Consider the following 56,680-nt stretch of genomic DNA (forward strand, 5'->3'; position numbering starts at 1 on the left):
CAAGGCAAATCTTGAACAGCATAAGTTACGGTTCGACGTTTGTTATATCGGGCCAGCATCGACCGTGCTTAGTTCCATCGGTCTGCCAGTGGCGGGGGTGGAGCCTTTGCCAGAAGCCTTGCCAGATGACGCACTGGTCATTGTTTCGGGTGCTGCCGATATTCCGCTTGGAAACGCGGAGATCCACCGATCCGCTGATGCGGCACTGGAAAATGAAATCGTTCTATGGCTTCGCCGGGCAGTTCGCCCCGGTGTGCGGCTGGTGACGATCTGTTCCGGTGCGCTGCTCGCAGCGCGCGCGGGATTACTCGACGGCTATTCCTGCACCACGCACCATCTAACGCTTGGTGAACTCGAACGGCTGGCGCCTGCTGCACGCGTGCATGAGAACAGGCTGTTCGTTGAAGACGGCGAGCGGCTGACGAGCGCGGGCATCACCGCAGGCATCGATCTGATGCTGCACATCGTTGCAGGGCTGACCGATCACGCCACGGCGCTGGCGGTTGCGCGTTATCTGGTCGTTTATCTGCGGCGCAGTGGCAGTGATCCGCAACTATCGCCCTGGCTTGATGGGCGAAACCATATGAATCCGGTTGTGCATCGCGCACAGGATGCCATCGCGCACGATCCGGCGGCGGAATGGTCGGTGGAACGACTGGCGGATATTGGCGGTGCGAGTCCGCGCAACTTCTCGCGTCTGTTCAATGAATATGCCGGAATGACGGTGACCGACTATGTCAATCGTCTCAAGATCAGCCTTGCGCGCGAGATGCTTTTGAATTCCGAGCTCGATATCGAGAATGTAGCGGCGCAAGCGGGTTTTGCTTCCGCACGGCAGTTTCGCCGGGTCTGGCAACGCATCTACAACGAGCCGCCGAGCCGGGTACGTTTCGGGGTCTGACTATTCACCCGCAGTGAAAAAGCGCCAGCTACCGTCCGGCCCGATACCGATACTGTAGAAGATATAGCCGCCTGCTTTCTTCATATCCTCGAAATCACCGGCGGTGACGATTTCGAAAAGCTCCACGATCTGCGGCGGCGTCAGTCTGTCGAGGGGCATGGCGTAGAAATAGGGCCAGACATAAACCTCGTCGTCCTTGCCTGCATTCAGATGCACATAGCCGGTATCCAGTAGATCGACGATGATTGCCAGAACTTCACGGCCTGCTTCGTCGCCCGACAGCGATTTGAGGAAATCGATAACGTCTTCCTCATGATCCTCAAGCGAGAGCTGGGTGGCCTTGTCCTCGACGCCGAGGAGCGGTCGCAATTGCTCAATGTCGCCGGAGCTGGCAGCTTCCAGCATGCGCTCACGCGTCAGCCTCACAGGCTCGGGCAGCTTGTCGAAATCGCGGTGGATTTCCGGCATGGGCTTGGAGGATGCAGCCGGGGCAGGTGCGTTGTCCGGCGACACTCTTGGCACCGCGCGAGGAAGCGCGCCAGGCAGGGGAATAGGGGAAGAGCTGTCGCTTTCATCCGTCACTGCACGGCCGCCGGGGCGTTGCAGGAAGTCCGACTGGTCCGCCAGCGCGAGGTCAAAAGAGCTTGCCGCAGCTGCGGGCAAGGCAATGCCACAGGCAAGGAATAACCCGGCCAATAAAGCTCGGAGCGAGGCGAAGTTCCTGATCGGGAATGACATTTGGCGCAAGGAGAGGGACGCCGGGAGGGAACTGCTACGCCGGTCTGGTCCCGCGACCGGCGCTTTATCGATGCTATTGAAGAATGCGCTGCGGCAGGAAGGTTCCCGCTACAATCTGTTCGCGCATTTTCTCAATCAGCTCCAGCGCACAATCGTCGCCCGCTTCACGGATCAGTTCAGTGAGCGCGGTCGTAAAGGCTGCTTCGGCAAGGATTTCCGGTTCGATACCTTCAGAGATACCGTCTGCCCAGGCCTCGTTGTGATATTCGATTGCGACGAGTTTCTTCTCGCGCGCAATCATTTCGTCCAGATCGGCCGGTGCATGTTCCATAGACTTCATCCTGGCTTTCGCCTTTCTGTTGCACTGTCGGTGTCTCACCGTTTCGCGGGAGCTCAACCATCTGGCAACGTGACTGCCTGCTTAAGACAGTGTTAACAGATTATCACGGATTTGAACGAACTAATCCTGTCAATCCGCACAAGAGTGAATGATTGGTTAATTTCCATAGCGCGAGATGATCTCGTTCGACAAGTCCTCGCCTTCCTTCATGTAGCGATCAATCGCCGCAAGCGCCGAAGGGGTGCAACGGGTATAATTGTCGCTGAACACGCGATACCCGTGGTTGAAGCTCGAAATGAGCCGCACCCGTTCGGCTTCGGAAGGCTTTTCCGCCGTCACAATCGCATCCATCCGATCTCGCCATTCGCTGCCAGCTTCGCCACACAGATTGCGCAGATAGTGAAGCGAGCCGAGAATTTCGGCGAGCCGCAACATCTTCCCTTCATAGGGCGCGTCCTGAGCGGAAGCCGGACATGCCGCCCCGACCCATAAAGCGATCGAGAAGCAGATAGCCGGTCGAAAAAACGGAATGCTTTTCAATCGAAAACCTCTCACCTGAAAATGAGCTATTGCTATAAATCGGGGCCTCTTCAAGGCAGATCGCTAAACAGGATTAATATCCAAGCGCTCGTCTTCATTTTCCGCCACCGTGCGGGCGACATCGAGGGTACTGTCCGTCACCTTTGCGGACGCCATTTCTTCTATTGTCAGCCAGTGAATGGATGTGGCGTCGTCTCCGGCAATTTCCTGCCCCGAAACTTCGATGGCCCGGAACACAGACAGATAATAGCTCTTGTCATATGCCTTTCCCTCAAGCGCCAGATCTACAGTAATGACGTGAGATAGCGACCTTGCATCAAGCGCCGTTTCTTCCTTGAGTTCGCGGATCGCGGCTTGTTCGGGTGTTTCGCCCGGTTCGATACTTCCTCCCGGAAAGGCAAGCCAGCCTTTCCACGGCTCCTTCCCGCGCTCGACCAGAAGGAAGCGCCCTTCGCGTCTGCAGATCAGCGAAACACCATGAATCTTCAGAGGTATCGGAACTACGGGAACTGTTTTCATCACGCTAGAGCTACACCGTTGGTAATGGAAAAGCACCCCTTGACCGGCGCAGAAAAACGCTAAACATGGCTACCATGTGTGGACGTTTTTCATTGACTGCAAGCCGGGAGGAGCTGGAAGCCTTCGCGGCCGCATTGATCGCAGAGGATTTTCCTCCACGATACAACATCGCGCCAACGCAACCCATATTGACTATTCTGGGCGGGGAAACGCCACCGCCGGGCAGCAACAGGCCGGATCGCGTCGGCTTGCTGGTGCGATGGGGCTTTGTCCCGTCATGGGTCAAAGACCCGAACGACTGGCCGCTCATGTTCAACATCCGCTCCGAGACGGCTGCAGAGAAGAATTCGTTCCGTGCGGCGCTGAACCATCGGCGAGCCCTGATCCCGGCATCGGGTTTCTATGAATGGCGCCGTGAGGGGAAGAACAAGGCTCAAGCCTACTGGGTGCGCCCGCGAAAGGGCGGAATTGTCGCTTTTGGCGGCTTGATCGAGACATGGAGCAGTGCGGACGGATCGCAGATCGATACCGGAGGCATATTGACGACGAGTGCCAACGGCCTGTTGCGGCCGATCCATGAACGGATGCCTGTTGTTGTGCAGCCGGAAGATTTTGCCCGCTGGCTGGACTGCAAACGTTTTCTGCCGCGCGAAGTGGCGGATATCATGCGTCCGGCTCAGGATGATTTCTTTGAAGCAATTCCGGTGTCGGACAAGGTCAACAAGGTGGCCAACACGACGCCCGATTTGCAGGAGCGTGTGGAGGAACAGGTTCCTTCGGAGCATGCAAAGCCGAAGCGAAAGAACAAGCCCGAATCCGATGACGGAAATGGCGGGCAGCTTTCGATGTTCTAACCGTGACCGCCAGTCTTGCTGAACTGGCGCTATTTGTTACGCATCCACCGACTCTGATCGCCGAGCCTGCGCGGCTCGGCGCTGAACGACATCAGCTTCTTCAGCCTGTCTTCTTGACGGCGAGAATGGAACGCCGGCGATTGTCGTTACGACCGTCGCTGCTGCGCCGCGTTGCGTTCAGCAATGCTGCAACAAGCACGGCAGGCCCGATTTCGCGGTATTTATCAACCAGTCGGTCTTGGCGGGGTTGCAGTTCACTCTTAGACATTGGTCCTTCCTTTCGATAATGCCTACTCACCATTTTGTGATTGATTGAGACCGAATGAAGGCTGTTTGGAGCCGGTTTTGCGGTTTTCCGGTTAACGCGGGAAAGGGGGATATGCAGGTTGCAAAAATACAACATGCTTGGTGATCTCACTAAACTATCAGCCGCTTAGCGAAAGTTCTTGACGGAAGCACTCCTGCTGAGGATAAGTGCAGCCATGAAAACGCCGACCACGATCATTTGTATTTGTGCGATTATTATTGGCTAGCAGTTTGCTGGCCCGGCCGTTTTCGTCTCCCTTTCATAAAAATTGGATGATAACGCCCCGGCCAGTCGGCTGCGGTCAGTTGCACACTGATTTCACAGGTCTATTTGGGGAATATTTACAATGGCTTATGCGCCACAACTGCGTCTGTACAACACGCTGACCCGCATGAAGGAGGAGTTTTCTCCTCTCGATGCTGACAATGTGCGCATGTATGTCTGCGGACCGACGGTTTATGACTTCGCGCATATAGGCAATGCCCGTCCGGTGATCGTTTTCGACGTATTGTTCCGTCTGCTGCGTCATGTCTATGGCGCAGAACATGTCACCTATGCGCGTAACATTACCGACGTTGATGACAAGATTAACGCCCGTGCCGCGCGGGATTACCCTGATCTTGCCTTCAATGAAGCCATTCGTCGTGTGACGGAAAGCACCAATGCGCAGTTTCAGGCTGACGTGACGGCACTCGGCAATCTGCAGCCCAGTGTTCAGCCGCGTGCAACCGAGCATATGGACGAGATGCGCGCGATGATCGATCGTCTCGTGAAGCTCGGTGTGGCCTATGTGGCTGAGGACCATGTCCTCTTCTCGCCGTCCGCCATGAATGAACGGAAGGGGCCGCGCTATGGTGCGCTCGCCCGCCGTTCGCTGGATGAGATGCTGGCTGGCGCCCGCGTTGACGTCGCGTCTTACAAACGGGACGAAATGGATTTCGTCTTGTGGAAACCGTCGAAAGAGGGCGAGCCGGGCTGGTCGTCTCCTGCGGGGATTGCGGTGCTGGGCCGGCCGGGTTGGCATATCGAGTGCTCGGCCATGTCGATGGCCAAGCTGCTTGAGCCGTTTGGTGGCGGATTGAAGTGCGATGATCCGCTGAAGAACCAGTTCGACATCCATGGCGGCGGTATCGATCTCGTCTTCCCGCATCACGAGAACGAAATTGCGCAGTCATGCTGCGCATTCGGCACTGAGCGGATGGCAAACATCTGGATGCATAACGGCTTCTTGCAGGTCGAAGGGCAGAAGATGTCGAAATCGCTCGGCAATTTTATCACCATTCGCGATGTGCTGAACGAAGGCCTGCCGCAACTGGGCGTATGGGATGACGTTGATGCGCGTGATCGCTGGATCGGTCTGGCGGCACGCCTGTCGATGCTACAGACGCATTATCGTGAGCCGATCAACTGGACGGCGCAGCGTCTGGCAGAATCCGCCGACGAACTGCATCGCTGGTATGGCTTGCTGCGCGACAGGAAGTTCACTGTACCGGAAACGCTGACCGCAGTTGGTGAAGTCGTTGAGGCCTTGTCTGACGATTTGAACAGCTGGACGGCGATCACCACATTGCGCAAGGCTTTCAAAGCACGCGATATCACCGGATTGGGCGAGGGCATGGCGCTGCTGGGCTTGTTGGATCCGCATTTCGTTATGGCTGAAGATATTCCTGTCTTTGCAAAGGCGGAAGTGGATCATCAAGCCATCGAAGCACGTATCGCGGAGCGTCTGCGCTTCATCAATGAGAAGAACTGGGCCGAGGCTGATCGCATTCGCGACGAACTGCTTCAGGAAGGTGTTCAGCTCAAGGATGGCAAGGACCCGGCAACGGGCGAACGCACAACCAGCTGGGATGTGGTAGGCTAACAGGCTTATGGAGCAGGGAGGATGACATGACGCTTGATAACAAACCGATCTATACCGGCGGATGCCAGTGCGGTGCGGTTCGCTTTCGCGTCGACGGCGCGATGGGCGCTGCATCGATCTGCCATTGCCGCATGTGCCAGAAAGCGTTCGGTAATTTCTATGCGCCGCTGGTGTCGGTGAGCGATGCGAAGCTGGAATGGACGCGCAACGAGCCGAAGCGCTTTCGTTCGTCCAATCATGTGCAGCGGGGCTTTTGTCCCGAATGCGGCACGCCGCTTACCTACGAAGCGCCCGACGGGATCGCGCTTGCCATAGGCGCTTTCGATGCGCCGGAGGAAATCGAGCCGACGGTTCAGTGGGGCATCGAAAAGCAGCTGCCCTATGTGCCGGAACTTGCAAATCTTCCCGGCTACACAACGGAACGCGATCCGGAGAGCATCGAATTTGTACGAACGATGATTTCCTACCAGCATCCCGATTACGACACTGAAAGCTGGCCGCAACAGCAAGGTTGACCGGACCGCAGACCCACCGACAGGCAGGCACAATGGCACGCGAACGCATCTATATCTACGACACCACTTTGCGGGATGGGCAGCAGACACCCGGCATTGATTTTTCCGTGGAGGACAAGAAGTCGATTGTCGCGCTGCTGGAAGAGCTCGGCGTCGATTATGTGGAGGGCGGTTATCCGGGAGCCAACCCGACTGATACGGCTTTCTTCAAGCGTCGCCAGACCGCTCGCGCCAAGTTCGTGGCCTTTGGCATGACGAAGCGTGCAGGCGTTTCGGCATCCAATGATCCCGGCCTTTCCAGTCTGCTTCAGGCCTCTGCCGATGCTGTTTGCTTCGTTGCCAAGAGCTGGGACTATCACGTCCGCTTGGCGCTGGGCTGTACCAATGAGGAAAATCTGGAGTCGATCACCGCTTCCGTCACTGCTGCGCGTATGGCAGGACGGGAAGCGCTGGTCGATTGCGAGCATTTCTTCGACGGATACAAGGCCAATCCCGAATATGCGCTTGCCTGTGCCAAGGCTGCCTATTCGGCAGGTGCGCGCTGGGTTGTGCTTTGCGATACGAATGGCGGCACGCAACCGTCGGAAATCGCCGAAATTGTTGCCGCCGTGACGGCTGTAGTTCCGGGTGAAAGCCTTGGCATCCACGCCCATAACGACACCGAGCAGGCGGTCGCCGTCTCGCTTGCAGCTATCGATGCGGGTGTTCGCCATGTGCAGGGGACCCTCAACGGGATAGGCGAGCGTTGCGGCAATGCCAATCTCGTTTCGCTGATCCCTACACTGGCGCTGAAACCCTATTGGGCCGAGCGTTTTGAGCTGGGGATCAAGCCAGCTGCGCTGAAGGGGATCACGCGGATTTCGCGCGCCTTCGATGATATCCTGAATCGTCCGCCGACGGAGCAGGCACCCTATACCGGCACTTCCGCATTTGCGACCAAGGCCGGAATTCATGCTTCCGCGCTGCTCAAGGAACCGCAGACCTATGAGCATGTGCCACCGGAATCCGTTGGCAACAGCCGGCGTGTCATGGTGTCGGATCAGGGTGGAAAGTCCAATTTCATCGCCGAACTGGAACGCCGGGGCATTCGCGTTGCGAAGGACGATGTGCGTCTCGATACGTTGATTGCCGTGGTCAAGGAGCGCGAAGCCGAAGGCTATGCCTATGAAGGCGCGGATGCGAGTTTCGAGCTGCTCGCGCGCAATATGCTGACGCCACAGCCGGAATTCTTCAAGGTCGAATCCTTCCGCTGCCTCGTCGAGCGTCGTTTCGATGCCAACGGCATGTTGAAGACCGTTTCCGAAGCCGTGGTCAAGGTGGAGGTCGATGGCGAGGTTCGCATGTCGGTCGCCGAAGGACATGGCCCGGTCAACGCGCTCGATATTGCATTGCGCAAGGACCTCGGGCGTTTTCAGGCCGAAATCGAGGATCTTGAACTGGTGGACTTCAAGGTGCGTATCCTCAATGGCGGTACGGCGGCTATCACGCGCGTTCTGATAGAATCCGGAGATGCGACCGGTGCCCGCTGGCGCACGGTTGGCGTGTCGGACAATATCATCGACGCATCCTTCCAGGCACTGATGGACTCGGTCAATTACAAGCTGATGAAGAACCGCGCGATGGCCGGACTGGCTGCTGCTGAGTAAACCCATCTGTTCACGGCGATTGATGCTTCGATCAGTTTAATTGAATGGATTTTATGGGTTGTTGGGCGCATAGCAGGTGAAGTTTGATGCTTCGCCTGCCGCAATCGGTTTGCGACATCTTCAGTTTCGCCGAGGAGAGAGGCATGTCCGACCAGACCATCACCGATACGCGCCTTTCTGACGGGTCGCGCGGTTTTCTGATGGCTCTGGCAGCCTACGGCCTCTGGGGCGCTCTACCGTTCTATCTCAAGGCGCTTGGCCACATCCCGGCAATGGAAGTCGTATCGCACCGCGTGATCTGGTCGGTTCCGGTCGCGCTGCTGCTTTTGCTGGCTCTGGGCCAGTTCAAAGGCATTCTCAGCGCCGTGCGCCAGCCGCGTATGCTGGCCATGGCTGCTCTGACAGCCGGGCTTATCACCATCAACTGGTCGATCTATGTGTGGGCTGTGGCTCATGATCAGGTGATGGGTGCAGCGCTCGGCTATTACATCAATCCACTGTTCAATGTCGTCCTTGGCGGTCTCTTCCTCGGCGAAAGGCTGACCAGGGTTCAATATGTTGCCGTGGGACTGGCTTTCGCTGCTGTGATACTGCTGACCGTTAATGCAGGCGGTTTGCCGTGGGTATCGCTGGCACTGCCACTGACTTTCGGCCTCTATGGTTTTTTCCGCAAGTCACTGCCAATGCCGCCGTTGCAGGGCTTCACACTTGAAGTGCTCATCCTGTGCATTCCGGCGCTGGGCTATGTGCTGTGGCTGGCCGCAAACGGTCAGGACCATTTCTCGACCGGCCCAGCGTTTAACGTGACGATGCTGCTTCTGGCGGGGCCTTTTACAGCCATCCCGCTGATCCTTTATGCAGGTGGTGCCAAATTGCTGCGCTATACGACGCTCGGCCTCATGCAGTACATGACGCCGACGATGTTGTTTTTCTTTGCGATTTTCATCTTCCACGAGCCGTTCTCGACAGCTCAGCTCGGTGCTTTCGCGCTGATCTGGGCCGGTCTTGCGCTCTATACATGGTCGATGCTGGTCGAACATCGCCGGGGGCGGGTGAAGGCCTGATCTTCACAATTCGCTGAATGTGATTCTCTTCTGGTGGATATCCCGCCAGAAGCCTTATTTTGGCCGCTGTCTTTGCCACTCTTCCGCCGATAATCCTTGGCGGAGAATTATTTAAAATGGTCTTCTGGTCAGCGCCAGCAAACGAAAGACTAGTTGCTGCGACGGCGGAGCCAGATCTTGCGTCCTTCGGAGCTGCCCTCAAGGGCGAGCCACTTTCTTCCCACAGTCTGAGACCATTCCGGCAGGTCCGGTTTTCCCTGCATACACATCTGCGGTTCTGTCTGGCACTGGCAGCCGCTACCGTCATTGCCGGGGGCGGATTTTTGTTTACGACAGGGCGGCTGGTGCGGCATGGGCGGCCTGCACAACCGGTCATGTTCAATACAACTACACTGAGAAGGAACCGCGCCGCACCGAAAGAAGCGCGACTGGTGCCGGAAGGGAGTATTACCCCCGGAAGTCGGGTATCAAGACGCATCGACATAGCTGAAGGCGTCGAGGACGGCGACGCGCGCCTTTACACCTACCAGCACGTGGTTCTTGACGTCAAAGGCTCGAAACATGCCGCGATTGATGATGCGTTTCGCGGAGGAATTTCCTCGCTGAAATCTCGTTCGGAACCAGCCGAAGAAGCACTGGAGCGGGGTATTCCGGTCAATGTCAGTCTCGCCAGACCAGCCGTAGGAACAGAAGCCAAGGTTCATGAAATTATTGTCGCGCCGCAGTCACGCGAACGATTGGGCGCGTTGTTGCAGGCAGCAGGCATAGCAATCGAGGACAGCAAGCGGCTTGAGGAGGCTCTGGCTCGAACCGAACTGGTACCCGGTGACAGTCTGGAACTACTGGTCGATAAATCGGGGCAAGACGCTGGCGCTGATGGCGAACAGCACATCGCGCTTGCGCGCTTCGAGCATGGCGATATCGATAAAGCTGTCTATGGACGTGCCGACGATGGCGTTTTTCGCGCTACCGGCAATGAACGCCTTTTTGCACGACTGTCGCGCGATGCGATGCTGACAGCCTACCACCCACAAAATGAGGTCAGCAGTAGCGGCTCCATTCCGTCCCGGCTGGCACAGGCGGGCGCACCGAAAGCAATCGTCGGTGAAGTCGAGAGGCTGGCTTCACAGAATGGTATTTCGCTGAATGGTGGTAAAAGGCCGGACTTGATCGACCTGCTCTTCCGCAAAAGTGCGGAGACGGAACCGGAACTGGTTTTTGTCGAGTTCACAACGGATGGGAAAAGCCGCCGCCTGTATCGTCATGAAGGCAATGGCGGTGCGGATTACTTTAATGAGGACGGCTCCTCCATGACGAAATATCTCATGCAGAAACCTCTTCCGAATGGCCGTCTCAATGATGGTTTTGGCTGGCGCATACATCCCGTTCTGCATGTTCGCAAACACCATAATGGCGTGGATTACGATGCGCCGATCGGCTCGCCCATCGTTGCGGCGGGTGACGGTGTGGTGGAGCTTATCTCGTATCAGAAGGGATATGGAAAATATGTCCGTATCCGTCATCAGGGTGGCTACAGCACGACCTATGCGCATCTTTCAGCGGCCAGAAAAGACCTGAAGGTTGGCGAACACGTCAAACAGGGTGAAGTAATCGCCTATGTCGGGTCGACGGGGTATTCAACCGGCCCGCACCTCTATTATGAGCTCAAGGTCGGCGATCAGTATGTCAATCCGTTGACGGCACGTCTCAACGCTGGTGAAAAACTGACTGGCTCGTCCCTGAACAGCTTCCGTGAAGAGATCGACCACGTGGGGCAGATCGTCAATGAAATGAAGCTGCCAGTCATGCCTGCTGCGCCTGAAGCGGCGAAGGCAGCCACCGGGAAAAGTGACCGTCATTAGAGGAGTAAACCGCTCTAACTATTTGATCGGGCGATAGGCGTTTGCCAGCGCGACGAATTCTTCCACACTGAGCGTTTCGGCACGGCGTGTTCCGTCGATGCCTGTCTTCTCAAGAAGCTCGGCCCCGCCAACCGGTTTCAGGCTCTGGCGTAACATCTTGCGGCGCTGTCCAAAGGCGGCCTGCGTAATTTGCCCGAGCGCATTCGCATTGCAAGGCAGCGGGTCTTCACGCGGAATGATATGGACGACCGACGACATCACTTTCGGCGGTGGTGTAAATGCTTGCGGCGGCACATCGAAGCTGATCTTCGAAACAGTTCTCCACCCGGCAAGCACACCAAGGCGTCCATAATGATCACTGTCAGGCGTCGCGACGATACGCTCGGCGACCTCCCGTTGGAACATCAACGTCATCGACGAATAGAAAGGTGGCCATGGCTCGACCAGCAGCCAGTTGAGCAGAAGCTGCGTGCCAACATTGTAAGGCAGATTGGCAACGATGCGCGGCTTTGGCCCATCTGGAAATAATGTCGAAAAATCCTGCTCAAGAGCGTCGCCTGAGATGATGCGCAGACGACCCGGATAATGGGCCTCAATTTCGGCAAGAGCATCAAGGCATCGTTCATCGCGCTCGATCGCCGTGACACAAGCGCCTTGGGCAAGAAGTGCGCGGGTCAGTCCGCCGGGACCCGGACCAACTTCGATGATGGGCTGGTCCTGCAGATTGCCCGCCTGCCGGGCGATCTTCGATGTCAGATTGAGATCGAAAAGGAAATTCTGGCCGAGCGATTTCTTCGGCATCAGATCGTGCCGTTCGATTACCTCGCGAAGCGGGGGAAGGCCATCAATACTCATGCCATTTGTACTCGTTAATGTCCGTTGGCTGCATTCTCAGCCAGTTCTTGCGCAAGGCGAATAGCCGCGACAAGGCTGTCCGGGCGAGCGATGCCTTTGCCCGCAATGTCGAAGGCCGTGCCATGATCCGGCGATGTGCGAATGAAGGGAAGCCCGAGCGTCACATTCACGGTTTCGTCGAAAGCCAGCGCTTTGGCAGGGATAAGAGCCTGATCGTGATACATGCAGACCGCAGCATCATAGGTTGCGCGGGCTGGCGCGTGAAACATCGTATCGGCGGGCAGGGGGCCGCGCGCATTGATCCCCTCACGGCGCAACGCCTCGATTGCGGGAAGGATGACGGCATCATCCTCTTTGCCCATGGCTCCACCTTCGCCCGCATGTGGATTGAGTCCGGATATGGCCAGACGCGGTGATGCGATGCCGAACCGTTCGTGCAGTTCGGTGGCGGTGATCCGCGATACTTCGATGATATCGGAAGTACGCAAGCGTACAGGTACTTCGGAAAGCGGAATGTGTATGGTGACCGGAACGGCGCGAAGCTGTGGCCCGGCCAGCATCATGACCGGCGTAACAAGCTTTCCAAGATGTTTGCTTGCCAGTTCCGCCAGAAATTCCGTATGGCCGGGATGCTGAAACCCGGCTTCATAAAGCGGCTTCTTCGAGATTGGGCAGGTAACGACTGCCGAAGCCTCACCTTTCAGTGTGAGCGCGACCGCGCGCTCGATGGCTTCGATGATGCCTGCAGCGTTTTCTGGCAACGGCTTGCCGACATTATCCGTCAGCTTGTTCCCGAGCGGAAGCACCGGCAACGCACGAGAAAAGACACCGCTTGCGGCAGGAATAGCGGAAATAACCTCTATCTCAACATCAAGACCGAGGTGTCGCGCACGGGCAGCCAGTTGCAGCGGATCTGCCAGCAAGGCGAAAGGCGGCAGCGAAAGCTCGCTGCGCTGAAGCCAGGCTGCAAGCACAACATCGGGGCCGATGCCAGAAGGGTCGCCAATGCTGATGGCGAGGGGAGGAACAGGTGCGGCGGACATCACGTCATATTCCATAGAGGACGGATGAACCGTCCGGTCGGTTTAGCGATTAACGATCGTCGCCTTTTCGCGCAGTTCCTTCAGATATTTCTCGCTAAGCTGTTCGGCTTTCTTTTCCTGGCCGGCAGGGGAATCCGCACCTTCCATGGAGAAGACGAGCTGAGCAACGCGGTCATCCGATATTTGGCGGGTCGAGCAGACTGCCAGGAATTCCACGCCCTTTTCGGTTTCCTGTGGCGGGGTCGTGCCACCGACGGATGTTGCCTTGACCGCTTTCGCCCACTCGTTCGGCAACTGCTGTTCGATGATGCGGCCGAGATCACGGACGGTCACGTCAAGAATGCCTTTGGCCTGCTGACGGGTCGCGTCACAGCTCTGGAAGCGCGAGCGAAGCGCATTGGCTTCCTGCTTGCGCTTGGAAAGCAGGGCAGGAGAGCGTTTGGAAGCGGGGATCACGAAAATGACCTGCTGAAGGCGATATTCGGTTGCCACAGGCTTCTTACCGCCATCCTTCAACATGCGTTGAACGGCTTCCTGTTCACTGACCATGCCGGTCGCACGGAAACGGGCACTGACGAGGCGGCCCCAGCCCATCTGGACCATGATGTATTTCTTGAAATGGTCGGGCGTAACACCTGACTGGTTCATCAACTGATTGAGCTGAGCCAGGCTCATCTTGTTGCGGCTGGCAAACCCGGCATAAGCCTCATCGACCTGCTGGTCGGTAATGTTGATGCTGCGCGATTTCATTTCGATGCGCTTCAACATTTCATCGGTCAGTTCTTCTTTCGCGACCTGACTGAGATTGCCACCCTTGCGTTGCAGCTTCAGGAACGCGACGCGGTGCTGAATGTCGCTGTTTGTAATGGCATTGCCGGAAACGATGACTTTGACCTCGGACCCTGCACCTGCAGCAAATGCCGGAACCGCAACGGTTCCAAGCGTCGTCAGGCAAACTGCGGCGCTCAGCATGGAGGCGAAGAGAGGTCTTGCAATCATCATCTTTCTTTCCCGATTCCTTCCGGTCGACGAACGACAATCCTTACCGGACATATCCCATTATAGTCATTGCCGCTATTCAGCCCAACAAGCAATCATATCAGCGGCTGATCATAAGCTGCCTGTATAGATGAGCTAGTGCGGCGAAACAATGACCCAAAAGCTATTTTAGGAAGCTTGTATCGTCTGAATACTGAAGAATGGATGCCAAATCAGGCTTTGATGAGCAAATTTCTTTGTCGCATTAAATGGAAAGACCGGAAGCATTTCCAACGCTTCCGGTCCATCAAGATTAGAAAGTCTGATTACCGCTGCCTATGTCGCCGAGGGTGCGCAGCGAAATGTTGAAGCCAACGCTATGGGACGCTTTATCATCACCCGGATTGCGGGTTTGGACATAAGCCATGGAATACGTGAAGCACTCATCATCATAGGCGAGGCCTGACGATGCGCGGACCAAGGTTTCAGATACCATATCGTAGGTGCCTGAGCCGAAGACGCGCCAGTTCGTATTGATACGCGCTGTTGCCGAACCGGTAATTTCCTGACGAAGATCACTATATCCATAGGCCGGCTGGGGCGCGATATAGGCGTATTGTGCAGAAACTGTCAGCTTTTGCCAGCTCTGCTGGGCTTCAAGCTCGCCGCGCTGAACTGCGAAACTGTCCTTGTCGAAACGTCCGCGAGCAGCCAGAGCAAGACCTGTCGAGTTGGACGTGCCGATCATGGCAACATAGTCGGAGCGGGCATCTTGCAGGCCGGAATCTGCGCCGACATTCACGAAATCGCTGGTGCCGTAGGAGTTCACGCCACCCAGCTGGAATGACTGACCGCCGAGAGCATAAAGCGCCCAATCGCTATTGTTGAAGTTGCCCGAATAGCGGACGCCGAGATTGGCACGGGTGCCACCTTCAACACGATCATAACCGGAGAACTTGTCACGCGAGAACAGGTTCGTCGCGTCGAAGACAAAGCTCTGGGCATCTTCATTCGGCAACTCGCCTGCATAGCGTTCGTTGTTGCGAACATAAAGCTGGGCAATCGGCTCGATGATATGGGTTGAGCTGGTGGTCGAGAACAGGATCGGCCAGCGCAGTTCAAGCCCTGCGGTTGCCATGGCGCGAAGCGCTTCTGAACGCACGAGTGCATCCGTATAGCCAGCATCTGCCAGATTGAAGTTCGTATTGGCGCCAATGGCGTCGCCGCGCAGTGCCAGCAACGGCGTGATGACCAGACCGGCAGGCGTGATGAACGTCCGCTTCCATTCCGCTTCGGTGGTCAGACGTGCATTGGTTCCTTCGAAGCCAGGAACGCGAGGGAACCTCGTGCCGAGAGGCGTATAATTTGCATTCTGACGATAAAGAACCTGCAGATTGGTATTGAAGTTCAGCTCACCGCCATAGACCGGCTCAGGCATCGTGTAGGAATAATCCAGACTTGGGAAAACCCAAGGCTGCTTCGAATGCATCTCGTTCGGATTATCCGACAAGAGAGATTCCTGCACATTGAAACGGTAGAAGTTCAGGTCGAAATAATTCCGGTTATTAATACCCGTGAGGTATATCTTCGAAACCTGAGTTTCGGCGCCGTAGCCGTCAAGAGAATAAGTGCGGCTGAAATTCCGGTCGGTCTGTGCCATCACATCCCAACCAAAACGCCAGCGCGAATTAAGATTGAAATCGCCTTTCGATGCGACCATGCCGCGATTGTCTTCTTCGCGGTCAACGGTGTTTACATCGAATTCGCCCGGCTTGTTCTGGTGAATGCCCGCGATGCGAAGATTGTAGGTGCCATTTTCCAGGCGATGACGCCATTCAGCCTCGGTCAGGAAGCCCTGCTTGGTGTAGGCAGTCGTGGAAAGCGTGACGTCATAATTCGGTGCGAGTGCCCAGAAATATGAGTTCTTGATGCCGACGCCCAGATCATCCTTGTAGGAGAAACCCGGAAACAGGAAGCCGCTTTTGCGCTTCACCGTCGGGTCTGCCATCTCGAATGCCGGAAAATAGGCAAGCGGCATGCCGAAGAACTCGAAGCGGCCATGTTCAAAACGAACCGTCTTCGTCGTGCTGTTCCAGATGATCTTGCGCGCCTTGATCTGCCAGAGAACAGGCTTGTCCGGATTTTTCGCGCAGGGCTCGCAGGCCGTATAGACGCCATTGTTGAACGTCGTGATTTCGCCGTTGCTGCGTTCAGCGCTTTCGGCGGCAAAGCGGGTGTTGTCCGTCGTCTCGACACGAAGGCCGTTCACGAAGCCGTCGCGGAAACTGTCGGTGACATCCATATGTTCGGAGTAGATCTTGTTGCCGTCGCGTTCGACGATTTCAACATTACCCGTCGCGGTCATACGCCGCGTCTGCTGGTTATAGGTTACCTTGTCGGCGACGAGATGGTTGCCGTCATACTCGATACGCACTTTGCCCTGAGCCGTGACGGTATTGATGTCGCGATCATAGACGAGCTCGTCTGCTTGCAGAAGCATGCGCGCATTCGGATCGCTCTCATAATTGGATGCGAGAGCGTCCTGTGCCGATGCAGGAGAGGGCAGGGCTGCGACAGAAATGAAAGGTAAAGCAAGGACGCACGCCAAGGCAGTCCCGCGCGCAAGACGCGAGAGCGAATGGGGCAATACCATGCGGGCGTTACTCAAACCCACTAACCATCCTCCTTATGCAACAGAAAGGAGACACCAAAGAATGTCGCGATAACAACCGGAACCCAGGCAGCCACGAACGGCGGAACGAATCCCGCATTCCCGAATGCCTTCACCAGCACCGAAACGACATAAAGCATGAAGCCTGCGATAACGCCACCCAGAATCATCGCTCCTGACTGACCAAATCGCACAAATTTCAACGACACTGTTGCAGCAATGAGAGTCATCGCCATCAGCAATGCCGGCAATGCCAGAAGTGACTGGTATTGCATGTCAAATGCGTTTGCCGAATAACCGAACGAACGCGCGACTTCGATCTTGTGACCCAACTGCGTGAAGGGGATCGTGTCGGGCGTCGCGAGCTTCTCTTCCACATATTCTGGGCGCAGCTGCGTCTCTATCTGGAAACTCGCCATTTTCTGGGGTTCTTCGCCGCGCGCGAATCGCGTCACGTCGGTAAGCTCCCAATGACCGTCCTTCAGCTGCGCAGTCCGCGCATCGTAACGGACCTTGATGTTCTTCTTTTCATCGAACTGAATGAATGTCGCGTCAGCAAGCGTAGCGCCCTGATCCAGAATGCTTTTTGCGCCGATGATGGTTTCGCCTTCATCCGTTTTCTGGCGAAGCCATGGATCGCGCAAGGCGGAAACGTCGGTAACCTTGCCGGTCTTCCACGTCGATGCAATCTCGTCGGCCTTGGCAAAGCCGTAGGCAGCAAACGGATTGAGGATGAAGATCGTGGCAAGGCCAAACAGGAAAGCGCCGAAACAGGCAGGAAGAAGGAACTGCCAGGCGGAAACGCCGACGGAGCGGGCGACAACGAGTTCGTATTTTCTGTTGAGCGAGATGAGCGTCGCCATTGCGGAAAACAAGGCAACGAACGGGATCATCTGCTGCATGATGAACGGGACGCGCATGGCGGAAAGGCCAAGCGCCGCCCAGACCGAATAGTCCGGCAGGTTTGAAAGCTTGCTCGCATTCTCGGTAAAATCGAGAAGCAGGGACAATGCAAAGATACCGAGCAGAAAATAGAGTGTGATCTGCACATAGCGGATGAAGAAATAGCGTCCAAGCGTCCAGCCGATCATGCCTGACCTCCGGCTTTATTGCGCGAACGTCCGGTGAGACGGGCATAGCGCTCCGAAACACGGTTTCTCAGATTGTCGAAATTGTCGAGAATACGGTCGTTCCATTTGTCCGGCAGGCCGATCCGTCGCCCGGTAGCAAGCGCAAAGCCCGTCACAAGAATGACGGCGGCAGGAACGAGATACATAACGACGATATAGCCTGCATCCTTGTCGGCCCGATCGGACGCGAAATAGCCTGCCCAATAGACGAGAAGGGCGGTGCTGATCGCCGAGAAGGACGCCGATACGCGGGCTTCGCGATGCGAGCGGGAATCGCCAGCAAAAGCCAGTGCGATCATTGCAAAGACAACCGGATAGAGCCATTGCGTCAGACGGCGATGCAATTCGGCCTTGTAGCGCAATGGACGGGTCTGAAGGATCGGATCGTTCGGGTCCGGATTCAACAGGTAGGAAAGCGGACGATCCTTCGCGTAGATAACGAAATCGTCGCCAGCCGAGGCGAACTGGCTGAGATCGAATGCGTAGGAATTGAACTTGATGATCGAAACGGTGCCATCCGACACATCACGCCGCTGCACTTCACCGTTCTGCATCAAAAGCATGTCGCCAGTCGGCGTCGACGCAATCGCGCCATCTGCGGCGTAATAGATGAGGTCGAGCGACGGATCGCGTGAATCGGCAATGAAAAGCCCGCCAATGCTGCCGTCGGCGCGTCGTTCCGCCACCTGAATATAGAGATTATCCGCCAGTTTCCGGAAGTTGCCTTCCTGAACGATGACATTCATCAGGTCGGCGCTGGCATTGGCAATCATCGCGCGCATGTTCATGCGCGCATAGGGATCGACATAATTGGCGACGAGAAACGAGACGACGGAAATGACGGCTGCAAGAATCAGGATTGGACGCATGACCGCGCTGCGCGGTGCGCCCGACGCATTGATGACGACAAGCTCGGAATCCTGGTTCATGGTCGAAAGCGTCTGAGTGATTGCAATAATCAGCGCAAACGGCATCACGAGGGGGATGGCCGACGGGATCAACAGCGAGCTGAACTGAATGATTGTCTGGAATGTCTGTCCGCTTGTGGTCAGAAAGTCGATGCGCTGGAGCACCTGCACAGTCCAGGTAATACCGACCGCCGCCCCAAGCACTGCTAGGAACATGATCGCCACCCGGCGCAAGATGTACAACTCAATCAATCGCATAGGTGGAGTCTACATCCCGGTTCCGTTGAAGGAGTGCGCACCCGAAAGGGCAGCAGCACTCGTGATAATCATTAAACTTAATGACGCTTGGCTAAGATTGGCCCAATAAACGCGGTTAACAGACTACTAAAAGCATTAGGAAGATGCCAGCTCTGCTACTCCCATTAATGGGCCCTGTTAATGAGCGATGAGTCGGCTCATGGCAACCAGTTTTTGTGCGGAGCAGGTAAGACGGGTTTGCAATTGTGTCCTGCACGGTTTTCCTCGGGCTAAAACTGGACAATCTGGCATCAACTCTTGCTGTTTCGCCATATTCGTCTCACATGAGTGGGGAAAAGTCGCGACACAATCGTGTCATTCTCAAATCGACACCAAGTTTGGAGTTGTCATGTCTAAACGTCCTTCGATCTCTTTCAGCGATTTTGCAGCACCAGAAAAAGGCGTGTCCATCGTCCTCGTCGCCAAGGGCGGCGGCTTTGCGGATGAGGCGGCTCAGGCTGCTGGCGGTGCGGAAAAGATCAAGCGCATTGCCGAAATTTCCGGATTCACCGGTGCTCTCGGCAAGACCGCTGAGGCGATCGAAACCACGTCCAGCGGTGTCGACAAGATTGTTCTGGTCGGCGTCGGTGAACCGGGCAAGCTTGGCAATGACGATTGGTTGAAGATCGGCGGCGCTGCATTTTCACGAATCGGTAAAGCCGAGCGCGCAACGGTGACGCTTGCATTGCCTGAGACCACCATTGCCGGTGACGAAGCAGCTGATCTCGCGCTTGGTATGATTCTGCGCTCCTACAAGTTCGAGCGCTACAAGACGCGCAAGAGCAATGAGGAAAATGGCGATCCGAAACATGCTGCCAAGATCAGCATCTGCGTCGCTGATCCGCACACGGCGAAGCGGGCTTTTGAAGTTGCTGAGGCGGTTGCGGACGGCGTTATCCAGGCACGCAATCTCGTCAATGAGCCTGCGAACATTCTCGGCCCGGTCGAATTTGCACAGGAAGCTGAAAAGCTCGAAAAGCTTGGCGTGAAGATCGAGGTTCTCGGCGAGAAGGAAATGAAGAAGCTCGGCATGGGCGCGCTTCTCGGCGTGGCACAGGGTTCCGTTCGCCCGCCGCGACTGGTTGTCATGGAATGGCAGGGCGCGAAGAGCAAGGAAAAGCCGGTTGCCTTTGTCGGCAAGGGCGTGGTGTTCGATACGGGCGGTATTTCCATCAAGCCTGCCGCTGGCATGGAAGACATGAAGGGCGACATGGGTGGCGCGGCAGCCGTTACTGGCCTGATGCGCGCTCTGGCTGGACGCAAGGCAAAGGTCAATGCCATCGGCATTATCGGCCTTGTTGAAAACATGCCGGATGGCAATGCCCAGCGCCCGGGTGACATCGTTACATCCATGTCGGGACAGACGATTGAAGTCATCAACACCGATGCCGAAGGCCGTCTCGTTCTCGCCGATGCGCTGCACTACACGAATGACCGTTTCAAGCCGCGCTTCATCATCAATCTGGCCACCCTTACGGGCGCTGTCATGGTTGCTCTCGGCCAGTATCACGCCGGCCTCTTCTCCAATGACGACGAGCTTGCGGATCAGCTTTATGATGCAGGCCAGTTGACCGGTGAAAAGCTGTGGCGCCTGCCGCTCGGCACCGAATACGACAAGATGATCGATTCGAAGTTTGCCGATATGAAGAACAGCGCTGGCCGTTACGGCGGATCGATCACGGCGGCACAGTTCCTGAAGCGCTTTGTCGGCGAAACCCCTTGGGCGCATCTCGACGTTGCCGGAACGGCTATGGGGTCGCCAGCAAACGAGTATAGCCAGACATGGGCTTCCGGCTATGGCGTCCGCCTGCTGGACCGCCTTGTCCGGGATCATTTTGAAAGCTAAAATCTTTTCCAAACAAAAGGATGGGTGGAGAAGCGGAATCAATTTCTTCACCCATTCCCGAAACGGATAGCGCATGGCGGAAATTCTCTTCTACCATCTGACGGAATCGACACTCGATGAGGCCTTGCCCGGTCTGGTCGAGCGCTCGCTCGGGCGCGGCTGGCGCGTCACGATCCAGACTGTCAGCGAGGAAAGACGCGATGCGCTGGATGGTTTGCTCTGGACCTTCTCCGATACGTCCTTCGTGGCGCATGGCACCGATAAAGAGCCTCATCCCGAACACCAGCCGGTTCTGCTGACGACCAGTGAAGCCAATCCGAATGGAGCGACGGTGCGCTTTCTCGTTGAAGGCGCAGGACTGGAACGGGCGGATGCCTATGAACGTCTTGTTGTCATGTTCGACGGCCACGATCAGGATCAGCTCGATATTGCCCGAGGGCAGTGGAAAAATTTCAAGGCGGGGAGCCACGACTTGACTTACTGGCAGCAGACGCCCGATCGCCGTTGGGAGCGCAAAGCGTGACGCGAGTGCTATTCATTTTGATGATCGTCGCCGGTTTCGGGCTCGCCATCGGTTATCCTTGGTATATGCGCCATTTCACTGGCAGCGAAATCGGGCGCTGGACCATGCTTGAAAACCGCCAAAGCGGCTTCAAGATACAGGAAGTCAGGCTGTCGGCGGACGATGGGCCGGTGCGTGTGTTCATTGATGCAACGCCTTTGCCGGGTTACGTACCTGCGGAAAGGCGCTCGGCGGTGACCCTTGCGGTCAGCCGCGACGGTCAGCCGGTTCTCTCCCAGGGACTCGATTTTGCCTCTACCAGCGGTTCCATCAATACGGACCGCCCGCAGGATGGCAGCGTTCTGCGCCAGAGCGCCGGGGACATCGATCCGGTCATTCCGGGGCTCTATGCATTTCGTCTGGTGCAGGGAAACACGGATGGGCTTCAGCTTTCAAAAGCCGATCTCGTATTGCGTCGTGGAGCGGAAACGCCGGACGAGGTCTATACGACCATAGGTCTGATCCTCGGTGCATTCGGTCTTTATGCTTTGATGCGCACGCGTTTGCGTCCCCAGAACTGACCAATGACGATGCTCTGCAAAATTTCCGACAGGTTGCTGCTGTTGCTGCTTTCGGCTCTTGCAGCGCTGGTTGCGCTGATACCGCTCGAAAAGCTTGGCGTCTTCGGCTCTTCCTTTGAAGGGCAGAGCGGTTACGCCGCCCTTTATTTCGGGTTTCCCGTTCTGACCGTCATTTTCGCGCTTCTCGCGGTGCGGTTCATGCCCCGTCCTCTGCCGGTTACCATGCGTGTCATCGGCTGGATCCTGTTGGGGGTCGTGATCTTGCTTATGTTCACGTAGGACTCTGCCGACAGACAGAAGGCCGATTTTCAATCGGCCATAGCTTCTTCATATTCGGTGGAAAGCTCCAGCCACTTGTCCTCTGCATCCGCAAGTGCAGAACGGGTATCGCTCATGTCCTTGTTGATCCGGACCGCCTTCTGGGGTTCCTTCTCGTAAAGCGCCGGGTCTTCCAGTTGCGACGAGAAGCCTTGAATCTGTTTCTGCAGTTTTTGAATCAAGGCTTCGGTTTCCTTGATCTTTTTCTGCAGCGGCGCCATGGCTTCGCGCTTCTGGGCGGCGAGCTTTCGCTGTTCAGCCTTGTTGACCTTGGCGTTATCGTCGCGGTCGGCAGCCGGTTCTCCCTTGGCATCAGCAAGAACGATCTGCCGGTATTCATCGAGATCGCCTTCAAACGCCTTCACACCGCCTTCGCGGACCAGCCAGAGTCGTTCCATCGTGGCTTCGATAAGATGGCGGTCGTGGGCAATCAGGATAACCGCGCCGTTGAAAGCGTTGAGCGCATGCACTAGCTCCTCGCGGCTGTCGATGTCGAGATGGTTGGTCGGTTCGTCGAGGATCAACAGATTGGGACCATGAAAGGTCGCAAGTCCCATCAGGAGACGCGCTTTCTCGCCACCGGACAGGTCTTTGGCCGGCGTCAGCATCTTCTCGGTCGACAGGCCCATCTGCGCAACGCGCGCGCGCACCTTCGCTTCCGGTTCCATCGGCATCAGCTTGCGCACATGCTCGATGGCATTGTCTTCAGGAATCAGATCGTCCATCTGATGCTGTGCGAAGAATGCGACTTTCAGGCTCGGCGAAAGCGTGAGCGTGCCTTTTTCCGGCGTCAGACGACCGGCAATCAGCTTTGCAAGCGTTGACTTACCGTTACCGTTCGAGCCGAGGAGGGCGATGCGGTCATCATTGTCGATGCGCAAGGTCACATTGCGAAGGACCGGCTTGCCGGGCACATAACCGACATCGGCATTATCAAGCGCGATGACAGGCGATGCCGTCTTTTTGTCAGCGTCTGGAAAACGAAACGGCTGCACATTGCTTTCAACATAAAGCTCGATTGGTTTGAGCTTTTCCAAAGCCTTCATGCGCGATTGTGCCTGACGGGCCTTGGTGGCCTTGGCACGGAACCGTTCCACGAAGGATTCCATGTGCTTGCGGTGGGCTTCCTGCTTGGCGTGGGCCTTCTGCTGCAATTCCAGCATTTCGTGACGCTGGCGCTCGAACTGATCGTAATTGCCGCGCCAGAAGCTGATCTTCTTCTGGTCGAGATGCATGATCGAACTGGTCGCCGAGTTCAGGAGATCACGGTCGTGGCTGATGATGATGACGGTGTGCGGATAGCGCTTCACATAGTCGACCAGCCACAGCACGCCTTCAAGGTCGAGATAGTTGGTCGGTTCGTCGAGGAGCAGCAGGTCCGGTTCGGCGAAAAGAACTGCGGCCAGAGCGACGCGCATGCGCCAGCCGCCGGAAAAGGCGGACGCAGGCTGGCGTTGTGCTTCGGCGTTGAAACCGAGACCGGACAGAATGGCGCCTGCGCGAGCTTCCGCCGAATGCGCATTGATATCGGCAAGGCGTGTATGAATTTCCGCAATGCGGTGCGGATCGGTTGCCGTGTCGGCCTCTTCAAGAAGTGCTGTGCGCTCCTTGTCCGCCTTCATGACGATTTCAATCAGTGCGTCCTCGGTGCCGGGCGCTTCCTGCGCCACCTGACCGATACGGGTATTTTTCGGAAGCGAGATGCTGCCTGTTTCCGGCGCAAGATCGCCCGTGATCACACGAAACAGCGTGGATTTGCCGGTGCCGTTGCGGCCGACGAAACCCGTCTTCGATCCCGCAGGCAGCGTTACGCTGGCGTGGTCGATCAGGAGGCGTCCGGCAATTCGTACGGAGATGTCGTCAAGGATAAGCATGGTGAAAGCGCTTTTGCACGGCTTGAAGCGTTTCCGCAAGTATCAACATCAGTCAGGCGAAGCGGCGTCCGCCTTCGGTTCGCTGGAATTGTGAGAGGTCGAGCGACGGAGCGTCGGTACCGAGCCGCGTCAATGCCGCGTGGATCTGGCCGCGATGATGGGTTTGGTGATTGAACAGATGCGCCAGCGAAGGCGCAAGCCGCTGGCTCATCGTGCGCATGTCCGAAACGGTCGTATAGGTAAAACGTCCAGCAAGCTTGTCGGCGTTCAAGGAGTCGGTATACCGGCAGATGCGTTCATCTTCGGCATGACGCAGATCGCGCAGCGTGATGAAATTGTCGGTGATGATGGCGTCGAGTTGCTTTGGATGGTCGCCTTCGCCGGTAAACCGCTTCATCCAGATGCGGTCGGTGACCAGAAGATGGTTGAGCGTGCGATGGATCGAACCGAAGAACAGCCCAAGATCGAGCCGGTATTCCTCGTCGCTCAGATCGGCAGCAGCGGCATAGAGCAGTTCGTTGGCCCAGCGATTGTACCACGCAAACATTTGAAAATGCTGTTCCATACAAGTTCCCCGCTACCCGATAGCCTGAATCAGAGTGGCATTATCTATGCCTTCAAATTTCCGTCGTCTCAAGCTGCTAGGCGGTATGCGATGTGTTCAAAATGGTGTGGCCTCTTGGCAATTAGGCCTATCGACGGTATAGAGCCTCACTTTTCTGAAATTTCCCAGCGAACAAGGTGTCATAATGGCAATCGAACGTACCTTCTCCATGATCAAGCCCGATGCGACCCGCCGCAACCTGACCGGCGCAATCACCGCCAAGCTCGAAGCAGCTGGCCTGCGCGTCGTCGCTTCGAAGCGCGTCTGGATGAGCCTGCGTGAAGCTGAAGGCTTCTATGCTGTCCACAAGGATCGCCCGTTCTTTGGCGAACTGACTGAATTCATGTCTTCCGGCCCAACGATCGTTCAGGTTCTGGAAGGCGAAAACGCCATCGCCAAGAACCGCGAAGTCATGGGTGCAACCAACCCGGCCAACGCCGACGAAGGCACCATCCGCAAGGAATTCGCCCTGTCGATCGGCGAAAACTCGGTTCACGGTTCCGACGCTCCGGAAACCGCTGCAGAAGAAATTGCTTACTGGTTCTCGGGCACCGAAATCGTCGGCTAATCCCAACGAGAATTCAAAGAAAAAGCCCGGTTTGACCGGGCTTTTTTGTTGGGTGAGATGACGCGCAGAAGCAAATCTCAGAGGCTCTGTGCGAGCCTTGCCATCTCTTTCCCTTCGTCATCGAAGAGAACAAGCTTGCCCATGTCGATCTTGTAGGACTTGGTTTTGCCGAGCACATCGAGGAACTTGCGTTCCTGGTTCATGAGGGCAGGCGGGCACTGGACATAGGTCGATCCGATATCGGCAAAGGAAATGTTTTCCCCGGTCACGACCGCCTTGCTGAAATAACGGTTGCAGCCGCCTGAGCCACTGACGGCACCGTCGCTCGAAACCGTCAGCGTCGTCTGGGCATTGTCGATCACGCCGCCGCCCTGAATGTCTTCCGCGAGCCAGTCCTTGCCCTCGATGCCGATGGCAACGCCTTCATCACCGCTCTTGCGAACCATCACAACCTTGATTTCTGCCGGTTCTCCGGGGTTCTCCGGATCGATGGTATAGCGCTCGTCATTGACGAACCATAGCGTATCGCCTGCCGAAATGCGCGCCTGCAGGGCATAGGTATGACCGGGCTGAATCTGGTCCGTATCAAAATTGATGGCAAACGGGATCGGCGATCCCTGAACGGATTCAATCCGCGTTTCGCCAATGACTTTGGAAGGAGCGTCGGCCAGCGAGACATCGGAAAGCTGAACCGTCAGGTTTGCCTCCGGTGGCAGCGCGATACGCTCACGATACATCACCTTGCCGCTGACGGTTTTTTCCGCGGCAATGCTGCTCGTCGGCATCGACGTGGTCAGGAATAAGGCAGCGCCACCAAGCGCGCCAATGCCGACCACGAGTGCCGCAGCAATTGAAAGGGTTTTTGCCAGTCCATTTCGCATCGTCAAAGCCCGAAACTTCCGTTCCCGCACGCGTCATCTGTTGCAAGACAGATGGCGCTGATGCGGTTTCCAATCTGTCTTTCATTATCGCTTGTCAGCGTCTGATTCATCATGCCGACATTAGCGAAATCTTCATGTGAAAATTGTGGCAGCGCAAGAACACACCACCTAAATTAGTCATTATTCTAGGGGGTTAAATAGTTAATTCACGATTAAAATGAGAAATAGAGATCAACAGAATAGCTGGCAATCGAAAGATTACGACTGTTTCCAGCGTTCGCGGATCTTTTCGTCTTCCTCTTTGGACGACACCCAGCCACCAACCGAACCATCTGCGAGATGTTCCCGCTTCCAGAAGGGGGCGTCGGTTTTCATGTAGTCCATCAGGAATGAGGCGGCCTCGAAAGCCGCATGTCGATGCGACGACGCTGCTGCAACCAGAACGATGTTTTCGCCCGGTTTGATGAGTCCATAACGGTGAATGATCGTGAGGGCTGTTATCGGCCAGCGCTCGATGGCCTGTCGGGCGATGCGGGTGATTTCAGCTTCGGCCATGCCCGGATAATGCTCCAGTTCCAGAGCGGAAAGCGAGCCGCTTTCATCGCGACACAACCCGGTAAAGGTGACGATAGCGCCGATATCCGTGCGCCCATGCTCAAGCTTGCGCAGTTCCGCTGCCATGTCGAAGTCTTCACTTCTTATGCCGACGAAAAGTGGGCATGTCATTAGGGCATTTCCAGTTTTGCTTGAATCATTGAAAATGGCCTATGTTTTTCTTTTACGCATTATCCTACGCAAAACCGCTCCGCACTTTTGCTGGAAATGCTCTTGCCCGCTCACTTCATCCTCCCGTCATGGGCGGAAAGAGCGCAACTTCATCGCCGTCATTCACGAGTTCAACGTGCTCGGCATGTTCCTGATTGATCGCGGCACGGATGACATGTTCGTGCTCGAAGGCGGCTTCATATTCATCACCGCGCGATTTCAGGTGGCTGATCAGGTCAGCCACTGTCGTTTTGGGTGAGGGAAGTTCGATTAACTCTTCACCCTTGCCGATTTTCTCGCGCACCCATGCAAAATAGACGAGTTTTACCGTCACTGGATCAATCCATTACGTGTTTGAGGCCCGCCTTGAAATAGTCCCAGCCCGTATAAAGCGTCAGAAGAGCCGATATCCAAAGCAGGACAATACCCATTTCGGTTACATAGGGCACGACTTTGTCACCAGCAGGGCCTGCGAGCAGAAAAGCGAGAGCAACCATTTGTGCTGTCGTCTTCCATTTGGCGAGACGGGAGACGGGAACGCTGACCTTCAGTTCGGCAAGATACTCACGCAACCCCGAAACAAGGATTTCGCGGCAAAGGATGATGATTGCGGCCCACAGCGTCCAGCCGGCGATCGTGCCATCAGCTGCCAGAAGCAGCAGGATGGCGGATACGAGCAGCTTGTCGGCAATCGGGTCCAACATGCGACCGATGGTCGATGTCTGCTTCCAGATGCGGGCGAGGTACCCGTCGAAAAAGTCTGTAATGCTGGCGACGATAAACAATCCCAGAGCTGTCCATCGGGCGAAATCGCTTGATTCCAGCCGCCCCTCGACAAAGAAGCACAATACCACAAGGGGAACGGCGATGATCCGGCCGTAAGTGAGGATATTGGGCAAGGAGAGGGTATGATTTTTCTGCATTGTTCCGCCACGTCGTTGTTAGCGCACATCAACAGGGATGACCGATAAAATCAACACCTGCGAATATGTTCTGCCGGGACCTAATGACGCTTGTGCATAAATCCCGGACAAAATTGCGTCATCTGTCACGAAAATGATCGTGAATCGTCTTGGCCATGGCTTCCGAGATACCTTCGATCTGCATCAGATCGGCAACCGCGGCTCTGGAAACCGCTTTTGCAGTCCCGAAATGGTGCAGCAGGGCACGCTTGCGCGATGGGCCGATTCCCGCAATTTCATCGAGCGGATTCTTGACCATTTCCTTCTTGCGACGGGCGCGGTGTGTGCCGATGGCAAACCGGTGCGCTTCGTCGCGCAGGCGCTGGATGAAATAAAGTACAGGATCGCGCGGCGGCAGCGTGAAGGCCTGTTTGCCTTCCACGAAGAAACGCTCGCGCCCCGCTTCACGGTCGACGCCCTTGGCAATACCGATTGCATTGACGAGATGGCTGATTCCAAGCTCCCCGAGAATTTGCCTGACCGCACCGACCTGGCCTTGACCGCCGTCGATCAAAATGACATCGGGCCATGCGGGAAATGTATCGGTTACTTCTGCGTCAGCGGGCTCTTCCGGCGTGCCATGCTCCTTGACCAGCCGTGAGAAGCGCCGCTCGATAACCTCGCGCATCATGCCGAAGTCGTCGCCCGGCGTAATGTCGGTCGAGCGGATATTAAACTTCCGGTACTGGTTTTTGACAAAGCCTTCCGGCCCGGCGACGATCATGCCTCCGACGGCATTCGTGCCCATGATATGCGAGTTATCGTAGACCTCGATGCGGCGCGGGGATTGGGACAGGCCGAAGGTCTCAGCCATGCCTTGCAACAGGCGCGCCTGTGACGATGTTTCTGCAAGCCGCCGTCCAAGCGCTTCTCGCGCATTGGTCAGGGCGTGATCGACAAGGTCTTTCTTCTCGCCGCGCTGTGGAACGTTGACCTGCACCTTATGGCCCGCGCGCGTCGAGAGCGCTTCGGCAATAAGCGATTGCTCCTCAACCGTTTCGGACAAGAGAACCAGCCGTGGACACGGCTTGTCGTCATAGAACTGGGACAGGAATGCCCCCAGAACCTCTGCCGGGCCGAGCGAACTGTCCGCTTTGGGGAAATAGGCGCGATTGCCCCAGTTCTGGCCGGTACGGAAGAAGAAAACCTGAATGCAGGTCATGCCGCCTTCCTGATGGATGGCGAAAACGTCAGCCTCTTCGACCGTCTGTGGATTGATACCCTGATGTGACTGGACGTGTGAAAGCGCAGCCAGGCGATCCCGGTAAACAGCTGCATGTTCGAAATCGAGATCAGCCGATGCGGCTTGCATTGCCGTTGCAAGGTGGTCTTTTACCGACTGGCTCTTGCCGGACAGAAACGCCTTGGCCTCGTTGACGAGTTCGGCATAGTCCTCATCGCTGATCTCGTGCGTGCAGGGGCCGGAACAACGCTTGATCTGAAAGAGAAGGCAGGGACGGGTGCGTGTCTCAAAAACCGAATCCGTGCATGTCCGCAACAGAAAGGCGCGCTGAAGCGCGTTGATCGTGCGACCGACAGCACCGGCAGAGGCGAATGGGCCGAAGTAGTCTCCCTTGCGGGACCGTGCACCGCGATGCTTGAAAATGCCGGGTGCCCGATGGTCGCCAGTCAGGAGAATATAGGGAAACGACTTATCGTCGCGCATCAGCACGTTGAAGCGCGGACGCAATCTCTTGATGAGATTTGCTTCCAGCAACAAGGCCTCGGTTTCCGTCCGGGTGACGACGAATTCCATCGTCACCGTTTCGCGGATCATCCGGGTGATGCGATTCGAATGGCCGATCCCGCGCGCATAATTGGAGACGCGCTTCTTGAGATTGCGTGCCTTGCCGACATAGAGCACGTCACCATCGCTGTTGAACATGCGATAGACGCCCGGATTGTTCGGCAGGCGCTTCACGAAAGCATTGATGATGTCCTGACCGCTCAGGCCTTCAATGTCCGGCAGGCCATCCGAAGAATCCCATTGAATGGAATCGGCAGCGGACGGCGAGGCAGGAGCGTCGACTATATCGTCCGTCTCGTCATCATCGTCGGTTTCCGCATCACCAATGATAATACCGGCCACATCCTGCTCGTCATCTGACGGCAGGTTTGCAACGGCATCCTCATTGTTCTTGCGGTTTCCGGTCATTCGGTGATTCCTGCAATATCCGGGGTTTCCCACGCCAGATGCTGTCCGCCATCAAGTGCGATCATCTGGCCGGTGACGGAGCGGCTTTCCCAGAAATAGCGAACAGTACGCCCAAATTCCGACAATTCCGGCGCACGTTGCAAAAGAAGTTTCTCGACCTGCTGTTCGAAATCGCCTGGCTTCTGCCGTTCGCTCGGCAATGTTGGACCAGGTGCTATTGCATTGACCCGAATCTGCGGAGCAAGCGCTTGTGCCATCGTTCGGGTGGCATTCCAGAGGGCCGTCTTTGAAAGCGTGTAGGAAAAGAAGTTCGGATTGAGCTTCCAGACGCGCTGGTCGATGACATTGACGACAAGCGCTTCTTCACCATCGGGCAGGGCTTTTGCCATTTCTTCAGCCAACAGGACAGGCGCCTTGAGGTGGATGGCAAAGTGCTTGTCCCACAGCGTCATGTCCAGTTGGCCGATACGGTCATCTTCAAAGAGCGATGCATTATTGACGAGGAGCTGGATCGGCCCGATCTGGCGCGACGCATCTTGCACAAGATTGCGAATATCAGATTCGGACGAAAGGTCCGCGCGCACGACACAGGCTTTGCCGCCTTGTTCATTTATGGACGCTGCAAGGGCGGCGCCTTCATCGATGGAGTGATTATAATGTATGGCGACCGGGAAGCCATGGGCGGCAAGGTCTTCGACAATTGCCTTCCCAATGCGCCGTGCGCCGCCGGTGACCAGAACCGGGCATTTAGCAAGCAGGCGAGGCTCTTGATCGTTCAACACGGTAAACACTTTCTTATCGAGATTCTTCAATCGATTTCATGCCATTTCGGTCGGAAGATTGCAGCTAAAAACAGCGCCTGCAATGTTCACAACTGACAAATTTGTAGAGATTTCAGCGGCTTCGTGTCACTTCGCCGCGCGTTGCCGTCACTGCAATCGACGTTATCCCACTATATAGGTGGCTGAATTCGGCGTTGCGATAATGCAACATCGTATTTTTGCCATGTTCTCGTCAGGTTCTCTCCACAGAAGCGGGCATTTCGTGCCGCAATTACCGCCGATATGTCGATCCTGTCAGCGCGGCATGGACGATTTGCTCCCAACATCGCCCGCCCGATAAGGGACCGCGCTAAAGGTAATTTGTGTAAGGAGAATGCTATGCGCACTCTTAAGTCTCTCGTAATCGCCTCGGCTGCGCTGCTGCCGTTCTCTGCGACTGCTTTCGCTGCTGATGCCATTCAGGAACAGCCTCCTGTTCCGGCTCCGGTCGAAATGGCTCCGCAGTACAGCTGGGCTGGTGGCTACACCGGTCTGTACCTCGGCTACGGCTGGAACAAGGCCAAGACCGACACCGTAGGCACCGTTAAGCCTGACGATATGAAGGCTGGCGCTTACGCTGGCTGGAACTTCCAGCAGGACCAGTTCGTATACGGTGTTGAAGGCGACGCCGGCTACTCCTGGGCCAAGAAGACCAAGGATGGTCTGGAAGTTAAGCAGGGCTTCGAAGGCTCGCTGCGTGCACGTCTCGGCTACGACCTGAACCCGGTTATGCCGTACATCACGGCTGGTGTTGCCGGTTCGCAGGTCAAGCTCGACAACGGCTTTGACGACGAAAGCAAGTTCCGCGTTGGTTGGACTGCTGGTGCCGGTCTGGAAGCTAAGCTCACGGACAACATCCTGGGCCGCGTTGAATACCGCTACACCCAGTTCGGTAACAAGACCTACGACCTCGGCAACGAATCGGTTCGTAACAAGCTCGACACCCACGACATCCGCGTCGGCGTTGGCTACAAGTTCTAATTATCTGATAATTGAACACGGAAAACCGGGCAGGCAACTGCCCGGTTTTTTGTTGCGCTGTTTAGCTCAGTTGTTCGCGGCATCTGTCAGCCAGTCGCGAAATGCGGCCATCGCTTGCGTTTCCGTCCGCGATTGTAGCCTTGTCAGCCAGTAGCTGCCCATCGTCACCGTCGTCTCGAACGGTTGGACAATGGTTTCCGACAGCAATTGCCGGGAGAACATCAGTGGCGGGGCAAGCGCAATGCCCGCTCCCTGCATGGCGGCTTCCATCATCGCGAGCGACGAATCGAACATGATGCTTCGCGGCAGGGGCATGTCGCCCGTGACGCCTGCTGCCACAAACCACTGCGTCCATTCATCGGCACGATAGGAGCGCAGCAAAGTATGTCGTGCGAGATCGGCAGGTGTTCGCAATTCGCACGCCAGTTCCGGGATGCAAAGTGGCGACAGGGGCGCTTCCAGTAATCGGGTTGCGTCGATGCCGTGCCAGGCGCCGCTCCCGAAACGGATCGCGTAATCCAGTCCCTCCGCCGCAATGTCCACCCGGTTGTTGTTGGTCGAAAGCCGCAAATCGATGAACGGGTAGCGATTCTGAAAATCGCGCAAACGTGGCAGTAGCCAGCCGACGGCCAAGGTGCCGACAGCACCCACACGCAAGATTTCCCGATAATGCCCCGCTTCGAAACGCTCTAGCGTTCCGGCAATCCTGTCGAATGCGTCCTTTAATGTGGGAAGCAGCGTTTCTCCTTCGCTCGTCAGCATCAGCCCGCGGGGCAGGCGCTCGAACAATGTCACGTTCAGACGGGTTTCGAGGCTCTTGACCTGATGGCTGACAGCTGCCTGCGTGACGCAAAGTTCAATCGCGGCCTTCGTAAAGCTCAGGTGGCGCGCCGATGCCTCGAAGGCGCGCAGGGAATTGAGCGGGAGATGCGGTCGAACCATGTTGCCCCAAATTTTTCTAATGCCAAGTGCTAGATAACGTCGTTTGTCGCGCCAGCGCAAGCATCGTATATAAGCTGGGCCTGAAAGGCTTATATCCCGCAAAGCGGGCTTCAATATAATGGACCGCGCAATACCGGCTATGTCTTGAGAAAGATGCAGCGGAACGCATAATCATGAGGTTAATTTTTCTGTCATGAGAAAATCTACGACACTTTTGATCGGTTTCCTCACCACTGCCGCTATTATCCCGAATAATGGCGCGCTGGCTACGAGCAAGGCGAATGATGGCGACTTGCGCCGTATTGTCGATGAAACGGTGCGCCCGCTCATGGCCGAGCAGAAAATCCCCGGCATGGCGGTTGCCATAACCATCGACGGCAAGAGCCACTTCTTCGGTTATGGTGTGGCATCGAAAGAAAGCGGGCAAAAAGTCACTGAAGACACGATTTTCGAGATCGGTTCGGTCAGCAAGACCTTCACTGCAATGCTTGGCGGTTACGGGCTGGCGACAGGCGCGTTCTCCCTGTCCGATCCCGCGACCAAATGGGCTCCTGAACTGGCAGGCAGCAGCTTCGACAAGATCACCATGCGTGATCTTGGGACCTACACGCCGGGCGGATTGTCCCTCCAGTTTCCCGATGCTGTCACCGATGACAGTTCGATGCTGGCATATTTCAAGAAATGGAAGCCGGACTATCCGGCAGGCACGCAGCGTCGCTATTCGAATCCCAGCATCGGCCTGTTCGGCTATCTGGCGGCACGAAGCATGGACAAGCCGTTCGACGTTTTGATGGAGCAAAAGCTTCTGCCTGCATTCGGCCTGAAGAACACCTTCATCAATGTGCCGGAAAGCCAGATGAAGAACTACGCCTACGGCTATTCCAAAGCCAACAAGCCGATCCGGGTATCGGGCGGGGCGCTGGATGCACAAGCCTATGGCATCAAGACCACCGCGCTTGATCTTGCCCGCTTCGTCGAACTGAACATCGACAGCTCATCTCTGGAGCCTGATTTCCAGAAAGCCGTCGCCGCAACGCATACCGGTTACTACCATGTCGGAGCGAACAATCAGGGACTTGGCTGGGAGTTCTACAACTATCCGACTGCGCTCAAGACACTTCTTGCCGGCAATTCGTCGGACATGGCGCTGAAGTCGCACAAAATCGAGAAATTCGATACACCTCGCCAACCGTCAGCTGATGTGCTGATCAATAAGACAGGCTCAACCAACGGCTTTGGCGCTTATGCGGCCTTTATTCCTGCGAAGAAGATCGGAATTGTTCTGCTTGCCAACCGGAATTATCCGATCGATGAGCGCGTAAAGGCTGCCTATCGGATATTGCAGGCGCTCGACAACAAGCAATAGGCCGCAAAAAAGAACCCCGGAAAATCCGGGGTTTTTTCTTTCCAGACCGATCAGCCGCGCGGCAGCAGTTCAGTCAATTCCGGATGCACTTCCTGAAAGCGCTTCATCCAGCGCTTGAGCTTGGGACGGTTACGTTCCCATTTGCCCTCGAAGCGCAGCGCCAGATAGCCCAGCGTGGCGGCGACAGCGATATGACCGCCATGCAGCTTGCCCGCCAGACGTGGCGGTGCTTCGTTCAGAAGATCGAGCGCACGTTCAGCCTTGCGCCATTGCAGGTCGAGCCAGGGCTGATGAATCTTTTCTTCGGGACGCATACGGCGTTCATAGACATGTGCCAGAAGCACGTCGCAGAGACCGTCGGCAATGGCTTCATAGCGCTCTGCATCGGTGCGCTTTTCGGCATTACGCGGGAAGAGCTTGTTACCCGAAACCCGGTTCAGATATTGGATGATTGCACGGCTGTCGAAAACCGATTTGCCATCATCCGTCACCAGCGTCGGAATTTTTCCGAGCGGATTGGCATGGATGAGGTTCTCCGGTTCCGCCGAGGTGTTGACGACGACGCTTTCAAACGGAATGCCAGCATAGTGAGCGGCCATGCGCACCTTCGCGCTGTAGGGCGAAGCAGGCGAATAGAGAATCTGTGTCATCGTTCGTTCCTAAACCGGATATGTAAAGTTTATTGCGTGGCGGGCATCATGACGGAGCGGCTTCGGCAAGCATTGGCATCGACCTGACCGCAAGCGCGGTATTGCAGGTCTTTTGTCATGCAGATGCGAACTTCCTGAAGATAGTTCCGCTTGCAGCTTATCGAAATTCCGTCCGGCTTCATGCCGGGATTGGCTGCGATAAAGGCTTTTTCGACGAGAAGGGGATCAACACGCCGACCACTCGCCAGATTGCGCAGGCTGGGCGGAATGTTGACCTGATCGAAAGCGTTACGCAGCGTTGAGAAATATTCGTCCTGCGACAGGCCCGAACAACTGCCGTGTTTGCGCCATTGATAAGCGACAAGACCGGCAGAAGGCATGATATCCGACAGGCGGGAAATGATTGGACGAGGCACATAGCTGCCCCGACTGCGGGCATTGTCGAACTGGCAGTTCGCCGGATAGCCCCATTCGTTCTGTGGCCAGAGACCATGCACCACGAAACCGAAAGGACGGTTGGTTCCACATTGCTGCTTGTTGGCGCGGGGGCCTTCGGAGGCACAATAGCTCGGCGACCAGGAGAGGGCGAGGACGTAGAAGTCGAACTCGCCCGCAACGTCATCAGCATGGCTTGGTGCGACTGCCAAAACACTCGCAACTGCCGCTGCGAGCAACGTAAACGCAGCTGCACCAAAATTCCGCAGCATATGCCCTCCACTCAATCGTTGCTCAAGGCTTCAGTGTCTGAATCAAAAAGCGACAGGCCGAGGCGAAAATGGTGATTTTCGAGTACCGGAGCGGAGCGTACTTAAAGGTACGTGAGCACCGGAACGCAGACAAATTGCCATTTGCAGACCGGCATGGCGACTTTTGGAGCAGACACTAGCGAAGAACGCGGCAGCTCGCGTCGTAAACATACCAGCGGTCGAAACCATCGACGCAGAATTCGACGTTGCGGCCCATCGAGGCAAAGCCCTGACCTTCTTCGACCATATACCAGACCGAACGGTACTGACCGTCGGTCAGAACGGCGGTTGCCTTGCAATAGGTACGTTCGATCTGGGCCGGATTGGTCTTCGGCTCATAGCGTGTCAGCTGAACATCGCTCATCGCCGAAATACCGACCTGCGGCAGGTTCGGGACATGACGTACCTGATAGCCAAAATCGGAAACCACCGAGCGCAAAACGCTCTGCTGGCTGCAAGCGCCTGCATCGGCAACGCCTGCTGGAGCAGGAGTGAGATAGTCTGCGGCACTGGCCGGCAGAGACACAAGCGTCAGGGGAAGGACAGACGCAGCAAACAGGGCTGCGCGTGAATACTGTCCGATACGTTCCAGGGTTCGTTGCATATCTCTGTCCTGTCCCAAATTGCGAGCTCGCACCCGCTCTAATCTGTGATAGCCGAAGCGTTGAGGCGCAGTTTCTGTCAGCAATTCGCGCGGGTCAAGTGCGATCCGTCTCGCTGCGCACCCACTTGATGCTGAAATTGCTCCCTTTTTCCTCGGCCAGAAGCTTGGTAAGGCAGGGAAGCAGGGTTTGCATCTCACTTTCGAGTGTATAGGGCGGATTAACGACAATCATGCCGGTGCCATCGAGGCGTGGTTCAGCGGACGGTGCACGAATCGCAAGCTCAATCTGCATGATCTTTGGAATGCCGGTTTCCCGCAGCTGCCGGGTGAACCGTTCTGTTTCCTTGCGATCTTTCACCGGATACCACAGTGCATAGATGCCGCCGCCGAAGCGCTTGTAGGCCTTGGCCAGACCGTCGACCAGACGATCGAATTCGCCATCCTTTTCAAAAGGCGGGTCAACCAGAACCATGCCGCGTTTTTCTTTGGGCGGAAGGTGGGCGCCCAGCGCAAGCCAGCCGTCGAGCTCCGTCACGCGGACCTGATAATCACCGTCGAAAAGTTTCGCCAGCTTGGTGGAGTCCTGCGGATGCAGTTCCAGTGCGGACAGGCGATCCTGCTTGCGCAGCAAATGCCGGACGACAAGCGGCGAACCCGGATAATGGCGAAGCTTTTCACCGTTGTTGACCGCACGGACAGCAGCGAGATAGGGCTCCAGAAGTTCAAGCGCGGGCTGCTCGATCTGCCCTTTCTTCACCGCGTCCATGATGCGGTCGATACCGCCCGTCCACTCGCCGGTTTTGCCTGCTTCGATACCCTTCAGGTCGTAGAGGCCAATGCCTGCATGGGTGTCGATGACGCGAAAGGCTTGATCCTTGCGTTTCAGATACTCGACGAGGCGCGTCAGGATGACGTGCTTGACGACATCCGCAAAATTTCCGGCGTGATAGGCGTGACGATAATTCATGGTTGCGCTTGTTTCATGTCGGCCAGTTTTCGGCAAGAGGCAGTGATATCCAAAAAGACCCAGGTCTGCGTCGTTCCTGCAATATCTCTCCTGTCACAAATGTGACATACAACTTTCATCATCCGCTCTGTAGCTTTGAGTCGAGTCCCGAAATGTCTGGTGGCGTCCTTCTGATCGTCCTCTTTGGCGCGTTTCTCCACGCGAGCTGGAACGCAATTGTAAAGGGAAGCGGAGACAAGTTCTTCGGCGCAGCCAGTGTAACCGGTGCAGCCGGTTTGATTGCTCTTTTTATCCTGCCATTCTTGCCACTGCCGAACCCGGCAAGCTGGGGCTACATAGTTGCTTCAACCGTCACGCAGGTATTCTACATGTCGCTCGTGGCCGCGGCTTATAAATCGGGCGACATGAGCGAAGCCTATCCGATTATGCGCGGCACGCCGCCCTTGCTGGTGGCGTTGGTGAGTGCCCCCTTGGTCGGCGAGGTTATGGGCTGGCAAAGCTGGCTTGGGATCGTGCTGATCTGTTCCGGTGTTCTTGCGATGGCGCTGGATGCCCGCCGCAGAAATCGTGGCGCCTCAAGTCGCACGGCGCTGCTTGCGCTCGCGAATGCGGGCTTCATCGCAAGCTATACGATCATTGATGGCCTCGGTGTTCGTGTCTCGGGCGCACCGATTTCCTATACGCTGTGGCTATTCCTGATGAACGCCATGCCGCTGGCAGGCTGGGCTCTTTATCGTGAACCGAACAGGTTTATCCAATATCTGCGCAATCACTGGCGACCGGCCATGATTGGCGGTGTCGGAACCCTCGGTTCTTACGGATTGGCACTTTGGGCGATGACCATGGCTCCGATTGCCGTCGTGGCGGCGCTTCGCGAAACGGCTATCCTCTTCGGCGTACTCATCTCGGCTGTGGTATTGAAGGAAAAGGTTGGCTTGCCGCGTTTCATCGCTGCCGGTCTTATCGTTCTTGGTGCGATTTCGCTCCGCCTGTCGTGAAAATTTATTTCGTCATAGTGACAATCTTCCGGCAGAAATTCGTTTCTGTGCGAAGTGGCTTGAGATAATAAAGTAACATGAACCAGCACGCTCCCATCTCGAACATCAAAACAGGTCATTCGGCTTGCCCGCACGACTGTCCGTCAACTTGCGCACTCGATGTCGAAATCCTCGATGAGCGCACCATAGGGCGTGTGCGGGGGGCAAAGGACAACAGCTACACGGCTGGCGTCATCTGCGCCAAGGTCGCGCGCTATGCCGAGCGTGTCCATCATCCCGACCGCCTCAAGCATCCGCTGGTTCGTGCCGGTGCGAAAGGCGCGGGGCAATGGAAGGAAGCTTCATGGGAAGCAGCACTTGATCTCATTGCCGAGCGCTTCCTGAAAGCCGAGCATGAGTTTGGCAGCGAAAGCGTCTGGCCCTATTACTATGCTGGCACGATGGGGCTGGTGCAGCGCGACTCGATCAATCGTCTGCGTTTCGCCAAGCGCTATTCCAACCAGTTCGACAGTTTCTGTACCAATATGGCCTGGACTGGCTATTTTGCGGGAACAGGAAGCCTGACCGGTCCCGATCCGCGTGAAATGGCAAAGGCAGATGTGGTGGTGATCTGGGGCACCAATGCCGCCGCCACGCAGGTCAATGTGATGACCCACGCGGTTCGGGCGCGAAAGGAACGCGGCGCAAAGATCGTCGTCATCGATGTTTACGCCAATGCGACCGTCCGGCAGGCGGATATGGGCATTGTGCTGAAACCGGGTACGGATGGCGCCTTTGCCTGCGCGGTCATGCATGTGCTGTTCCGTGATGGCCTTGCAGACTGGGATTATCTGGAGCGCTACACCGATGATCCGAAAGGACTGGAAGCGCATCTTCAAACCCGGACACCGGAATGGGCAGCCGCCATCACCGGCCTGTCCGTCGAAGAGATCGAGGCATTCGCTCATCTCGTCGGCAAGACCAAGCGCACCTATTTCCGTCTCGGCTATGGTTTCACCCGCCAGCGCAACGGCGCGGTGAACATGCACGCAGCTTCTTCGATTGCCTGTGTGACAGGCGCTTTCCTTTATGAAGGCGGTGGTGCATTCCACTCGAACTCAGGCATCTTCAAGATGGACAAGCGCGAGATCGAAGGTCGCGCCATGCAGGATGTAGGTCTTCGTTTTCTCGATCAGTCGAAGATCGGTCGTATTCTCACCGGTGACAGTGAGGCTCTTTATGGCGGCCCACCCGTCATGGCGATGCTGATCCAGAACACCAACCCGATGAATGTGACGCCGGAACAGAGGCTGGTTCGCAAAGGTTTCGCGCGCGAGGATCTTTTCGTTGCAGTGCACGAACAGTTCATGACCGATACGGCGAAGATGGCCGATGTCGTCCTGCCTGCGACGACATTCCTTGAGCATGATGATATCTATCGCGGCGGTGGACAGCAGCATGTGGTTCTGGGACCGAAGCTGATCGAGCCTCTTGCCGATGCGCGCCCGAATATTTTCGTTATCAACGAATTGGCGAAACGTCTCGGCGTTGCGCATCTGCCGGGTTTTGATCTCGACGAGCGCACGCTGATCGACAACATGAATGCCAATAGCGACCTGCCGCAATTCGACGAATTGAAGGAAAAGCGCTTTGTCGATCTGCAGCCGCCCTTCGAAGAAGCGCATTATATCAATGGTTTCAAATGGCCGGATGGCAAATTCCGCTTCCGACCCGACTGGACTGGAAGCCCGTCGCCGAACAAGCCGCCGGAAATCATGGGGCTGCAGGGGCCCTTCCAGTCGATACCGGAGTTTCCAGACCATTGGGAAGTGATCGAAACGGCGGATGCCGAGCATCCCTTCCGCATGACGACCTCACCGGCGCATAACTTCCTGAATTCGACCTTTGCCGAGACGCCGACATCGCTCGCCAAGGAAATCCGGCCAGAATTGCTTATTCATCCTGATGACGCGGCTGAGCTTGGCATCGAGAATGGCGAGCGGATCGAGATAGGCAATCATCGTGGCGAGCTGGTGCTTCATGCCGCGCTGCGTGCCGGGCAAAAGCGTGGTGTCGCGGTGTCGGAGGGCATTTTCCCGAATTCGACATTCGAGCGCGGCGAGGGGATCAATATATTGATCGGCGCTGAACCTGCCGCACCCTATGGCGGGCTGGCGGTGCACGATACCAAGATCTGGATTCGAAAAATAAACTCATAAATATTTATCCAACAACGCCGGGCGCATATATAAACTATATATGCGCCCGGCGTTGTTGTTTATTCGCGCTGCTCGTTAGCCAGCGTAACGCAGCTTCAGCTTGGAAACGCCCACAGCTGCATTCAGGCCACGCTGGCCCTGAAGCGAGATCGGCTGAAGCGAAATCGTCTTCCACGAACCGCCGGTCAGGATGTTGGTGCCGAAGCCGACGCCGATCGCGGCATTGGCAGATGCGCCGACATAACGGCCCTGAAGAGCGCCTTCGGGACGAACGGTCGGAGCCCACACAGCCCAGGCGACACGACCGCCATTGATGAAGCCGACATCGATACCGAGCTTGGTAATCGTCCCTGTATAACGCTCAGCCGGACCACGTCCACGGGCTGGGCTGAATACGCAGTCCACATCCTGCTGGCTGCCGATGATGACGCCGATGGCAGGGGAGATATCGCAGGACAGCGTGCCGACTTCCGAGCGCGGCTGGGTGCGACCCGAAGCGGGAGGAGCTACGTAGTCGGCAGCAATGGCTGGAGCCGTGACCGCAATGCCTGAAATGACGGCCATTGCCGAAAGGAAGGAAGTCGAAAAACGGAGAGACATGTCCTTGTCCTCTTCTAAAACACACATTGAAAGAGACGCTTACACGTCCCTTAACGAGATTTGCCGAAGCAAGTTCCGTTACGAAGGGGAATTAGAGCTTTTTGCGGGAAATTAAAGTTTTATTAACAAAAAACTTCGTCTGTGATTAATTTGCCGCGGTTGAACATGGAAAGAGCGCCATCAGGCGCTCAAAACCATCGCATCGGCCATATCCGGCTGGCCGTTTTGCTCATCGGCAAATTTGCGAAGAGCCAATGCATAAAGTTGATGCTCGGCTTTGAGAACGCGGGCTGCGAGCGCTTCGGCATCGTCGCCAACATGTACCGGCACCGCCGCCTGGGCCAGAATCGGACCTTCATCCATCTCTTCCGTGACCAGATGAACGGTACAGCCTGCGACTTTCATGCCCGCATCCAGCGCGCGCTGATGGGTATGCAGTCCAGGGAAAAGCGGGAGCAGGGAAGGATGAATGTTGAGGATGCGGCCTTCATAGGGAGCAATGAAGCGGCCCGACAAGAGGCGCATATAGCCAGCAAGGCAGATCATATCCGGTTTCAACGCGGCGAGCGCGTCCAGAATGGCATCTTCATGCTCATCCTTCGAGGCAAAGTCCTTGCGCTTGAAAACCTGTGTCGCAATACCGGCAGCCTTTGCTTTGGCAAGGCCACCAGCTTCTTCCTTGTCGGAAAAGACCGCCACCACTTCCGCCGGAAAATCGGCGGCTTGCGCAGCGCGGATCAGCGCCTCCATATTGGAGCCGCCGCCCGAAATGAAGATGACGACCCGCTTGCGGCTCATAGCGAAAGCGTGCCTTTGTAGACGACGCCGTCCTTTTCACGCTTCACCATCTGGCCGAGCGTGACAACCTTTTCGCCTTCAGCGGCAAGGGCAGCCACGACTTCCTCGACCTTTTCAGGCTTCACGACGGCAATCATGCCGATGCCGCAATTGAATGTGCGCAGCATTTCGTTCGGCTCGACGTCGCCCGTCTTGGCAAGCCAGGAGAAGACCGCCGGAACGGAAATCGACGTAAGATCGATTTCGGCAGCGAGACCTTCCGGCAGGACGCGCGGAATATTGTCGGGAAAACCGCCGCCGGTGATGTGGGCCAGCGCCTTGATACCGTCTGAAGCGCGGATTGCGGCAAGAAGAGGCTTCACATAAATGCGTGTTGGGGTGAGCAGCGCTTCACCGAGTGTTGCGCCCGGCTGGAACGGGGCATCGGACTTCCAGCCGAGGCCGGAGAGTTCAACGATTCGGCGTACCAGTGAAAATCCGTTGGAATGAACACCGGACGAAGCAAGGCCGAGTATGACATCACCTTCGGCGATATCGCCACGCGGCAGCAGACGGTCGCGTTCAGCCGCACCAACCGCGAAACCGGCAAGATCATAATCGCCGTCGCGATACATGCCGGGCATTTCAGCGGTTTCACCGCCTATCAGTGCGCTACCGGCTTGTCGGCATCCTTCTGCGATACCCGCAACGATATCGACACCCTGATCCGGCGAAAGCTTGCCGGTCGCAAAATAGTCGAGGAAGAAAAGCGGTTCAGCACCCTGAACGACGAGATCGTTGACGCACATGGCAACAAGATCAATGCCCACCGTGTCGTGCTTGTCGGCATCGATGGCGATCTTCAGCTTGGTGCCGACACCATCATTGGCGGCAACGAGTACCGGATCCTTGAAGCCAGCAGCCTTGAGGTCGAACAGCCCGCCAAAACCGCCGATCTCGCCATCCGCACCGGGGCGGCGCGTGGAGCGCACGAGCGGCTTGATCTTCTCGACCATCAGGTTCCCGGCATCGATGTCGACACCAGCCTGCGCATAGGTCAGGCCGTTCTGGCCAACAGGCTTATCGGCGGGCTTATTTTCCATGGTCATGGCCTGCTCCTGAAATTGGGTGCTTATCCACGCAGCTGTTTAATGCATTTTCGGCAAAAGCGTGTAACGGTTTTGCTCAAGAAAAATGCGATAAACAGAGAATGTGCGCGCAATGGCACGAGACGGCGCTGCCTGCAAGGCCACAAAGCTCGAAAAGAGCGAAACAGTGCAGGATTCTGCCTGAAATCGTAAAGCACCGTCCATAACTCGATAGAAGGTTGTGTTTCGTCAGGCTTTTCGCACAGACATTGCAATCCTCAGTAACCGTTCTAACTTGTTCCCGTTCGCACTAAGATATCCGTAACGCCATTCTGCTATCAGGACTGGCTCTATCCAATTCGTTTCCTGGAAATAGATGCACATGGTCAAGAAACCGACACCCACGCGCACGAGCGCCAGCCGAACGATCCGTCAGTCGGAAGCGACAGTTCGGGATGGTGATATCCACGTCAATGTGGAAGTCGGCGCGCTGACCGGCTCTTCGGTGCGCCGTCAGGCGATGTTCTGGGTGGGGACCGTCGCGGTCTTCGTTCTGTTCCTGATCGTATTCAGTTCAGTGCTGTTGCCTTTTGTTGCGGGCATGGCGCTGGCCTATTTCCTCGACCCTGTCGCAGACAGGCTGGAACGTTTCGGCTTGTCCCGGCTTACGGCCACAATCGTCATCCTGCTCATCTTCCTGATGGCGCTGGTAGTCGGCCTGATGATTATTGTGCCGATCTTGGCAACCCAGCTAGCTGACTTCATTTCTAAAATTCCAGACTACATCACACAACTTCAGTCGCTTCTGGCAAACGAAGATTCGCAATGGCTGAAGAAATATATCGGTATTGACAGTTCGGTCATTCAGCAGAATCTGAGTTCTCTGCTCCAGCAGGGCGCCGGGTTCATGTCGACCTTGCTTCAATCCCTGTGGAATTCGGGGAAATCGCTGATCGATATTGCGGGGCTTTTCGTCGTCACTCCGGTGGTTGCATTCTACATGCTTCTGGATTGGGACCGCATGGTCAGCAGCATCGATTCATGGGTGCCGCGCCGCCAGCTTCATACCGTGCGCCGCATCGCCCGCGAGATGAATGCCGCCGTCGCCGGTTTCATTCGCGGGCAGGGAACGCTCTGTCTCATTCTGGGAACCTATTACGCCATCGGTCTCACGCTGACCGGACTTAATTTCGGCCTGTTGATCGGCTTTTTTGCCGGTCTCATCAGCTTTATTCCCTATATCGGTTCCTTTGTTGGTCTGGCGCTCGCCATCGGTGTGGCGCTGGTCCAGTTCTGGCCTGACTGGATCATGATCTGTGCCGTCGCGGGTGTGTTTTTCCTTGGTCAGTTTGTGGAAGGAAACATCCTCCAGCCGAAGCTCGTCGGCTCGTCCGTGGGGCTTCATCCGGTCTGGCTTATGTTCGCTCTTTTTGCCTTCGGCTCGCTGTTCGGCTTTACAGGAATGCTGGTGGCAGTGCCCGCAGCGGCTGCAGTCGGGGTGCTTGTGCGGTTCGCATTGAATAGCTATCTCCATTCACCGATGTATGATCCTGCCTACCATCAGCCAAACCCCGACGCCGGGCCGCTGATCGAGGCAGGCGAGAATGCAGGCAAAGAGAAATGAGATTGGGTCGTAACCGGACAAGGTTTGAAACGGGATTTGCAGGAGGCCGCGATGCGTGAGGCACCGCGCCAGATTCCGTTGAATCTTGAGCATCAGCCCGGTTATCATCGGGAAGACATGATCGTCACGGGTTCTAACCGTGCCGCTGTCGATCTTATCGATCGCTGGCCGAACTGGCTGTCGCCTGTCACGATCCTTGCCGGGCCGACGGGATCAGGCAAGACGCATCTGGCGGAAATCTGGCGCGCCGGAACAGGTGCACTTCTGGTAGACCCCACGAACATTACCGAGGAAGCTGTAAACGGCGCTGCCGAATATCCGGTGCTGATCGACGATATAGGTGCTGCGCCTTTCGATGAAACCGGACTTTTCCATCTCATCAACAGCGTTCGGCAGAATGCGGCTCAGGGGGTTGGGCCTTCCCTGCTCATGACCTCCCGTCTGTGGCCAGCCAACTGGAACGTAAAGCTTCCCGATCTTGCCTCGCGCCTCAAGGCTGCAACCGTCGTGGAAATTTCGGAACCGGACGATCTGCTGCTTTCCGGCGTTATTCACAAACTCTTCGCGGACCGGCAGGTAAGCGTCGAGCCGCATGTCGTCGCCTATCTGGTGAGCCGGATCGAGCGCTCGCTTCTGTCTGCGATCCAGATCGTCGACAAGCTTGACCGGGCGGCACTTGAGCAGAAAAGCCGCATCACGCGCACGCTTGCCGCTCAGGTTCTGGCGGGCAGCGAACAGCCGGAACGCTGAGGATGAAGATAGCGGTCACCGGAGCGGGTGGTTTTATCGGAAGCGCACTCACTCAAGTGCTAATCGGGGAAGGGCATGAAGTCCTGCCTCTGTCCCGGAATGAACTGTCTGATCCAGATTTCTCAGGTGTTGAAACGGTTGTTCATTGTGCAGCACTTGCTCACCGCACTGGCGCAGAACGACCGGATGCCGATACATTCAATGCGGTCAATCATCGACTGGCCGTGGAACTCGCCACCAAGGCAAAAGCCGCCGGCGTAAAGCGCTTCGTGTTTGTATCCACGATCTATACGATTGTGGGAAACCCATCGCCGCTGAGGCCGGACATGCCACTGAAGCCGCGTGATGATTACGGCCGTGCCAAGGCGAAGGCGGAAGCCGATCTGCGCGAAATCAACGGGATCGAGATCGTCATCGCGCGCCCGGTTCTCGTTTACGGTCCCGGAGCGCGGGCGAACCTGAAAGCCTTGATGAAGCTCTGCAACAGCGGATTGCCGTTGCCGTTCGGTCTGGCAGACAACAGGCGCAGTTTCGTGTCGCTTGAAAACGTCGCCCATGCGCTGACATTTTTAAGCGTGGCGCCTGCCGAAAAGGTTGCCGGGCGGGTGTTTCATCTTGCTGAGCCGCAACCGCGCTCCACAAAAGAACTCGTGACGAAGCTGCGTGCTGCCTTGGGAAAGCCTTTGCGTCTTGTACCCGTTCCACCGGTCTTCATGCGGCTCCTGCTATCGGCAGCGGGCAAAAGCGGTCTCTACGACCAGCTTTATGGTGATCTGGTCGCAGACAGTTCATCACTGATTGAAGCAGGATTCGATTATCTGCCGGGCGATCGGCAGCTCGAAGCAATGGCGCGTGGTCTGGATTAGAGCATGTCTCCCAAAAGTGGGAACCGGTTTTTGGGATAAAGACAAGCGTAAAAACAAAGAGATAGAGCGGTTCCGTTTTAACCGGAGCAGCTCTAGTTTTTCTGGCCGACAGCTTTGGGCGGCTCCATGCGTGAATGCGCTGGATTTGGAGCCTGTTTTGGTGCGGCTGCCGTTGCAGTTTGCGTCTTCCTGGCAATCGAGCCGGTGATAAGGCTTGCACTGTCAGGCTTGTTGCGTCCACCGATAAGCTGATCTTCATGCACCCAGCCGATCATGTTCGTCTTCGGGACGATCACGCGATGCCAGCGTCCGGTCTTTCCATAGGAGCGCATCTCACGGCCTTTTTCCACGACGCCGATGGATGGCGACTTGTCCCACGCATTCTTATGGATGGTGAGTCGCGCCTTGGCATAAATCACCGAAGGCGAGCTTGCGGGAGTGTTGACGCCACGCGGCGGCATGGAGCGCAGTGCAGCGGCTGGTGGGGACACGACAACCTGATTTGTGGGGCGGGGCGGGGTGGCGGTCTGGATTGCTGCCTGCTGTACCGGCTTTTGCGGTGCGGGTGCCATAACGGGCGCCGATGGACGCGGCACAGGGCCGACGGCAGCGCCATAATCCTTCGACCACGCCTTGTTCTCGGGGGCCTTGTTCTCGGGTGCTTTGCTGGTGACGGTCGCCTTTGGCTCGGCTCTCGCAGATGACTGTGTGTTCGGCTTGGAAGCGGGGCGCTGGAACAGGGCTGTGATCGCGGCTTGCGGGCTCTTGTGCTGCGAGGTTGCCCACAGGCTGAAAGCACCAAGGCCGAGGATTGCGGCAAGCGCGAGCATGGGAGTGGACGAGCCGGATGACTTGCCCGACGACCTGGCCGAGCGCTTTGTGGAGCGCTTGGGCGAGCGGGTGGTGCGTTTCCGTGCAGCCATCGTCTGTCTCCTCTTCGAATCGCGATGGGGAGACGCTACCAATTGTTCCTTCGCATTTGGTTACCGCAGCATCGGGCGCGAACGGCTGGAACGACGAAGCGGAAACAAAAAACGCCGCTTTCGCGGCGTTTCAAGGTGGATTGGTGAAGACTTACTGGTGCCCAGACGTCTTGTCATCGCAAGAGGTTTGGCCTGAAGCCTTCTCCTGCTGCCGTTGGTTGGCTTCGCTTGCTTCAACTGCGTTGCGCAACTCTGCCCATTCGCGTTCATGACGACGATAAAGCTCGTCGGAAACAGTCTGGATACCCATTTCGGTCCTCCGTTTTATCTGGTGCCCCAAATAACATGGCGAAGTCCGAAACGTTGCATCACAAAGCGTAAGCGTTTGAAATCTTAATCGGTTTATATGTTTATAACGTCTTGCTGATTTCAGTTTTCCTGAATGGAAACACCACCTTCTCCGATTTTCATCTCAATCCCGGCGGGTTTAGTCTCTTCACGATAGACATAAACCGCAAGACCCGCAGCCACGACAATCAGCGCGCCAATAATCAGATAAAGCCCGTTTCTATTCACATTCAGTCTCCAGCTGGTTGATGGTGAAGTGGGAACGTTCGCGCGCGTGATTTGGTTCCGCAGAACATGATGACCACAAAAATGCGTCATCCTTTTTTTATTGAATGGAAAAAACACAAACTGGCAAATTTGCCTCTTGCTTTATCTCTTTGGATTATCTAGTGAAGCCGCACCGCTTGAAAGCGACGGAGCGTAGCGCAGTCTGGTAGCGCACCTGATTTGGGATCAGGGGGTCGCAGGTTCGAATCCTGCCGCTCCGACCATCTTCCCCAAGATTTGAAATGGTCGATATATGAACGCCCCGGCACAGGCTGTGGCGTGCGTCTTTATCGCGTTGACATGCATTCCCGTGTAAACTATTGGCTTGGTGGATTTTCAGCTCCCCCAGCGGGGCAAGAGAGTAGTTCAGGGTTCTTCAAATGGTTGCACGTATTTACCGTCCAGCTAAGACGGCAATGCAGTCCGGTCAGGCTAAGACAGACCAATGGCTTCTGGAATATGAACCGGAAAGCCCGCGTATGGTCGAGCCTTTGATGGGCTACACTTCTTCAGGTGATATGAAGAGCCAGATTCGTCTGTTCTTCGCCACGCAGGAAGAAGCAGTCGATTATGCAAAGCGCAATGGCATCGCCTATCGCATTACGGAACCGAATGAGCCGAAGCGCCGCAAGGTTTCCTACTCGGACAATTTCCGCTTCGACCGGACGATGCCCTGGACGCATTGAGGTGCATTGATTGCCTGTTTAGCCTGACACTTGTTTCAGGCCGGGCAATGCGATAATTCGGCAGGGCTTTGCTGGCAAAGCCCTGTGCAAATTGAAATATCTTCGATCTTTTTCGAAAGGAGAGGTCCCGTAGCTCAGTTGGATAGAGCGTCAGCCTTCTAAGCTGAATGTCACAGGTTCGAATCCTGTCGGGATCACCACTCTTTCGTTCTTGTCGAATGACACGATATTTGGCCTTTTTTGGCCACTATGTTGCCCTTGGGTCAGCATCTCTGACCTTTCTCAACGATCATTCCCTCTGCGTCGGTCCGAAACTGCAACGCAAACTCAGCGTATAGATTTCGTCCACGGTCGACTTCCGATCCCGTTCCCTTCGCTCACCGGGTTGATCGAAGCATTACAAATCGAACATGTTACGATGGCAGAGCGTGTCGCAGGTTGTGGAAATTTTGCGACAGGAAAAGGATTCGGAATGGCCGCTTCTGGCCAGTTAAGGTTCGTTGATGGTTTGGCAAATTGATGGGTATGGTGGAGCAGGTCCTTTGCGGTTTGGAATGTCCCCGCCAGAGGTTGAGGGCATCATGGGAACGCATCCTGTGATCAAGCGCAGCCCCCCGAATGCGGCCCGCTACCTATTTGGACCCGATAGGCCTGTAGTCATCTTCGAGCAAAATTCATTGGTTGAAATCAGCTTTTCACCAGACGCCAGCGAGCCAGTAAAATACGGATCAGAAGATCTGTTTCTGTCCTCCGAGAAAGACGTACTTGAAATGCTATGGGCACACAGCGGCAGGGCCGATACATTTGAGGTGGCCGGCTTCATCGTCTTCCTCCCGCTAGGTATAACGCTCACTGGCTTTCACGATCACGATGCGGACCAAAAAGCGATCTCGTGCTTTGTCAGGGGTCGGTGGGATCGATTCGGAACGAGGATGAAACCAATAGAATTTTCGAGCTAATGACTTTGTCGGGCAATTCCTGAAACCTGCATCACGTTCGCAGCGGCCCGGATTCCGGGCCGCGACGTGTGCAAAAGTAAGTCCCGCAAGCCTGACTTTTGCACACGTCTTTTGCGACAGAATTTTCCCTGAAAAATTCGGTGCCGCCGATTTTGTCGCGAAACTTTGGATTTCCGCGACATGAACATGTTGTCGGGGCCGAAGGCCGGCCCCGATCATTGATGATCAGCTAAAATAGGTTTCTGCCATCACTTCTTGGATCACCTTCTATGTGGTGAGGAGTGTAGAGATCGCTGCGAGCTTTTCTCCGCCACGGCCGCGCAAGACCCTCCGGGTTGGTTTTGATATCCGCGACAGCGATAGCGGGTAACCCGTTCATAGGGCACTGCGCTGCCCACTGACCATCCACCGAAGCAATGCCCGAAGGAGCAGCCGTGCTCTGGGGTGCGAGAGTTGAAAAGCTGACCCAAAAGGTATTGCTTGCAGCATGCCCCAATACCTCAGCAGCAAATGCCGGAGCACCAGAAGCGGTTTCTCCTGCTGTCGAGAACAGTACGCAATCGACATTAAGCTGCTCGTATTCGATGAATATTTCGGGATAGTGCGCTTCCATGCCGACCGCACAGCCGAAACGGAAACCGTCCACCTCAAAAGTCACGGGTGTCTTCCCCGGCGAGTACATAAACGAGATTTTCGTGTTGGATAGCAGGCGCTCATCGTAGCGCGTCACCAGTTCCCCACGATCGGAAACGACATACAGGCTGTTGTGCGGCCGATGCGGCGAGGACAGCTCATGAACAGAGCCGAATATCGTCCAAAGTTTAAGCTCGCTCGCAAGTCCTCTGGTCGCTTCCAGTTCCTCACGCAAAACACCCCATTCGAAGCGCGTCCAATCGGACGGGCCGATTTCGCTCGGTCCGATTTCGGACATGATCCGTTTATGTGGCCAGCAGGTTGTCCCTTCCGGGAAATGTAAGAGGCGAGCCCCGGCCTTATGGGCGTCACGCATAAGGCGGCGCATCTCCGCTCCACTGGCATGAAGCGCCGCAACGTCACGCGGATCATTGAAAAGGGATGTTTGGGCTACCGCCATCCGTATTGAACGGATCGCAGGCTCGTCCGGAGGTTGGCGGATATGTTGGAGAGCTGCCGTGTAAGATTCGCCGGTTTTGGCAGCACGGGCACGCACACGGCGCTTAAGATTTCCGTTTTGGGTCATGATCTGGCCTTTCACGTCCCGGACACAGTTCCCCAGCAACCCATCCGGCACGATCGGACCAAGACAAGCGGCCCGAGACGGAAGTCCCTTTGCCTCCGTTCAAGACCATGCTGGGGAAGGTCTAGGAGGTTGGGCGCAGGCCACGCCGAGAGAACATTGTAGGTCAAGTGCCGATTCGTCAAGCCGTCGCGAAAATCCCAAGACTTGCGACACTTAAGAATATGACGGGTAAAATATCGTGGCAAAAAAGGCAATCAAACTGGAACTGGCAGAATTTGACCTTAGGATTCTCAATGGGTTATACTGAACCCAAAGGCCAAATATCGTGTCACATGACAGTTCTCCTCTTATAACCGACTGAAAAAGCTCAACTTTTTTAAGGTGTGGGGCTTTGGTTTCTAGGAGAGGGGATGGCATGTTCTTCTTTAGTTTCTTCGCGCCGAATTGAGCCAGCTTTTTTGCGTTCGCATTCTTTATGTAATGCACCGCCATGGCATCGGTCGTCCAGCCGAAAAGCGCCTTCAGTTCGGCATTGCTGCCTCCGCTTTCCGCCACGATCTGGGCCAGTAGTTTGCGTAAGCCGTGGGCGCGCCCTGATACTCCCGCCTCGTCGCACACTTCAGCAAACCAGTTGCCGAAAGATGATTCCCTCTTGAATGGTCGTCCTTGTACTGGCGTAGTCAGGAACGCCATGTGGCTTATCGAGCAAGCATCTATCGACTTCTGAAGGCTAGGGTGTACCGGGATGAAAAGCGGCTCATCGTTTTTCTGCGCCCTAAGCTCGACCACAGCATTACGGATGTGTTGCGGGCCAAGGCGATAAACGTCTGATCGACGCAGGCCTGTAAACAGAAGCAAATCCATCGCGAGGCCCGCCAACGTTCCCGGCATGTGCTTGTCGTAGAACTTGGAAACGTCTTCATATGTCCAAGGTGTATGACCTATAGCCTTCGCTTTCGGTCGCTTCACGTCCCTAACCGGATTGGCGCGGGCATATCCTGCATCCACCGCCCATTCGAAAAGGTAACCCATTACCTTCATGAAATTTATTGCGGCGAGTGGGGTGTCGGCGCGCCTGTCGCGCCCGGCAGCGATGGTATTGCGCGTGACCTGAGAAACCAGCATTTTGCCGCCTGTTTCGCAAACTGCTTTCAGGATATTGGACCGCGTGCGCTGAGTGCTTGGCGCTAGCGCCTTAAACGCTGCAGAAACTTCATATTTTTTCACAAGCCACTGAAGTGTAAATTTCGATGGCGGGCTGGCAATTGCCATATCTTGTCCCCCCATGAGTGAACGCCAGTGAACAATGAATTCTGGAGAACCATATTCACCTTTATTCGCGTGCGCGGTCCATCGCCAATACGGAAGTACCAGACAACACGCCCGTGTTCTGGTCGTTTGTTTCTGAACGTATTGGTATCGGTGAGGCGCCATATTTTTCATCAGAGATAACCGTATGTCCGAAGGACAGGCCAATGAGGCCGGCATTCCCGGTATGGATAGGTTTGGCTACTTCCCGATCACTTACGGCAAGTCGAATATTACGCCGCTGTCGCACCGCCTAGACTGACGCCACATCGAAAGCGTCGCTTTGGGTAATGGGCGAGGGCTAACCCAGCCGCAGGACCATGCGCCGGTAGTGACGGAATGGCATTGGCCGTCCAGCGAGGAAGTGGCTGAAGGGCTTACTGATGAGCAGAAAGATGCAATCCGTGGTGCTATAAACGGCGGCATGTATAAGCAGGCGCCGCAGGTTAAAGACTGGGTTGGTCACGCCGTGGCATATGCGCTTGGGCTGGACATAGACGACGAGGTACAGAAGAAGCGGACCAGCCCCATTACAAGGTCGCTATTCAAGGAAGGCTTCTGGGCGAAGGTCGAGGAGCGCGATCCGATACAGCGGAAAACGACGTCCTTTGTGAGAGTGGTTTAAGAAATACGGCAAATACCGTATTTCTTTTTTGCTTTTATTTATCCAGTAAACCTCTTGTCGCTCATCTCTTTTAGTGACAATAAAACTATATTTAATCGCTATAGCAGGGGGCATGTGCGGGCAATGGGGATAAGGGGCGCGTTTGGCGTTTGTAGATGGCGCCACTATTTAATTGCTTTTTTAGGAGTATTGGGGCTGCTCTTATCTCAGGAAAGCGCCTATTCCGCTCCTGTGACTTCGCCTCAATACTTTAGTGGTTCGAAGAATAAATGGATATCTGGTAATCTTACGGCTACAGGGAATAAAATTTTATTCAGTTTAGTGACAGCCCCAGTCTCTGGTACTATGGTGCTTAATGGCGACGGCAATTTTACTTATACGCCCAATGCTGGCTTTGTAGGTGACGATTCCTTTGTTTTCCGGGCCACGGATGACAGCAACGAGTACTCCGAAAACACGGCCCATCTCACGATTTTAGCCGCCGAGCCAAGAGTATCGTCAGTTACTGTTCCTGCGAGTGGATATTACAACGCGGGCTCAAATCTGAATTTCGCGGTGATATTTGATCAACCCGTATATGTAACTGGCACCCCGTCATTATCAATTACTATCGGGTCAGACACCAAGCATGCGGAATATAAGGGCGGCAGAGGTTCAAACATCCTCACTTTTTCCTATACGATTCAGCCCGGTGACATGGATACAAACGGAATTGCAATTGGTGCACTTGCGGCCAACGGCGGGTCCATTAGTAATAGCGCGAATGATTCAGCGGCATTAACTCTCAATAATGTCGGGGTCACGTCTGGAGTATTGGTCTACACTGCGAGACCTACAGTTACGCTTTCAACTTCGTCAACACAGTTTGACGCCATCAAAAATGTAACAGTTACATTCTCTGAGCCGGTAACGGGATTCACTTTCGGCGATTTCGATATTTCTTCTGCCGGAGCGATCAATGGCACCATGCACTCATTGGCGACTAACGACAACATAACATATACCTTTGTCGTTACAATGTCTGGGTCTGGCGTTACGACCTTGAGGATACGAGCTGGGTCTGTCGTCAACGTGGCAGGAAACGGCAACTTCAGTTCCAATGCACTGAACCTAATACTTGATCCCTTACCAAACCCGGACTTGCAGAACCTCATACCCAGCACAGGTACTTTAGCGCCGGCTTTTGCTCCCAACACAAACTCATACACGTTGAATGTCGCAAACGATGTGGAGAACATTTCGTTCATACCATCGCTTGCAGATACCAACGCAACAGTTATTACCGTCAACGGGGCTTCAACGCCCAATGGAACGTCCAGTGCTGCAATCCCATTGGTGGTGGGGAGCAACACGGTTACCACGACTGTAACCGCGCAGGATGGAACGACCACGAAGAGCTATACGGTCAATGTCATTCGCGCGCAGTCCGGCAATGCCGAACTGGCGGGCCTTGTTCCGAGCGCTGGATCTCTTGACCCGGCATTTTCGCCGAGCGCGACGACTTACGCGCTGGCGGTTCCAACCGAAACATCGTCGTTACAGTTGACGCCCACTTCTGCTGATCCTACGGCAACCATCACGGTCAACGGAGCAGCCGTTGCATCCGGTAGCGCGAGCAGTGCGCTTCCACTCGGCATCGCCACGACAACCCTGACGGTTGTCGTCACCGCGCAAAATGGAACAACGCGCAGCTATACGGTAAATGTCACCAGAGCTGCGTCAGCGGATGCAACGCTTGCTGGCATCGTTCCCAGTGTTGGCTCGCTGGACCCGGCATTTGACAAAGAGACACTCAGCTATTCTCTCAATGTTGAAAACACGGTCGAGAGCATAACCTTCGCCCCAACGGTTTCCGAGCCTTCCGCTCGCGTAACCGTTGCAGGGAGCAGCATTGCTTCTGGAAGTTCTAGTGCTCCCATAGGGCTGACTATTGGTGCGAACACGGTTTCGATTGTTGTGACTGCGCCAAGTGGGGCCAATCGCAGCTACACGGTTGTGGTCAACCGTGCGACCATGGTTTTCCCCGACCCGACGCTTGATCCCGAAGTGATCGGCTTGTTGAGCGCGCAGACAAGTGCCGCACGACGCTTTGCGCAGGTTCAAAACCGGAATTTCCAAAACCGGCTTGAGCAGTTGCATGATGAAGGCGACCGGCGAAAGTCCAGCCTCGGCGTGCGACTTGGCAGTCCATCGACCGCACAGCAACCGGAAGACCCGACCAATCCCTCTTCGTCAGCACCGTCGGCAGGGATTTCAGCTCTTGGCTACGCTCCCGAAAGGCGCGATAGCTTTCCGGGCAAGGCTATAGGCTTGAAAGACCCGGCGCAGGCTGCGCCGTCCATAGACCCAGACCTTGGACCATTCGCATTTTGGAGCAGCGGCTTTGTGAACTTCGGTCAGCGCGATAGCGGCAAGCTCGATCTGGACTATACGCTTGTCGGCGTGAGTGGCGGCATCGACTACCGGTTCTCGGAACGCTTCGTGGCGGGCTTCGGTGTCGGATATGGGCGGGATCGCACAGATATTAGTGAAAACGGAACGGAAAGCCGCGCCAATGCTTACAGCGCTGCGGTCTATGGTAGCTTCAAACCGCTCGACAATTTCTTTATCGATGCGCTGTTGGGCGGCAGCATTCTGGATTTTGATTCCACCCGTTTCATCACGACAGACGGAAGTTTGACCGACGGCAAACGCGACGGCAGCCAGATGTTCGGGTCTCTGACGGCAGCTTACGAATTTCGTCAGGAAACGTGGCTGGTTTCACCCTATGGCCGGTTGGAAATGTCGCGCTCCTGGCTCGATGGCTATGGCGAAGGCGGAGACAGCATCTATCGGCTGACCTATGGCGATCAGACCGTGGACACTGTCACGGGTGTGGTTGGTTTGCGCGCCAATTACTCCATCGACTACACATGGGGGCGTCTGACCCCCGGTGTCCGCGCCGAATATGCTCATGATTTTCAGGGCTCCAGCCGGGCCGCTATGGGATATAGCGCGCTTGGCGGGCTTCCCTATGCACTCGATGTTGAAGGCGAAAGCAGCGATAGCGCCAATGTGGGCCTGTCGCTTGATTTCAGCTTCGATAATGCCTGGACTACAGGCGTCGAGTATCGAACCGGCTCTGGTGGATCCGGTGCGCGAGACCACGCGATTGCACTGCGGGTTGGTGCGAAGTTCTAGTTTCGGAAGGCTAGTTAGTTAGTGCGAAGGTTTGAAATGCGGGGTTGCGGCTCCGCTTTTTTATTGCTGCGACCAATCCGGTGTGATGCCGTTCTTACCCATGATGCCGTATGTTCCCCCTGTATTAATGAACCAAACGCTGAAAATTGCGCAAAGGAACAAGAATACGGATGCTGAGACGGTGATACGCGTTCTCCTAGGGCTCCGTCTCAATAAGAGATAGACGCCTGAAGCAACGGCAGCCGATGAAACATAGGCAGCAATCATAAACGGTCCTTAGTGGGAAAAAGGCGGAAACCCGCAAAAAATACAGCCTGCTATCGCCGCGTTCAATAGGCCAGCTTAACTAATACAGCAGGTTCTCGCTCAAGTTGTGGACTTATAATAAGGAACATATCAGCAAATGGTTCGTTTCGCTTTTCCAACCAGGAGGACGATCATGAAAACTTTGTCTGATATTTTCGAGCATACATTGCAGGACATTTATTACGCAGAGAATGCCATTACGAAGGCTCTCCCGAAAGTCGCCAAGGCGGCCAAAAGTGCCAAACTTAAGCAAGCCGCTGAGGAACATCTCGAAGAAACCAAGGGGCAGATCACGATCCTGAATGAGGTATTTAAGTCTCTCAAGCTAAAGCCTACTGCCGAGAAATGCGATGCTATCGAAGGGCTGATCAAGGAAGCCGACGGCTTGATTGAAGAGGCAAGCGGAACAGCTCTTGACGCAGGCTTGCTCGCAGCTTGCCAGGCAGTCGAGCATTATGAAATTTCCAGATACGGTTCGCTGCGCGAATGGGCAAAGGAGCTCGGACACACGGAAGCGCACACCTTACTGACCCAAATTTTGGATCAAGAGAAAGCTACAAATAACAAACTAACGAACTTGGCCATAAGCCAAATCAATAAGGCATAGTTTTCTGGCCGCACACGGGAGGGAGGCGGTACGTCCTCCCTCTCTTTTTTGCGCACTTCTCGAAAACCCTAAAAGAAGTTCGCAAATGCACGCTGCTTTTGGTGCGTAAAAGTTCTTATATAGAAACTTACGCACAAAGCGCGCGGCGCAGTTCTCGTAATTTGAGAAGTGCGCACTTTTCCTGAT

General features: G+C 55.8%; 55 protein-coding genes, 2 tRNA genes and 1 pseudogene. 26 read left to right on the forward strand and 32 right to left on the reverse strand.

Features of this window, described 5'->3' with window-relative positions:
• The coding region (locus tag AC1RHM_RS22385; RefSeq protein ID WP_492332631.1) for a GlxA family transcriptional regulator at positions 1–901 on the forward strand (901 nt) is incomplete at its 5' end.
• On the opposite strand, the gene AC1RHM_RS22390 is transcribed toward AC1RHM_RS22385, so the two are convergent.
• The 4 genes from AC1RHM_RS22390 to AC1RHM_RS22405 all read right to left on the reverse strand — a co-directional run bounded on the left by AC1RHM_RS22390 (position 902) and on the right by AC1RHM_RS22405 (position 3,038).
• A complete protein-coding gene (locus AC1RHM_RS22390; protein WP_036585786.1) occupies positions 902–1,639 on the reverse strand; it encodes a hypothetical protein in 738 nt (245 codons plus the stop codon).
• A 73-nt stretch (positions 1,640–1,712) separates the two neighbouring features.
• Positions 1,713–1,979 carry a hypothetical protein gene (locus AC1RHM_RS22395; RefSeq protein ID WP_010661652.1) on the reverse strand — a complete coding sequence of 89 codons (267 nt, stop codon included), beginning with the start codon at positions 1,977–1,979 and terminating at the stop codon, positions 1,713–1,715.
• A gap of 156 nt (positions 1,980–2,135) precedes the next feature.
• Positions 2,136–2,510 (reverse strand): TIGR02301 family protein, encoded by a 375-nt coding sequence (locus AC1RHM_RS22400; RefSeq protein ID WP_373418758.1) that lies wholly within the window; start codon positions 2,508–2,510, stop codon positions 2,136–2,138.
• A 72-nt stretch (positions 2,511–2,582) separates the two neighbouring features.
• A complete protein-coding gene (locus tag AC1RHM_RS22405) occupies positions 2,583–3,038 on the reverse strand; it encodes an NUDIX hydrolase (protein ID WP_036585784.1) in 456 nt (151 codons plus the stop codon).
• Between the two features lie 74 nt (positions 3,039–3,112).
• Here AC1RHM_RS22405 and AC1RHM_RS22410 point away from each other — a divergent pair, with 74 nt between their 5' ends.
• Positions 3,113–3,892: an SOS response-associated peptidase gene (locus tag AC1RHM_RS22410; RefSeq protein ID WP_010661655.1), complete on the forward strand. Its 780-nt coding sequence runs from the start codon at positions 3,113–3,115 to the stop codon at positions 3,890–3,892.
• A 100-nt stretch (positions 3,893–3,992) separates the two neighbouring features.
• Here AC1RHM_RS22410 and AC1RHM_RS22415 read toward each other — a convergent pair whose 3' ends face one another.
• Entirely contained in the window at positions 3,993–4,160 is a 168-nt protein-coding gene (locus AC1RHM_RS22415) for a hypothetical protein (protein ID WP_010661656.1), read from the reverse strand.
• Positions 4,161–4,545: 385 nt separating this feature from the next.
• On the opposite strand from AC1RHM_RS22415, the gene cysS reads away from it, so the two are divergent.
• The 5 genes from cysS (at position 4,546) to AC1RHM_RS22440 (ending at position 11,150) form a co-directional block, all read left to right on the forward strand.
• Positions 4,546–6,063, forward strand: a complete 1,518-nt coding sequence (gene cysS, locus AC1RHM_RS22420; protein WP_036585782.1) for a cysteine--tRNA ligase — start codon at positions 4,546–4,548, stop codon at positions 6,061–6,063.
• A gap of 26 nt (positions 6,064–6,089) precedes the next feature.
• Complete coding sequence (locus AC1RHM_RS22425) at positions 6,090–6,578, forward strand: GFA family protein (RefSeq protein ID WP_036585779.1); 489 nt, start codon at positions 6,090–6,092, stop codon at positions 6,576–6,578.
• A 32-nt stretch (positions 6,579–6,610) separates the two neighbouring features.
• Complete coding sequence (gene cimA, locus AC1RHM_RS22430; RefSeq protein ID WP_010661659.1) at positions 6,611–8,224, forward strand: citramalate synthase; 1,614 nt, start codon at positions 6,611–6,613, stop codon at positions 8,222–8,224.
• Positions 8,225–8,367: 143 nt separating this feature from the next.
• A complete protein-coding gene (gene rarD / locus AC1RHM_RS22435; protein ID WP_029925235.1) occupies positions 8,368–9,288 on the forward strand; it encodes an EamA family transporter RarD in 921 nt (306 codons plus the stop codon).
• Between the two features lie 116 nt (positions 9,289–9,404).
• Positions 9,405–11,150, forward strand: coding sequence for a M23 family metallopeptidase (locus AC1RHM_RS22440; protein WP_029925232.1), 1,746 nt, complete (start codon positions 9,405–9,407; stop codon positions 11,148–11,150).
• 18 nt (positions 11,151–11,168) lie between these two features.
• Here AC1RHM_RS22440 and rsmA read toward each other — a convergent pair whose 3' ends face one another.
• The 6 genes from rsmA to lptF form a co-directional block, all read right to left on the reverse strand.
• Positions 11,169–12,005 carry a 16S rRNA (adenine(1518)-N(6)/adenine(1519)-N(6))-dimethyltransferase RsmA gene (gene rsmA / locus AC1RHM_RS22445; protein ID WP_029925230.1) on the reverse strand — a complete coding sequence of 279 codons (837 nt, stop codon included), beginning with the start codon at positions 12,003–12,005 and terminating at the stop codon, positions 11,169–11,171.
• Between the two features lie 14 nt (positions 12,006–12,019).
• Entirely contained in the window at positions 12,020–13,048 is a 1,029-nt protein-coding gene (pdxA, locus tag AC1RHM_RS22450) for a 4-hydroxythreonine-4-phosphate dehydrogenase PdxA (RefSeq protein WP_029925228.1), read from the reverse strand.
• Between the two features lie 42 nt (positions 13,049–13,090).
• The gene (locus tag AC1RHM_RS22455; protein ID WP_010661664.1) at positions 13,091–14,050 is read right to left on the reverse strand and encodes a peptidylprolyl isomerase; all 960 of its coding nucleotides are present in this window, start codon (positions 14,048–14,050) and stop codon (positions 13,091–13,093) included.
• A 289-nt stretch (positions 14,051–14,339) separates the two neighbouring features.
• Positions 14,340–16,679, reverse strand: a complete 2,340-nt coding sequence (locus AC1RHM_RS22460) for an LPS-assembly protein LptD (RefSeq protein WP_036585776.1) — start codon at positions 16,677–16,679, stop codon at positions 14,340–14,342.
• Positions 16,680–16,699: 20 nt separating this feature from the next.
• A complete protein-coding gene (gene lptG, locus AC1RHM_RS22465; protein ID WP_036585774.1) occupies positions 16,700–17,788 on the reverse strand; it encodes an LPS export ABC transporter permease LptG in 1,089 nt (362 codons plus the stop codon).
• Positions 17,785–18,993, reverse strand: a complete 1,209-nt coding sequence (gene lptF, locus AC1RHM_RS22470; protein WP_010661667.1) for an LPS export ABC transporter permease LptF — start codon at positions 18,991–18,993, stop codon at positions 17,785–17,787. The genes lptG and lptF overlap by 4 nt, the downstream gene beginning before the upstream one ends.
• Positions 18,994–19,381: 388 nt before the next feature.
• Between lptF and AC1RHM_RS22475 the strand changes: the two genes are divergently transcribed.
• The 4 genes from AC1RHM_RS22475 to AC1RHM_RS22490 all read left to right on the forward strand — a co-directional run bounded on the left by AC1RHM_RS22475 (position 19,382) and on the right by AC1RHM_RS22490 (position 22,240).
• Positions 19,382–20,878 carry a leucyl aminopeptidase gene (locus AC1RHM_RS22475; protein ID WP_036585772.1) on the forward strand — a complete coding sequence of 499 codons (1,497 nt, stop codon included), beginning with the start codon at positions 19,382–19,384 and terminating at the stop codon, positions 20,876–20,878.
• Between the two features lie 73 nt (positions 20,879–20,951).
• A complete protein-coding gene (locus AC1RHM_RS22480; protein WP_036585770.1) occupies positions 20,952–21,401 on the forward strand; it encodes a DNA polymerase III subunit chi in 450 nt (149 codons plus the stop codon).
• Positions 21,398–21,961: a type IV secretion system effector BspB gene (bspB, locus tag AC1RHM_RS22485; RefSeq protein ID WP_376787376.1), complete on the forward strand. Its 564-nt coding sequence runs from the start codon at positions 21,398–21,400 to the stop codon at positions 21,959–21,961. The genes AC1RHM_RS22480 and bspB overlap by 4 nt, the downstream gene beginning before the upstream one ends.
• Positions 21,962–21,964: 3 nt before the next feature.
• Positions 21,965–22,240, forward strand: coding sequence for a hypothetical protein (locus AC1RHM_RS22490; RefSeq protein WP_036585766.1), 276 nt, complete (start codon positions 21,965–21,967; stop codon positions 22,238–22,240).
• A 29-nt stretch (positions 22,241–22,269) separates the two neighbouring features.
• On the opposite strand, the gene AC1RHM_RS22495 is transcribed toward AC1RHM_RS22490, so the two are convergent.
• Entirely contained in the window at positions 22,270–24,153 is a 1,884-nt protein-coding gene (locus AC1RHM_RS22495) for an ABC-F family ATP-binding cassette domain-containing protein (protein ID WP_010661672.1), read from the reverse strand.
• A 52-nt stretch (positions 24,154–24,205) separates the two neighbouring features.
• Positions 24,206–24,718: a DinB family protein gene (locus AC1RHM_RS22500; protein WP_010661673.1), complete on the reverse strand. Its 513-nt coding sequence runs from the start codon at positions 24,716–24,718 to the stop codon at positions 24,206–24,208.
• A 184-nt stretch (positions 24,719–24,902) separates the two neighbouring features.
• Here AC1RHM_RS22500 and ndk point away from each other — a divergent pair, with 184 nt between their 5' ends.
• The gene (gene ndk / locus AC1RHM_RS22505; RefSeq protein ID WP_010661674.1) at positions 24,903–25,325 is read left to right on the forward strand and encodes a nucleoside-diphosphate kinase; all 423 of its coding nucleotides are present in this window, start codon (positions 24,903–24,905) and stop codon (positions 25,323–25,325) included.
• A 77-nt stretch (positions 25,326–25,402) separates the two neighbouring features.
• On the opposite strand, the gene AC1RHM_RS22510 is transcribed toward ndk, so the two are convergent.
• From AC1RHM_RS22510 to AC1RHM_RS22535, 6 genes are all read right to left on the reverse strand, one after another.
• Positions 25,403–26,206 carry a YbaY family lipoprotein gene (locus AC1RHM_RS22510; RefSeq protein WP_010661675.1) on the reverse strand — a complete coding sequence of 268 codons (804 nt, stop codon included), beginning with the start codon at positions 26,204–26,206 and terminating at the stop codon, positions 25,403–25,405.
• A gap of 258 nt (positions 26,207–26,464) precedes the next feature.
• Positions 26,465–26,932 carry a molybdenum cofactor biosynthesis protein MoaE gene (locus tag AC1RHM_RS22515; RefSeq protein WP_036585764.1) on the reverse strand — a complete coding sequence of 156 codons (468 nt, stop codon included), beginning with the start codon at positions 26,930–26,932 and terminating at the stop codon, positions 26,465–26,467.
• A gap of 115 nt (positions 26,933–27,047) precedes the next feature.
• Entirely contained in the window at positions 27,048–27,305 is a 258-nt protein-coding gene (moaD, locus tag AC1RHM_RS22520) for a molybdopterin converting factor subunit 1 (protein ID WP_010661677.1), read from the reverse strand.
• Positions 27,306–27,309: 4 nt separating this feature from the next.
• Positions 27,310–27,894 (reverse strand): CDP-diacylglycerol--glycerol-3-phosphate 3-phosphatidyltransferase, encoded by a 585-nt coding sequence (gene pgsA / locus AC1RHM_RS22525; protein WP_010661678.1) that lies wholly within the window; start codon positions 27,892–27,894, stop codon positions 27,310–27,312.
• Between the two features lie 118 nt (positions 27,895–28,012).
• Positions 28,013–30,088: an excinuclease ABC subunit UvrC gene (gene uvrC / locus AC1RHM_RS22530; RefSeq protein WP_036585762.1), complete on the reverse strand. Its 2,076-nt coding sequence runs from the start codon at positions 30,086–30,088 to the stop codon at positions 28,013–28,015.
• Positions 30,085–30,900 (reverse strand): SDR family oxidoreductase, encoded by an 816-nt coding sequence (locus AC1RHM_RS22535; RefSeq protein WP_036585760.1) that lies wholly within the window; start codon positions 30,898–30,900, stop codon positions 30,085–30,087. The genes uvrC and AC1RHM_RS22535 overlap by 4 nt, the downstream gene beginning before the upstream one ends.
• A gap of 348 nt (positions 30,901–31,248) precedes the next feature.
• On the opposite strand from AC1RHM_RS22535, the gene omp25 reads away from it, so the two are divergent.
• On the forward strand, positions 31,249–31,890 hold the full coding sequence (omp25, locus tag AC1RHM_RS22540) for an outer membrane protein Omp25 (protein WP_010661681.1): 642 nt from the start codon (positions 31,249–31,251) through the stop codon (positions 31,888–31,890).
• Positions 31,891–31,956: 66 nt separating this feature from the next.
• On the opposite strand, the gene AC1RHM_RS22545 is transcribed toward omp25, so the two are convergent.
• A complete protein-coding gene (locus tag AC1RHM_RS22545; RefSeq protein ID WP_036585758.1) occupies positions 31,957–32,832 on the reverse strand; it encodes a LysR family transcriptional regulator in 876 nt (291 codons plus the stop codon).
• A 193-nt stretch (positions 32,833–33,025) separates the two neighbouring features.
• Between AC1RHM_RS22545 and blaOCH the strand changes: the two genes are divergently transcribed.
• Positions 33,026–34,198 carry an OCH family extended-spectrum class C beta-lactamase gene (gene blaOCH / locus AC1RHM_RS22550; RefSeq protein ID WP_151576886.1) on the forward strand — a complete coding sequence of 391 codons (1,173 nt, stop codon included), beginning with the start codon at positions 33,026–33,028 and terminating at the stop codon, positions 34,196–34,198.
• A 50-nt stretch (positions 34,199–34,248) separates the two neighbouring features.
• Here the strand turns inward: blaOCH and AC1RHM_RS22555 are convergent, their stop codons facing one another.
• The 4 genes from AC1RHM_RS22555 to AC1RHM_RS22570 form a co-directional block, all read right to left on the reverse strand.
• Positions 34,249–34,848, reverse strand: coding sequence for a glutathione S-transferase (locus AC1RHM_RS22555; protein ID WP_010661684.1), 600 nt, complete (start codon positions 34,846–34,848; stop codon positions 34,249–34,251).
• Positions 34,849–34,877: 29 nt separating this feature from the next.
• The gene (locus AC1RHM_RS22560; protein ID WP_012092380.1) at positions 34,878–35,555 is read right to left on the reverse strand and encodes a ribonuclease T2 family protein; all 678 of its coding nucleotides are present in this window, start codon (positions 35,553–35,555) and stop codon (positions 34,878–34,880) included.
• Positions 35,556–35,730: 175 nt separating this feature from the next.
• Positions 35,731–36,198: a phage portal protein gene (locus tag AC1RHM_RS22565; RefSeq protein WP_010661686.1), complete on the reverse strand. Its 468-nt coding sequence runs from the start codon at positions 36,196–36,198 to the stop codon at positions 35,731–35,733.
• A 94-nt stretch (positions 36,199–36,292) separates the two neighbouring features.
• Positions 36,293–37,165 (reverse strand): 23S rRNA (adenine(2030)-N(6))-methyltransferase RlmJ, encoded by an 873-nt coding sequence (locus tag AC1RHM_RS22570; protein ID WP_010661687.1) that lies wholly within the window; start codon positions 37,163–37,165, stop codon positions 36,293–36,295.
• A 152-nt stretch (positions 37,166–37,317) separates the two neighbouring features.
• On the opposite strand from AC1RHM_RS22570, the gene AC1RHM_RS22575 reads away from it, so the two are divergent.
• Entirely contained in the window at positions 37,318–38,163 is an 846-nt protein-coding gene (locus AC1RHM_RS22575; protein ID WP_010661688.1) for a DMT family transporter, read from the forward strand.
• A 77-nt stretch (positions 38,164–38,240) separates the two neighbouring features.
• A complete protein-coding gene (locus AC1RHM_RS22580; RefSeq protein ID WP_036585751.1) occupies positions 38,241–40,361 on the forward strand; it encodes a molybdopterin oxidoreductase family protein in 2,121 nt (706 codons plus the stop codon).
• A gap of 75 nt (positions 40,362–40,436) precedes the next feature.
• Here the strand turns inward: AC1RHM_RS22580 and AC1RHM_RS22585 are convergent, their stop codons facing one another.
• The 3 genes from AC1RHM_RS22585 to purM form a co-directional block, all read right to left on the reverse strand.
• Positions 40,437–40,961 carry a DUF992 domain-containing protein gene (locus tag AC1RHM_RS22585; protein ID WP_010661690.1) on the reverse strand — a complete coding sequence of 175 codons (525 nt, stop codon included), beginning with the start codon at positions 40,959–40,961 and terminating at the stop codon, positions 40,437–40,439.
• Positions 40,962–41,141: 180 nt separating this feature from the next.
• Positions 41,142–41,759 (reverse strand): phosphoribosylglycinamide formyltransferase, encoded by a 618-nt coding sequence (gene purN, locus AC1RHM_RS22590; RefSeq protein WP_029925196.1) that lies wholly within the window; start codon positions 41,757–41,759, stop codon positions 41,142–41,144.
• Positions 41,756–42,847 (reverse strand): phosphoribosylformylglycinamidine cyclo-ligase, encoded by a 1,092-nt coding sequence (purM, locus tag AC1RHM_RS22595; protein ID WP_151576885.1) that lies wholly within the window; start codon positions 42,845–42,847, stop codon positions 41,756–41,758. Before purM ends, purN begins: the two co-directional genes overlap by 4 nt.
• Before the next feature lie 361 nt (positions 42,848–43,208).
• Between purM and AC1RHM_RS22600 the strand changes: the two genes are divergently transcribed.
• From AC1RHM_RS22600 to AC1RHM_RS22610, 3 genes are read left to right on the forward strand one after another with little or no spacing between them, the layout of a single operon-like run.
• Positions 43,209–44,450, forward strand: coding sequence for an AI-2E family transporter (locus AC1RHM_RS22600; protein WP_029376318.1), 1,242 nt, complete (start codon positions 43,209–43,211; stop codon positions 44,448–44,450).
• 51 nt (positions 44,451–44,501) lie between these two features.
• A complete protein-coding gene (hdaA, locus tag AC1RHM_RS22605) occupies positions 44,502–45,200 on the forward strand; it encodes a DnaA regulatory inactivator HdaA (RefSeq protein ID WP_010661694.1) in 699 nt (232 codons plus the stop codon).
• Positions 45,201–45,202: 2 nt separating this feature from the next.
• The gene (locus AC1RHM_RS22610; protein ID WP_010661695.1) at positions 45,203–46,066 is read left to right on the forward strand and encodes an NAD-dependent epimerase/dehydratase family protein; all 864 of its coding nucleotides are present in this window, start codon (positions 45,203–45,205) and stop codon (positions 46,064–46,066) included.
• Between the two features lie 92 nt (positions 46,067–46,158).
• On the opposite strand, the gene AC1RHM_RS22615 is transcribed toward AC1RHM_RS22610, so the two are convergent.
• The 3 genes from AC1RHM_RS22615 to AC1RHM_RS22625 form a co-directional block, all read right to left on the reverse strand.
• Positions 46,159–46,989 carry a hypothetical protein gene (locus tag AC1RHM_RS22615; protein ID WP_036585749.1) on the reverse strand — a complete coding sequence of 277 codons (831 nt, stop codon included), beginning with the start codon at positions 46,987–46,989 and terminating at the stop codon, positions 46,159–46,161.
• A 151-nt stretch (positions 46,990–47,140) separates the two neighbouring features.
• Complete coding sequence (locus tag AC1RHM_RS22620) at positions 47,141–47,299, reverse strand: hypothetical protein (RefSeq protein WP_010661697.1); 159 nt, start codon at positions 47,297–47,299, stop codon at positions 47,141–47,143.
• A gap of 119 nt (positions 47,300–47,418) precedes the next feature.
• Positions 47,419–47,565: a hypothetical protein gene (locus AC1RHM_RS22625; RefSeq protein ID WP_010661698.1), complete on the reverse strand. Its 147-nt coding sequence runs from the start codon at positions 47,563–47,565 to the stop codon at positions 47,419–47,421.
• A gap of 186 nt (positions 47,566–47,751) precedes the next feature.
• Between AC1RHM_RS22625 and AC1RHM_RS22630 the strand changes: the two genes are divergently transcribed.
• The 3 genes from AC1RHM_RS22630 (at position 47,752) to AC1RHM_RS22640 (ending at position 48,490) form a co-directional block, all read left to right on the forward strand.
• Positions 47,752–47,828: transfer RNA gene (locus tag AC1RHM_RS22630), tRNA-Pro, on the forward strand.
• Positions 47,829–47,984: 156 nt separating this feature from the next.
• On the forward strand, positions 47,985–48,290 hold the full coding sequence (locus AC1RHM_RS22635) for an ETC complex I subunit (RefSeq protein WP_010661699.1): 306 nt from the start codon (positions 47,985–47,987) through the stop codon (positions 48,288–48,290).
• Between the two features lie 123 nt (positions 48,291–48,413).
• A tRNA-Arg gene (locus AC1RHM_RS22640) sits at positions 48,414–48,490 on the forward strand.
• Between the two features lie 988 nt (positions 48,491–49,478).
• Here AC1RHM_RS22640 and AC1RHM_RS22645 read toward each other — a convergent pair.
• Together AC1RHM_RS22645 and AC1RHM_RS22650 are read right to left on the reverse strand one after the other, a co-directional pair.
• Positions 49,479–50,468, reverse strand: coding sequence for a carbon-nitrogen hydrolase family protein (locus tag AC1RHM_RS22645; protein WP_036585745.1), 990 nt, complete (start codon positions 50,466–50,468; stop codon positions 49,479–49,481).
• 213 nt (positions 50,469–50,681) lie between these two features.
• Entirely contained in the window at positions 50,682–51,740 is a 1,059-nt protein-coding gene (locus AC1RHM_RS22650; protein ID WP_036586111.1) for a tyrosine-type recombinase/integrase, read from the reverse strand.
• 367 nt (positions 51,741–52,107) lie between these two features.
• Between AC1RHM_RS22650 and AC1RHM_RS22655 the strand changes: the two genes are divergently transcribed.
• From AC1RHM_RS22655 to AC1RHM_RS22670, 4 genes and pseudogenes are all read left to right on the forward strand, one after another.
• The gene (locus tag AC1RHM_RS22655; protein WP_235907512.1) at positions 52,108–52,401 is read left to right on the forward strand and encodes a hypothetical protein; all 294 of its coding nucleotides are present in this window, start codon (positions 52,108–52,110) and stop codon (positions 52,399–52,401) included.
• A 123-nt stretch (positions 52,402–52,524) separates the two neighbouring features.
• Positions 52,525–53,448, forward strand: a pseudogene (locus tag AC1RHM_RS22660) (Ig-like domain-containing protein); the annotation flags it as partial.
• A gap of 180 nt (positions 53,449–53,628) precedes the next feature.
• Entirely contained in the window at positions 53,629–55,581 is a 1,953-nt protein-coding gene (locus AC1RHM_RS22665) for an autotransporter domain-containing protein (protein ID WP_339460601.1), read from the forward strand.
• 439 nt (positions 55,582–56,020) lie between these two features.
• Entirely contained in the window at positions 56,021–56,494 is a 474-nt protein-coding gene (locus tag AC1RHM_RS22670) for a YciE/YciF ferroxidase family protein (RefSeq protein WP_010661706.1), read from the forward strand.
• Positions 56,495–56,680: the final 186 nt, after the last annotated feature.

The organism is Brucella sp. GW823-FHT04E01, from assembly GCF_058796175.1.

Coding starts and splice junctions, on each gene's coding strand:
- AC1RHM_RS22390 (WP_036585786.1), bottom strand. CDS start 1,639: ATGTCATTCCCGATCAGGAACTTCGCCTCGCTCCGAGCTTTATTGGCC.
- AC1RHM_RS22395 (WP_010661652.1), bottom strand. CDS start 1,979: ATGAAGTCTATGGAACATGCACCGGCCGATCTGGACGAAATGATTGCG.
- AC1RHM_RS22405 (WP_036585784.1), bottom strand. CDS start 3,038: ATGAAAACAGTTCCCGTAGTTCCGATACCTCTGAAGATTCATGGTGTT.
- AC1RHM_RS22410 (WP_010661655.1), top strand. CDS start 3,113: ATGTGTGGACGTTTTTCATTGACTGCAAGCCGGGAGGAGCTGGAAGCC.
- AC1RHM_RS22415 (WP_010661656.1), bottom strand. CDS start 4,160: ATGTCTAAGAGTGAACTGCAACCCCGCCAAGACCGACTGGTTGATAAA.
- cysS (WP_036585782.1), top strand. CDS start 4,546: ATGGCTTATGCGCCACAACTGCGTCTGTACAACACGCTGACCCGCATG.
- AC1RHM_RS22425 (WP_036585779.1), top strand. CDS start 6,090: ATGACGCTTGATAACAAACCGATCTATACCGGCGGATGCCAGTGCGGT.
- cimA (WP_010661659.1), top strand. CDS start 6,611: ATGGCACGCGAACGCATCTATATCTACGACACCACTTTGCGGGATGGG.
- rarD (WP_029925235.1), top strand. CDS start 8,368: ATGTCCGACCAGACCATCACCGATACGCGCCTTTCTGACGGGTCGCGC.
- AC1RHM_RS22440 (WP_029925232.1), top strand. CDS start 9,405: ATGGTCTTCTGGTCAGCGCCAGCAAACGAAAGACTAGTTGCTGCGACG.
- rsmA (WP_029925230.1), bottom strand. CDS start 12,005: ATGAGTATTGATGGCCTTCCCCCGCTTCGCGAGGTAATCGAACGGCAC.
- pdxA (WP_029925228.1), bottom strand. CDS start 13,048: ATGTCCGCCGCACCTGTTCCTCCCCTCGCCATCAGCATTGGCGACCCT.
- AC1RHM_RS22455 (WP_010661664.1), bottom strand. CDS start 14,050: ATGATGATTGCAAGACCTCTCTTCGCCTCCATGCTGAGCGCCGCAGTT.
- AC1RHM_RS22460 (WP_036585776.1), bottom strand. CDS start 16,679: ATGGTATTGCCCCATTCGCTCTCGCGTCTTGCGCGCGGGACTGCCTTG.
- lptG (WP_036585774.1), bottom strand. CDS start 17,788: ATGATCGGCTGGACGCTTGGACGCTATTTCTTCATCCGCTATGTGCAG.
- lptF (WP_010661667.1), bottom strand. CDS start 18,993: ATGCGATTGATTGAGTTGTACATCTTGCGCCGGGTGGCGATCATGTTC.
- AC1RHM_RS22475 (WP_036585772.1), top strand. CDS start 19,382: ATGTCTAAACGTCCTTCGATCTCTTTCAGCGATTTTGCAGCACCAGAA.
- AC1RHM_RS22480 (WP_036585770.1), top strand. CDS start 20,952: ATGGCGGAAATTCTCTTCTACCATCTGACGGAATCGACACTCGATGAG.
- AC1RHM_RS22490 (WP_036585766.1), top strand. CDS start 21,965: ATGACGATGCTCTGCAAAATTTCCGACAGGTTGCTGCTGTTGCTGCTT.
- AC1RHM_RS22495 (WP_010661672.1), bottom strand. CDS start 24,153: ATGCTTATCCTTGACGACATCTCCGTACGAATTGCCGGACGCCTCCTG.
- AC1RHM_RS22500 (WP_010661673.1), bottom strand. CDS start 24,718: ATGGAACAGCATTTTCAAATGTTTGCGTGGTACAATCGCTGGGCCAAC.
- ndk (WP_010661674.1), top strand. CDS start 24,903: ATGGCAATCGAACGTACCTTCTCCATGATCAAGCCCGATGCGACCCGC.
- AC1RHM_RS22510 (WP_010661675.1), bottom strand. CDS start 26,206: ATGCGAAATGGACTGGCAAAAACCCTTTCAATTGCTGCGGCACTCGTG.
- AC1RHM_RS22515 (WP_036585764.1), bottom strand. CDS start 26,932: ATGACATGCCCACTTTTCGTCGGCATAAGAAGTGAAGACTTCGACATG.
- pgsA (WP_010661678.1), bottom strand. CDS start 27,894: ATGCAGAAAAATCATACCCTCTCCTTGCCCAATATCCTCACTTACGGC.
- uvrC (WP_036585762.1), bottom strand. CDS start 30,088: ATGACCGGAAACCGCAAGAACAATGAGGATGCCGTTGCAAACCTGCCG.
- omp25 (WP_010661681.1), top strand. CDS start 31,249: ATGCGCACTCTTAAGTCTCTCGTAATCGCCTCGGCTGCGCTGCTGCCG.
- AC1RHM_RS22545 (WP_036585758.1), bottom strand. CDS start 32,832: ATGGTTCGACCGCATCTCCCGCTCAATTCCCTGCGCGCCTTCGAGGCA.
- blaOCH (WP_151576886.1), top strand. CDS start 33,026: ATGAGAAAATCTACGACACTTTTGATCGGTTTCCTCACCACTGCCGCT.
- AC1RHM_RS22555 (WP_010661684.1), bottom strand. CDS start 34,848: ATGACACAGATTCTCTATTCGCCTGCTTCGCCCTACAGCGCGAAGGTG.
- AC1RHM_RS22560 (WP_012092380.1), bottom strand. CDS start 35,555: ATGCTGCGGAATTTTGGTGCAGCTGCGTTTACGTTGCTCGCAGCGGCA.
- AC1RHM_RS22565 (WP_010661686.1), bottom strand. CDS start 36,198: ATGCAACGAACCCTGGAACGTATCGGACAGTATTCACGCGCAGCCCTG.
- AC1RHM_RS22570 (WP_010661687.1), bottom strand. CDS start 37,165: ATGAATTATCGTCACGCCTATCACGCCGGAAATTTTGCGGATGTCGTC.
- AC1RHM_RS22575 (WP_010661688.1), top strand. CDS start 37,318: ATGTCTGGTGGCGTCCTTCTGATCGTCCTCTTTGGCGCGTTTCTCCAC.
- AC1RHM_RS22580 (WP_036585751.1), top strand. CDS start 38,241: ATGAACCAGCACGCTCCCATCTCGAACATCAAAACAGGTCATTCGGCT.
- AC1RHM_RS22585 (WP_010661690.1), bottom strand. CDS start 40,961: ATGTCTCTCCGTTTTTCGACTTCCTTCCTTTCGGCAATGGCCGTCATT.
- purN (WP_029925196.1), bottom strand. CDS start 41,759: ATGAGCCGCAAGCGGGTCGTCATCTTCATTTCGGGCGGCGGCTCCAAT.
- purM (WP_151576885.1), bottom strand. CDS start 42,847: ATGACCATGGAAAATAAGCCCGCCGATAAGCCTGTTGGCCAGAACGGC.
- AC1RHM_RS22600 (WP_029376318.1), top strand. CDS start 43,209: ATGGTCAAGAAACCGACACCCACGCGCACGAGCGCCAGCCGAACGATC.
- hdaA (WP_010661694.1), top strand. CDS start 44,502: ATGCGTGAGGCACCGCGCCAGATTCCGTTGAATCTTGAGCATCAGCCC.
- AC1RHM_RS22610 (WP_010661695.1), top strand. CDS start 45,203: ATGAAGATAGCGGTCACCGGAGCGGGTGGTTTTATCGGAAGCGCACTC.
- AC1RHM_RS22615 (WP_036585749.1), bottom strand. CDS start 46,989: ATGGCTGCACGGAAACGCACCACCCGCTCGCCCAAGCGCTCCACAAAG.
- AC1RHM_RS22620 (WP_010661697.1), bottom strand. CDS start 47,299: ATGGGTATCCAGACTGTTTCCGACGAGCTTTATCGTCGTCATGAACGC.
- AC1RHM_RS22635 (WP_010661699.1), top strand. CDS start 47,985: ATGGTTGCACGTATTTACCGTCCAGCTAAGACGGCAATGCAGTCCGGT.
- AC1RHM_RS22645 (WP_036585745.1), bottom strand. CDS start 50,468: ATGACCCAAAACGGAAATCTTAAGCGCCGTGTGCGTGCCCGTGCTGCC.
- AC1RHM_RS22650 (WP_036586111.1), bottom strand. CDS start 51,740: ATGGCAATTGCCAGCCCGCCATCGAAATTTACACTTCAGTGGCTTGTG.
- AC1RHM_RS22670 (WP_010661706.1), top strand. CDS start 56,021: ATGAAAACTTTGTCTGATATTTTCGAGCATACATTGCAGGACATTTAT.